The organism is Listeria fleischmannii subsp. fleischmannii LU2006-1 (genome assembly GCF_000344175.1).
Classification (GTDB): domain Bacteria; phylum Bacillota; class Bacilli; order Lactobacillales; family Listeriaceae; genus Listeria; species Listeria fleischmannii.
Genome location: NZ_ALWW01000004.1, coordinates 1 through 57,671 on the forward strand (window position 1 = coordinate 1; position 57,671 = coordinate 57,671).

At 38.4% G+C, this 57,671-nt stretch carries 45 protein-coding genes, 9 pseudogenes and 2 other annotated features (1 of these 56 running past the window's edge); of the genes and pseudogenes, 45 read left to right on the forward strand and 9 right to left on the reverse strand.

All coding sequences use genetic code 11. The features are described from left to right. A pseudogene (locus LFLEISCH_RS02070) lies at positions 1 to 558 on the forward strand (DNA gyrase C-terminal beta-propeller domain-containing protein); the annotation flags it as partial. Positions 559 to 579: 21 nt separating this feature from the next. Beyond that, positions 580 to 1,044 (forward strand): S-ribosylhomocysteine lyase, encoded by a 465-nt coding sequence (locus tag LFLEISCH_RS02075; protein WP_007472577.1) that lies wholly within the window; start codon positions 580 to 582, stop codon positions 1,042 to 1,044. A gap of 28 nt (positions 1,045 to 1,072) precedes the next feature. Here LFLEISCH_RS02075 and LFLEISCH_RS02080 read toward each other — a convergent pair. Beyond that, positions 1,073 to 2,918 (reverse strand): annotated as a pseudogene (locus LFLEISCH_RS02080) (acyltransferase family protein). A 385-nt stretch (positions 2,919 to 3,303) separates the two neighbouring features. Here LFLEISCH_RS02080 and LFLEISCH_RS02085 point away from each other — a divergent pair. The 7 genes and pseudogenes from LFLEISCH_RS02085 (at position 3,304) to glnA (ending at position 10,853) form a co-directional block, all read left to right on the forward strand. Beyond that, positions 3,304 to 4,980, forward strand: a complete 1,677-nt coding sequence (locus tag LFLEISCH_RS02085; RefSeq protein WP_007472579.1) for a glycerol-3-phosphate dehydrogenase/oxidase — start codon at positions 3,304 to 3,306, stop codon at positions 4,978 to 4,980. A 112-nt stretch (positions 4,981 to 5,092) separates the two neighbouring features. Further along, positions 5,093 to 6,016: a tRNA (adenosine(37)-N6)-dimethylallyltransferase MiaA gene (gene miaA, locus LFLEISCH_RS02090; protein WP_007472580.1), complete on the forward strand. Its 924-nt coding sequence runs from the start codon at positions 5,093 to 5,095 to the stop codon at positions 6,014 to 6,016. A gap of 99 nt (positions 6,017 to 6,115) precedes the next feature. Further along, a complete protein-coding gene (hfq, locus tag LFLEISCH_RS02095) occupies positions 6,116 to 6,346 on the forward strand; it encodes an RNA chaperone Hfq (protein WP_007472581.1) in 231 nt (76 codons plus the stop codon). Between the two features lie 78 nt (positions 6,347 to 6,424). Beyond that, positions 6,425 to 7,642 (forward strand): GTPase HflX, encoded by a 1,218-nt coding sequence (gene hflX, locus LFLEISCH_RS02100; RefSeq protein ID WP_007472582.1) that lies wholly within the window; start codon positions 6,425 to 6,427, stop codon positions 7,640 to 7,642. Continuing rightward, complete coding sequence (locus LFLEISCH_RS02105) at positions 7,639 to 8,886, forward strand: methionine gamma-lyase family protein (RefSeq protein ID WP_007472583.1); 1,248 nt, start codon at positions 7,639 to 7,641, stop codon at positions 8,884 to 8,886. Before hflX ends, LFLEISCH_RS02105 begins: the two co-directional genes overlap by 4 nt. 195 nt (positions 8,887 to 9,081) lie before the next feature. Then, positions 9,082 to 9,449: pseudogene (locus tag LFLEISCH_RS02110) on the forward strand (MerR family transcriptional regulator). A 68-nt stretch (positions 9,450 to 9,517) separates the two neighbouring features. After that, positions 9,518 to 10,853, forward strand: a pseudogene (gene glnA, locus LFLEISCH_RS02115) (type I glutamate--ammonia ligase). A 278-nt stretch (positions 10,854 to 11,131) separates the two neighbouring features. Here glnA and lexA read toward each other — a convergent pair. After that, positions 11,132 to 11,746: a transcriptional repressor LexA gene (lexA, locus tag LFLEISCH_RS02120; protein WP_007472584.1), complete on the reverse strand. Its 615-nt coding sequence runs from the start codon at positions 11,744 to 11,746 to the stop codon at positions 11,132 to 11,134. Positions 11,747 to 11,896: 150 nt separating this feature from the next. Here lexA and yneA point away from each other — a divergent pair, with 150 nt between their 5' ends. The 9 genes and pseudogenes from yneA to LFLEISCH_RS02165 all read left to right on the forward strand — a co-directional run bounded on the left by yneA (position 11,897) and on the right by LFLEISCH_RS02165 (position 20,564). After that, positions 11,897 to 12,226, forward strand: a complete 330-nt coding sequence (gene yneA / locus LFLEISCH_RS02125; RefSeq protein WP_007472587.1) for a cell division suppressor protein YneA — start codon at positions 11,897 to 11,899, stop codon at positions 12,224 to 12,226. 78 nt (positions 12,227 to 12,304) lie between these two features. Continuing rightward, positions 12,305 to 12,531: pseudogene (locus LFLEISCH_RS02130) on the forward strand (DUF896 domain-containing protein). Positions 12,532 to 12,660: 129 nt separating this feature from the next. Next, a complete protein-coding gene (tkt, locus tag LFLEISCH_RS02135; protein WP_007472590.1) occupies positions 12,661 to 14,658 on the forward strand; it encodes a transketolase in 1,998 nt (665 codons plus the stop codon). 123 nt (positions 14,659 to 14,781) lie between these two features. Continuing rightward, a complete protein-coding gene (locus tag LFLEISCH_RS02140) occupies positions 14,782 to 15,027 on the forward strand; it encodes a YneF family protein (protein WP_007472591.1) in 246 nt (81 codons plus the stop codon). 103 nt (positions 15,028 to 15,130) lie between these two features. Beyond that, a complete protein-coding gene (locus tag LFLEISCH_RS02145) occupies positions 15,131 to 15,562 on the forward strand; it encodes a hypothetical protein (protein ID WP_007472592.1) in 432 nt (143 codons plus the stop codon). 300 nt (positions 15,563 to 15,862) lie between these two features. After that, the gene (locus tag LFLEISCH_RS02150; protein ID WP_007472593.1) at positions 15,863 to 17,620 is read left to right on the forward strand and encodes an ABC transporter transmembrane domain-containing protein; all 1,758 of its coding nucleotides are present in this window, start codon (positions 15,863 to 15,865) and stop codon (positions 17,618 to 17,620) included. Then, positions 17,604 to 19,403, forward strand: a complete 1,800-nt coding sequence (locus LFLEISCH_RS02155) for an ABC transporter ATP-binding protein (protein WP_007472594.1) — start codon at positions 17,604 to 17,606, stop codon at positions 19,401 to 19,403. Before LFLEISCH_RS02150 ends, LFLEISCH_RS02155 begins: the two co-directional genes overlap by 17 nt. A 68-nt stretch (positions 19,404 to 19,471) precedes the next feature. Further along, complete coding sequence (locus tag LFLEISCH_RS02160) at positions 19,472 to 19,954, forward strand: CcdC family protein (RefSeq protein WP_007472596.1); 483 nt, start codon at positions 19,472 to 19,474, stop codon at positions 19,952 to 19,954. A gap of 103 nt (positions 19,955 to 20,057) precedes the next feature. Further along, positions 20,058 to 20,564, forward strand: coding sequence for a hypothetical protein (locus tag LFLEISCH_RS02165; protein WP_007472598.1), 507 nt, complete (start codon positions 20,058 to 20,060; stop codon positions 20,562 to 20,564). Positions 20,565 to 20,604: 40 nt separating this feature from the next. Here the strand turns inward: LFLEISCH_RS02165 and LFLEISCH_RS02170 are convergent, their stop codons facing one another. Then, positions 20,605 to 21,213: a lysophospholipid acyltransferase family protein gene (locus LFLEISCH_RS02170; protein ID WP_007472599.1), complete on the reverse strand. Its 609-nt coding sequence runs from the start codon at positions 21,211 to 21,213 to the stop codon at positions 20,605 to 20,607. Between the two features lie 94 nt (positions 21,214 to 21,307). On the opposite strand from LFLEISCH_RS02170, the gene LFLEISCH_RS02175 reads away from it, so the two are divergent. The 8 genes and pseudogenes from LFLEISCH_RS02175 (at position 21,308) to LFLEISCH_RS02205 (ending at position 32,980) form a co-directional block, all read left to right on the forward strand. Beyond that, on the forward strand, positions 21,308 to 22,432 hold the full coding sequence (locus tag LFLEISCH_RS02175) for an exonuclease SbcCD subunit D (RefSeq protein ID WP_007472600.1): 1,125 nt from the start codon (positions 21,308 to 21,310) through the stop codon (positions 22,430 to 22,432). Continuing rightward, positions 22,429 to 23,352: an AAA family ATPase gene (locus tag LFLEISCH_RS14510; protein ID WP_007472601.1), complete on the forward strand. Its 924-nt coding sequence runs from the start codon at positions 22,429 to 22,431 to the stop codon at positions 23,350 to 23,352. The genes LFLEISCH_RS02175 and LFLEISCH_RS14510 overlap by 4 nt, the downstream gene beginning before the upstream one ends. A gap of 590 nt (positions 23,353 to 23,942) precedes the next feature. After that, a pseudogene (locus tag LFLEISCH_RS02180) lies at positions 23,943 to 25,505 on the forward strand (SbcC/MukB-like Walker B domain-containing protein); the annotation flags it as partial. An 86-nt stretch (positions 25,506 to 25,591) separates the two neighbouring features. Next, positions 25,592 to 28,808: pseudogene (locus LFLEISCH_RS02185) on the forward strand (DEAD/DEAH box helicase). Positions 28,809 to 28,810: 2 nt separating this feature from the next. Further along, positions 28,811 to 29,227 carry a general stress protein gene (locus LFLEISCH_RS02190; protein ID WP_007472605.1) on the forward strand — a complete coding sequence of 139 codons (417 nt, stop codon included), beginning with the start codon at positions 28,811 to 28,813 and terminating at the stop codon, positions 29,225 to 29,227. A gap of 152 nt (positions 29,228 to 29,379) precedes the next feature. Continuing rightward, a pseudogene (acnA, locus tag LFLEISCH_RS02195) lies at positions 29,380 to 32,077 on the forward strand (aconitate hydratase AcnA). Positions 32,078 to 32,163: 86 nt separating this feature from the next. After that, positions 32,164 to 32,391, forward strand: a complete 228-nt coding sequence (locus LFLEISCH_RS02200) for a hypothetical protein (RefSeq protein WP_223196420.1) — start codon at positions 32,164 to 32,166, stop codon at positions 32,389 to 32,391. A gap of 19 nt (positions 32,392 to 32,410) precedes the next feature. Next, positions 32,411 to 32,980, forward strand: coding sequence for a DNA-3-methyladenine glycosylase I (locus LFLEISCH_RS02205; protein ID WP_007472609.1), 570 nt, complete (start codon positions 32,411 to 32,413; stop codon positions 32,978 to 32,980). A 72-nt stretch (positions 32,981 to 33,052) separates the two neighbouring features. Here the strand turns inward: LFLEISCH_RS02205 and LFLEISCH_RS02210 are convergent, their stop codons facing one another. The 3 genes from LFLEISCH_RS02210 to adhE all read right to left on the reverse strand — a co-directional run bounded on the left by LFLEISCH_RS02210 (position 33,053) and on the right by adhE (position 37,848). Then, the gene (locus LFLEISCH_RS02210; protein ID WP_223196432.1) at positions 33,053 to 34,108 is read right to left on the reverse strand and encodes an ABC transporter permease; all 1,056 of its coding nucleotides are present in this window, start codon (positions 34,106 to 34,108) and stop codon (positions 33,053 to 33,055) included. Further along, the gene (locus tag LFLEISCH_RS02215) at positions 34,105 to 35,019 is read right to left on the reverse strand and encodes an ABC transporter ATP-binding protein (RefSeq protein WP_007472612.1); all 915 of its coding nucleotides are present in this window, start codon (positions 35,017 to 35,019) and stop codon (positions 34,105 to 34,107) included. Before LFLEISCH_RS02215 ends, LFLEISCH_RS02210 begins: the two co-directional genes overlap by 4 nt. Before the next feature lie 228 nt (positions 35,020 to 35,247). Continuing rightward, positions 35,248 to 37,848, reverse strand: a complete 2,601-nt coding sequence (gene adhE, locus LFLEISCH_RS02220) for a bifunctional acetaldehyde-CoA/alcohol dehydrogenase (RefSeq protein WP_007472614.1) — start codon at positions 37,846 to 37,848, stop codon at positions 35,248 to 35,250. Between the two features lie 301 nt (positions 37,849 to 38,149). Then, positions 38,150 to 38,398, forward strand: a binding site (T-box leader). Between the two features lie 45 nt (positions 38,399 to 38,443). Beyond that, positions 38,444 to 38,651 (forward strand) — a binding site (T-box leader). 46 nt (positions 38,652 to 38,697) lie between these two features. On the opposite strand from adhE, the gene trpE reads away from it, so the two are divergent. From trpE to LFLEISCH_RS02270, 10 genes are all read left to right on the forward strand, one after another. Continuing rightward, on the forward strand, positions 38,698 to 40,062 hold the full coding sequence (trpE, locus tag LFLEISCH_RS02225; protein ID WP_223196433.1) for an anthranilate synthase component I: 1,365 nt from the start codon (positions 38,698 to 38,700) through the stop codon (positions 40,060 to 40,062). After that, positions 40,059 to 40,640, forward strand: a complete 582-nt coding sequence (locus LFLEISCH_RS02230; RefSeq protein WP_007472616.1) for an anthranilate synthase component II — start codon at positions 40,059 to 40,061, stop codon at positions 40,638 to 40,640. Before trpE ends, LFLEISCH_RS02230 begins: the two co-directional genes overlap by 4 nt. Then, positions 40,640 to 41,659 carry an anthranilate phosphoribosyltransferase gene (gene trpD, locus LFLEISCH_RS02235; RefSeq protein ID WP_007472617.1) on the forward strand — a complete coding sequence of 340 codons (1,020 nt, stop codon included), beginning with the start codon at positions 40,640 to 40,642 and terminating at the stop codon, positions 41,657 to 41,659. Before LFLEISCH_RS02230 ends, trpD begins: the two co-directional genes overlap by 1 nt. Further along, on the forward strand, positions 41,656 to 42,420 hold the full coding sequence (gene trpC, locus LFLEISCH_RS02240) for an indole-3-glycerol phosphate synthase TrpC (RefSeq protein ID WP_007472618.1): 765 nt from the start codon (positions 41,656 to 41,658) through the stop codon (positions 42,418 to 42,420). The genes trpD and trpC overlap by 4 nt, the downstream gene beginning before the upstream one ends. Continuing rightward, positions 42,417 to 43,046 (forward strand): phosphoribosylanthranilate isomerase, encoded by a 630-nt coding sequence (locus LFLEISCH_RS02245; RefSeq protein ID WP_007472620.1) that lies wholly within the window; start codon positions 42,417 to 42,419, stop codon positions 43,044 to 43,046. Before trpC ends, LFLEISCH_RS02245 begins: the two co-directional genes overlap by 4 nt. Continuing rightward, positions 43,024 to 44,220, forward strand: coding sequence for a tryptophan synthase subunit beta (trpB, locus tag LFLEISCH_RS02250; protein ID WP_007472622.1), 1,197 nt, complete (start codon positions 43,024 to 43,026; stop codon positions 44,218 to 44,220). The genes LFLEISCH_RS02245 and trpB overlap by 23 nt, the downstream gene beginning before the upstream one ends. Continuing rightward, positions 44,217 to 44,999, forward strand: coding sequence for a tryptophan synthase subunit alpha (gene trpA / locus LFLEISCH_RS02255; RefSeq protein ID WP_174269987.1), 783 nt, complete (start codon positions 44,217 to 44,219; stop codon positions 44,997 to 44,999). The genes trpB and trpA overlap by 4 nt, the downstream gene beginning before the upstream one ends. A 21-nt stretch (positions 45,000 to 45,020) precedes the next feature. Continuing rightward, on the forward strand, positions 45,021 to 45,473 hold the full coding sequence (locus tag LFLEISCH_RS02260; RefSeq protein ID WP_007472624.1) for a hypothetical protein: 453 nt from the start codon (positions 45,021 to 45,023) through the stop codon (positions 45,471 to 45,473). Positions 45,474 to 45,620: 147 nt separating this feature from the next. Then, on the forward strand, positions 45,621 to 45,932 hold the full coding sequence (locus LFLEISCH_RS02265) for a hypothetical protein (RefSeq protein WP_007472625.1): 312 nt from the start codon (positions 45,621 to 45,623) through the stop codon (positions 45,930 to 45,932). A 284-nt stretch (positions 45,933 to 46,216) separates the two neighbouring features. Continuing rightward, complete coding sequence (locus tag LFLEISCH_RS02270; protein ID WP_007472626.1) at positions 46,217 to 47,830, forward strand: putative polysaccharide biosynthesis protein; 1,614 nt, start codon at positions 46,217 to 46,219, stop codon at positions 47,828 to 47,830. Positions 47,831 to 47,861: 31 nt separating this feature from the next. On the opposite strand, the gene LFLEISCH_RS02275 is transcribed toward LFLEISCH_RS02270, so the two are convergent. Next, positions 47,862 to 48,362, reverse strand: coding sequence for a P-loop NTPase family protein (locus tag LFLEISCH_RS02275; RefSeq protein ID WP_007472627.1), 501 nt, complete (start codon positions 48,360 to 48,362; stop codon positions 47,862 to 47,864). Positions 48,363 to 48,384: 22 nt separating this feature from the next. Continuing rightward, positions 48,385 to 49,212, reverse strand: a complete 828-nt coding sequence (locus tag LFLEISCH_RS02280; protein ID WP_007472628.1) for an NAD(P)H-hydrate dehydratase — start codon at positions 49,210 to 49,212, stop codon at positions 48,385 to 48,387. A gap of 105 nt (positions 49,213 to 49,317) precedes the next feature. Here LFLEISCH_RS02280 and LFLEISCH_RS02285 point away from each other — a divergent pair, with 105 nt between their 5' ends. The 8 genes from LFLEISCH_RS02285 (at position 49,318) to LFLEISCH_RS02320 (ending at position 56,835) form a co-directional block, all read left to right on the forward strand. After that, a complete protein-coding gene (locus LFLEISCH_RS02285; protein ID WP_007472630.1) occupies positions 49,318 to 49,728 on the forward strand; it encodes an NUDIX hydrolase in 411 nt (136 codons plus the stop codon). A gap of 91 nt (positions 49,729 to 49,819) precedes the next feature. Further along, positions 49,820 to 51,232 carry a dipeptidase PepV gene (pepV, locus tag LFLEISCH_RS02290; protein ID WP_007472631.1) on the forward strand — a complete coding sequence of 471 codons (1,413 nt, stop codon included), beginning with the start codon at positions 49,820 to 49,822 and terminating at the stop codon, positions 51,230 to 51,232. 105 nt (positions 51,233 to 51,337) lie between these two features. Next, positions 51,338 to 52,213 (forward strand): D-amino-acid transaminase, encoded by an 876-nt coding sequence (gene dat / locus LFLEISCH_RS02295; RefSeq protein ID WP_007472632.1) that lies wholly within the window; start codon positions 51,338 to 51,340, stop codon positions 52,211 to 52,213. Between the two features lie 209 nt (positions 52,214 to 52,422). Then, a complete protein-coding gene (locus LFLEISCH_RS02300) occupies positions 52,423 to 52,860 on the forward strand; it encodes a MarR family winged helix-turn-helix transcriptional regulator (RefSeq protein ID WP_007472633.1) in 438 nt (145 codons plus the stop codon). Beyond that, on the forward strand, positions 52,857 to 54,317 hold the full coding sequence (mdrM, locus tag LFLEISCH_RS02305; RefSeq protein ID WP_007472634.1) for a multidrug efflux MFS transporter MdrM: 1,461 nt from the start codon (positions 52,857 to 52,859) through the stop codon (positions 54,315 to 54,317). The genes LFLEISCH_RS02300 and mdrM overlap by 4 nt, the downstream gene beginning before the upstream one ends. Positions 54,318 to 54,497: 180 nt before the next feature. Continuing rightward, positions 54,498 to 55,274, forward strand: coding sequence for a phosphotransferase family protein (locus tag LFLEISCH_RS02310; protein ID WP_007472635.1), 777 nt, complete (start codon positions 54,498 to 54,500; stop codon positions 55,272 to 55,274). Positions 55,275 to 55,282: 8 nt separating this feature from the next. Beyond that, positions 55,283 to 55,921 (forward strand): tRNA (guanosine(46)-N7)-methyltransferase TrmB, encoded by a 639-nt coding sequence (gene trmB, locus LFLEISCH_RS02315; protein ID WP_007472638.1) that lies wholly within the window; start codon positions 55,283 to 55,285, stop codon positions 55,919 to 55,921. A 74-nt stretch (positions 55,922 to 55,995) separates the two neighbouring features. Next, positions 55,996 to 56,835: a YtnP family quorum-quenching lactonase gene (locus LFLEISCH_RS02320; protein ID WP_007472639.1), complete on the forward strand. Its 840-nt coding sequence runs from the start codon at positions 55,996 to 55,998 to the stop codon at positions 56,833 to 56,835. Between the two features lie 119 nt (positions 56,836 to 56,954). Here the strand turns inward: LFLEISCH_RS02320 and LFLEISCH_RS02325 are convergent, their stop codons facing one another. Next, positions 56,955 to 57,266 (reverse strand): PepSY domain-containing protein, encoded by a 312-nt coding sequence (locus LFLEISCH_RS02325; protein WP_007472640.1) that lies wholly within the window; start codon positions 57,264 to 57,266, stop codon positions 56,955 to 56,957. Between the two features lie 164 nt (positions 57,267 to 57,430). Between LFLEISCH_RS02325 and LFLEISCH_RS02330 the strand changes: the two are divergent. Further along, positions 57,431 to 57,671: pseudogene (locus LFLEISCH_RS02330) on the forward strand (M42 family metallopeptidase) (it continues 834 nt past the right edge of the window).

Sequence of the window (57,671 nt, forward strand, 5' to 3'; positions counted from 1 at the left end):
GGCGATTAAACTTAAAGGTGAAGATGAACTGCTAAGCGTTTCACTTATCGACAATCTAGAAGATGTCTTTTTAGCGACAAAAARTTGGGTTAGTTGGTTKGTCGTTAATCAATGKTAAGTGAAGTCCCTGATTCCGGGGCGCGTACCGCAGGCGTTAAAGCGATTAATTTAAAAGCAAATGATGCAGTCATCGGTGGTTTTGTGATTTCGCCTGATGAAACTCGAAATATGGTTTTAATCACACAACGAGGCTCACTAAAACAAATGAAGCTTTCGGAATTTGAACCTATATCGCGTGCCAAACGAGGCTTGCTAATGTTGCGCGAACTAAAAACGAATCCACATCGCTTCGTATCCATTTCGCTCATTGGAAAAACAGATAAATTGATAATCGAAACGAACAAAGAACAACTTATCGAACTAGATGCCGAAAATCTTCATTTAACAGATCGTTATTCAAATGGGTCGTTTGTTCTCGATGAAACACTAGAAGGAGAACCAATCGATATGTGGACCGTTATCCCGGAAATTACAGATAGCGAACCGCCAGAATCTTGATAAATAAAAGGAGCTGATCGAATGTCTGATAAAATGAACGTGGAGAGCTTCAACCTAGATCATACAAAAGTAAAAGCCCCATACGTAAGACTCGCTGGGACGAAAACGGGGTTTCACGGTGATGAAATTTATAAGTATGATGTTCGTTTTAAACAACCTAATCAAGCGCACATGGAAATGCCCGCCCTGCATTCATTAGAACATTTAATGGCGGAACTAGCACGCAACCATACCGATAAAATTGTCGATATTAGCCCAATGGGGTGCCAAACGGGCTTTTATGTGTCACTTATCAATCATGATGACTTCACGGATGTCTTGCGGATTTTAGAAGCAACACTAAACGACGTTTTAGATGCGACTGAAGTTCCGGCTTGTAATGAAGTACAATGTGGCTTCGCTGCGAGCCATAGTTTAGAAGGGGCGAAACAGTTAGCCCGAGAATTTTTAAACGAAAAAGAAACTTGGCCAAATGTATTTGCATAAAAAAAGAGGTTCCGATTTCGGAACCTCTTTATTTTTTCATAGCATCAAGCGCTAAATTAACATAAGCTTGCGAGCCGGTTTTTGTAAGATGCACACCATCAGGCGCGAAATAACTACTGTGATTTACGGCGACTGAATACCAATCAATAACCGTCACATTGGAGCGATTAGATACATTTTTGATAGCCTGATTTACTTCCGATTCCCAGCCCCGCGGAACACGAGTATTGACAAGGTAAACATCGGCCTGGTCAAAGCGATCCAAAAGCTGATTTAGTTGCTTCTCGGTAAATGGCCCATTTGTGCCAAGTTCAATTAAAATGGCGCTACCTTTTGAATTGAATTTTTTATAACTATACGACACATCAATCGCATCAACGAGCTGCCTTCCGATTTTACCATCAATCGTGACATTTGGAATCGCCTCTTTTAAGAAAGGTTCAATATCAATCATAATGGAATCGCCTAACGCTAGTGTTTGCGTATAGGTGTATGTTTTCTTAGCTGGTTTTGGTGTGATAGCTTTTTGTTCTGTATTTTTTTCCTTCAGTTTTAGGCTGTTTAGCGGGTTGCTTTTCTTCTTTTTTGCTTTCCGTTTTTTCACTATTTGTAGACGTTTTGACTTCTGTTACGGTGTGTTCGGCTTTTGTTTTAATTGGAAGAATGCCAGACATGCCAGTTGCAAAAATTCCGACGGATAAAACGAGTGCTGAAATAGCCGCCCAAAGTCCGATAGGTTTATTTTTTATTACAGCATAATTTCTATGCCTAAATCCTTTAACATACGCGATAAATCCTTTTTTTCGAATTGGTGTTTCAACAAAGCGGAAAGAAAGCTCGGCAATAACAAATGTAGCCGCAACTTGAAGGGCAGCACGTAGCAGGCTAGGCTGTCCGATTTCAGTAACCGGTGTGGTTAAAGTGATAATCGGGTAATGCCACAAATAAATCCCATAAGATCTCGTTCCAATCCACCGTAGAGGTCTAAAGCTAAAGAGGCGACTTAAGTAACACGAAGGGTGTGCAATTGTGGCAATCATGAGAACCCCTAAAATAGCCACTAAAAATAGTCCGCCGCGATATAAAAAGGGTTGGTACTCATTCATGGTGTACACGAGTATGCAGAATAAAACCACGCTTATAGTTCCCGTAATATTTAAAGCTAGTTTACTTTGTTGCGGTATTTTTGGACTTAATCGATTAAATGGCCATAAAAACGCTAGGGCGCAACCGATTAATAAATCAAATAAACGTGTATCGGTTCCGTAATAAACGCGACTTGGATCAGCCCCTGGCGTATAAAGTACAGCCATTAAAATTGCGGATAAAAGTGCGATGATGATTATAATACGTAGTAACCATTTCGGATTTTTTATCCAACGTAAGAAGCCGTATAAAAATAGCGGCCATACTAAGTAAAATTGTTCTTCAATCGCAAGCGACCACAAGTTTTTAAGTGGTGAAGGTAGGCCAAACGAGTCAAAATAAGACACGTTATGAAAGATAAACCACCAATTACTCATATAAAAAAAGGAAGCGATGGCATCACCACGTAATGTTGTTAGTAATTCACGATTAAAAAGAACGGCAAAAATCACAACAGTAATAATCATTAAGTAAGCGGCAGGAATCAAACGCCTAAAACGCCTTAACCAAAAATCTTTTAAGTGTATCGTATTTTCATTTTCATATTGTGTAAGTAAAATATTCGTAATTAAATATCCAGATAGTACAAAAAATATATCAACGCCGATAAAACCGCCTTGTGCCCATGAAAAGTTTAAATGATAGGCAATAACAGCTAGGACAGCAAGTGCACGAAGTCCATCAATACTCGGAACATATTTTCTACTGTATCGAGCTGTTCTCTTCAAAATAACATCTCCTATTATTTGTGTAATTTCTTTGTTTGTCTCTTGAAGTCAAGTACAATAATACCACACAAATATATCACTGTAACGCAGAAAACAGCGTCTTTAACTAATTTTAATAAATTTGAGTCATTTGGAATAGTAAAAAAGAATGGCGTTCGGTTCACCTTAACAAACTAAATGTTTGCATTTGTGAAATGGTTCGGTATAATAAAGTTAAGTTAATACGAGATTATTGTCTATTTGAGATGAGAGAGACTACAAACGGCGAGCGCAATCGCTTTGTTTGTAGTCTCTTTTTTTATCAAAATGTTTAGAAACTGCTTGAAGTGGAAAAAGCCGAGTAGTTAACAGGATAATAGTCTAAATTTGAGGGGGCATATACAAAATGGTACAGTTATTTTCAGCATTTGACAGAGAAACAATTGAAAGAAAAGCACAAGATGAAACGTTTGACCTTGTCATCATTGGCGGTGGGATAACAGGAGCTGGTATAGCTCTAGATGCGGTTAGCCGTGGGATGTCGGTTGCGCTAGTTGAAATGGGAGATTTTGCAAGCGGTACCTCCAGCCGATCAACTAAACTTGTACATGGTGGATTGCGGTATTTACAGCAATTTGAAGTAAAGGAAGTAGCCGAACTAGGTAAGGAGCGTGCGATTGTATATGAAAATGGACCACATGTGACAACGCCTGAATGGATGATGTTACCTTTCCATAAAGGTGGTAATATGGGGAAAACAACAGCCTCAATGGGTATTCGTTTATATGATTATCTTGCTGGTGTTAAAAAAGATGAACGTCGTCAAATTCTTTCTGTGAAAGAGACACTTGCGAAAAATCCATTTGTTAAAAAAGAAGGTTTAAAAGGTTCAGGCTATTATGTTGAGTACCGGACAGATGATGCCCGTTTAACCATTGAGGTGATGAAAAAAGCAGTTGAACTTGGAGCGCTTGCGATTAATTATACGCGTGCAGAGGAACTTATTTATGATGATAAAAAACAAGTTCGTGGTGTAACCGTTACGGATCGTTTGTCAGGACGTGTATATGACATTCGCGGTCACCGAGTTATTAATGCAGCGGGACCTTGGGTAGATCGCGTGCGCAAACTTGACTATTCACACAATAATAAACATCTACGTTTAACCAAAGGGGTGCATCTTGTTATTGATAAAAGCAAGTTTCCAATGGAGCAAGCTGTTTATTTCGATACTCCTGACGGACGAATGGTTTTTGCGATTCCACGGGATAAAAAAGTGTATGTCGGTACAACAGATACCTTTTATGATGAATTTCCTATTCACCCAAAAGCGCTTGAGTCAGACCATACTTATGTGATTAAAGCCATCAATTATATGTTTCCGGATGTGCAGATTACTGAAAAAGATATTGAATCAAGTTGGGCAGGGGTTAGACCGCTTATTTATGAAGAGGGAAAAGATCCTTCTGAAATTTCTCGAAAAGATGAAGTATGGTTTTCTGAAAGTGGCCTCATTACTATGGCTGGTGGTAAACTAACGGGTTATCGTAAAATGGCAGAAAAACTTTTAGATGAGGTAACGAAACAATTAAGTAGTGAAACAGGTAAAACCTATTCTTCCGTACAAACGAAACACTTACCAATTTCTGGCGGGGACATTGGTGGTTCAAAAAACTTAGATACGTTTATTGATAAAAAGGCAAGAGAAGGTAACAATCGTTTTGGATGGTCACTTCCAGTCGCAAAAGAACTAGCGAAACGATTTGGTACGAATATCGATAAATTATTCACATATGCTCAGGCCCATAAGGAAAAAGAAAACACCACACTACCTAATAGTTTATATGCTGAATTACATTATTCTATCTACCATGAATCGGTTGTTCATCCTGTCGATTTCTTATTAAGAAGAACAAGTTACTTACTTTTTGATATGCCGTATTTGCTTGAATGGAAAGACGCTGTGTTAGATGAAATGCAAAATCTGTTTTCTTGGGATGAAGCGACTCAAGCCAAATTGAAGAGAGAACTTGAAGCTGAAATTCAAGATGCAAGAGAACCTGCGGACTGGCACGATAGATAAAAAAATGAAGACTGGTGATAAAATGCCTATCATCAGTTTTTATTTTGCAAAAAAAGGTTTGCTTCTTGCTCTTTTCATGGTACATTAGTATTAGTTGCAAGGAGGGCTTTATTTGGCTAAAATTCCTGTCATTGTCCTTGTTGGCCCAACAGCAGTGGGAAAGACTGCGCTAAGTGTCCAACTTGCCAAGAAATGGAAGGGCGAAATCGTTAGTGGGGACTCTGTTCAAGTTTATAAAAACCTTGATATTGGAACAGCTAAAATTACGGAAGACGAAAAAGAAAATATTCCACATCATTTACTTGATATTGCATCTCCAAATGAAAATTATACAGCATCACGGTTTAAAGAAGATACTCTTCAAGCAATTGAAGATATTTTCATGAGGGGAAAACAGCCTTTTGTTGTTGGGGGAACAGGTTTGTATGTTCAGTCTGTTTTTTATGACTACAAATTTGGTGAATCAGGTGAAGATGTTGTTTTTCGTAATGAAATGAACCAGCTGGATCCGGAAATTTTATTTGAGCGTTTAAAAAAGCTTGATCCAAAAAGCGCAGAGACTATTCATCCGAATAATAAACGACGAGTGATTCGCGCTCTTGAAGTCATGCATGTGACAAAAAGACCATTTAGCTCCATGCAAACTCATCAGACGCTAAACGAACGTTTTAAACCACTTTTTATTGGTCTAGATTTACCTAGAGAGGTTTTATACGAGCGGATTAATTTGCGAGTTGATAATATGATTGGTGAAGGGCTTCTAGATGAAGCAAAATGGCTTTACGAACAACATTTAGGTGACAATTCGGCTACACGGGCCATTGGCTATAAAGAATTATTTCAATACTTCGATGGTCAAATTTCATTAGAAAAGGCTATCGAATTAATTAAAAAGAACTCACGGCACTTTGCAAAACGCCAATTAACGTGGTTTAGAAATCGTATGTCTGTCAACTGGTTTAATTTAGCAGAGGAAGACAGTGTTTCGCAAATAGACGAGACAATAAAGCGTTTTTTAGACAAAGAAACGGTTTGATGGTGCGGAATATAGGGTAATGATGTTTAGAATAGTTTATGAACTGTTTTAGATGAACCTCTTTAAAGGGGAGTTCTTAGAAAGATAGGAGAGGTATACATGACTAAAGGTGGACAAGCTTTACAAGATCAATATTTAAACCAATTAAGAAAAGAAAAGATTTTAGCAACCGTGTTCTTAACAAATGGTTTCCAATTACGTGGAAGAGTAGTTAGCTTTGATAATTTTACAGTTCTTCTTGATGTAGAAGGAAAACAACAATTAGTATTTAAACATGCGATTTCGACATTCTCACCACAAAAAAATGTGGCGCTAAATTCGGAGGATTAATCGCATTTCAATTGCGTAAAAGGCAGGTGAAAACTCCTGTCTTTTTTGCTGTAGACATAAAGAAGAGGTGCGGGCAAAATGGAAAAGGAACAAGTGATTGTAGTCGGTGTTTTATTAAAAGATGCGGATGAGGTGGCATTTCATTATTCAATGGAAGAATTAGGTCGGCTTGTGGATACTGCGAACGGGGAAGTTATTAGCCAGATGGTGCAAAAAATGGAACGCGTTCGAAAGGAAAGTTATATCGGCCGAGGCAAGCTAGAGGAGCTTAAAAACCTTGTACTTGAGACAGAAGCAGATACGGTCATCTTTAATAGTGAATTAACACCATCGCAAATTCGAAATATTGAAGCGGAGATTGATGCGAAAATTATTGACCGCACCAGCCTGATTTTAGATATTTTTGCGATGCGTGCAAAATCGCGAGAAGGTAAATTACAAGTAGCCTATGCTCAGTATGAATATTTATTACCTCGCCTTTCAGGACAAGGGAGCTCTCTTTCAAAGCTCGGTGGAGGTATTGGGACGAGAGGGCCGGGGGAAACGAAGCTTGAGATGGATCGTCGTTTGTTGAGGCTTAAAATGCATCAAATTAAAGAAGAGTTGGCACAAGTTGAGAAGCATCGTGAACGTATTCGCGAAAAGCGCAAACAAAACGGGGTTTTTCGCTTTGGATTGATCGGCTATACAAACGCAGGGAAATCAACTATTTTTAATCAACTAACTAAAGCTGAAACGTTAGAAGAAGACCAACTTTTTGCAACTCTTGATCCGACAACGCGAAAAATGAAGCTTGTGAATGGCTTTGAAGTGCTTCTTACCGATACGGTTGGTTTTATTCAAGATTTACCGACTTCGCTTGTTGCAGCTTTTAAATCCACCCTTGAAGAGAGTGCGGATATGGATATGCTTTTGCATGTTGTAGATAGCTCGAATGCGGATTATATGAAGCATATTAAAACAGTAAAAGATATTTTACAGGCTCTTCAAATAAGTGATATTCCAGTTTTAACATTGTATAATAAAAAAGATAAACAACATCCGACTTTTATCGCAACCGAAGCAAATGACATGGAAACTTCAGCGTTACAGGTGAATTTTCAAGATGAAATGCGTGAGCGGTTGTTAGAGGAAGTTAAAAAAATATGGATTCCTTACTTTTTAACTGTGAAAGCAAGTGAAGGGACTAAAATAGCTTTTTTGAAACGAGCGACTTATATTTCAAAAATGGATTTTGATGAAATAAATGAAACCTATCAAATTCGGGGCTATTTTTCTGGAAAGGAAAGACTATGAACGAAAAAGTGAAAAAGTTAAAACAGCAAGCAGAAGAACGGATTATTAAATTAAATCAGGAAACAGATGAAATCGCGGAAAAAAATCAAGCGAAAGTATTAGAAGCGTTCCGCAAAAATAAAGTGAGCGATTTTCATTTTAACCCTTCCACAGGCTACGGCTATGATGATGAAGGAAGAGATACGCTGGAAGCTGTTTATGCGGATGTCTTTCATAGTGAAAAAGCGATTGTACGACCACAGCTTATTTCAGGAACGCATGCGATTGGTACGGCTCTTTTTGGTGTTTTACGTCCATCAGATAAACTTTTATATATTACAGGAAAGCCTTACGACACGCTTGAAGAGATTGTAGGCGTTCGGGGAAGCGGCAATGGCTCATTGAAAGATTTTCATATCGATTATGAAGCCGTTCCTTTGAAAGAAAATCAAGTTGATTTTGAAAGCGTGGCTGAAAAAATAACGGCAAATACAAAAATGATTGGGATTCAGCGTTCAAAAGGTTACGCAAATCGGGATTCCTTTACGATTAATCAAATTAAAGAAATGATTCAATTTGTTAAAAATAAGAAACCGGATATCATTGTTTTTGTCGATAACTGTTATGGTGAATTTGTTGAAATTGAAGAACCGACAGATGTTGGCGCAGATTTAATGGCAGGCTCGCTCATAAAAAACCCGGGCGGGGGTCTTGCTAAAATCGGGGGATATATCGCCGGGAAAAAAACACTTGTGGAAAAATGTGGTTATCGCTTAACGACGCCTGGAATAGGGCTTGAAGCGGGGGCTTCACTTTATAGTTTGCTTGATATGTATCAAGGTTTCTTTTTAGCTCCACATGTTGTTTCTCAGGCTGTTAAAGGTGCTAGATTTACAGCGGCCATGCTATCATTATGCGGTATCGAAACTAGTCCTTCTTGGGATGCAAAACGAACTGATTTAATTCAAAGTGTCTCTTTTCATGATTCTAAAAAAATGACCTTGTTTGCGCAAGCTATTCAAGCAGCTTCACCAATTAATGCTCACGTAAAACCAATTGGGGCCTACATGCCTGGTTATGAAGATGACGTTATCATGGCAGCTGGAACCTTTATTCAAGGTGCTAGTTTGGAACTCACAGCGGATGGCCCGATTCGTCCTCCTTACGAGCTTTATGTGCAGGGCGGCTTAACTTATGAGCACGTGAAAATAGCTGTAACGGAAGCGGTTGGTTCGTTAGTTGAAAATCATGTGTTAGAGTTATAGAACTAACATATTCATTGTAAAAAAAAATAAAGTTTTTTTGACACAGACCATTTCACTGTGTCTTTTTTATGCCTAAAAGCGTTCTGTCTCAATGAGTTTAGATGTATGTTAGATTATCTAACATAGATTTGACAAATGATTTAACGTACATTATAATGCTACTATCATAAAAAAATAAATGAGGGGGAAAACGCCGTGAGTGAGAAAGAAATTCGTCGATCGATGCCTCTTTTTCCAATTGGTCCCGTGATGAAACTGACAGATTTAACCGCAAGGCAGATTCGTTATTACGAAGACCAGGCTTAATCAGTCCAGCTAGAAATCAAGGGAACCACAGGCACTACTCACTTCAGGATATTGACACACTCCTTGAGATTAAAGATTACTTAAATGATGGTTTAAACATCGCAGGCATTAAAAAGATGTATCAAATCCAAGATCAAGAGAAGAAAAATCCACTTACGGATGAAGATGTACGAAAAATTCTTAGAAAAGAAATGCAACAAGCAGGGCGTTTCGTAAAAGGTGATGATTTATCTAAAAATCAATATCCGAAATTGTAGCAAAATTCTAAATCGATATTAACTTTTAAGAAGTTTATATAAATTAAATATTGGGAGGATTACAAATTATGTCAAATTATACTAAAGAAGATATTTTCCGCTTCGCAGATGAACAAAATGTTAAATTTATTCGTTTACAGTTCACAGATATCCTAGGAATCATCAAAAACGTCGAGATTCCTGTTAGCCAATTGACGAAAGCATTGGATAATAAAATGATGTTTGATGGCTCATCCATTGAAGGTTTTGTTCGAATAGAAGAATCGGATATGTACCTTTTCCCCGACTTAGATACTTGGGTAGTATTCCCTTGGACAGCAGAAAAAGGAAAAGTAAGCGCGTATGATTTGTGATATTTATAATCCTGATATGACACCATTTTCAGGTGATCCACGAGCTAATTTAAAACGTGTACTCGCAGAAATGCATGAACTCGGCTTTACGGACTTTAATTTAGGACCAGAACCTGAATTTTTCCTGTTTAAACTGGATGAAAATCGTAAACCGACACTCGAATTAAATGATTCCGGCGGTTATTTTGATTTAGCCCCTACTGATTTAGGCGAAAACTGTCGTCGTGATATTGTACTTGAACTTGAGGAGATGGGCTTTGAAATTGAAGCTTCCCACCATGAAGTGGCCCCAGGACAACATGAAATAGATTTCAAATATGAAGACGCCGTAACGGCGTGCGATAGTATTCAAACGTTCAAATTGGTCGTTAAAACGATTGCTAGAAAACATGGCCTACATGCTACTTTTATGCCTAAACCGCTTTTTGGTGTAAATGGTTCAGGTATGCACTTTAATATGTCGCTGTTTAAAGAGGGTGAAAATGCTTTCTACGATGAAAATGGTGAACTGCAATTGAGTGAAACGGCGTATCAATTCTTGGCGGGGATGTTAAAACATGCTCGTGGTTATACAGCTGTTACTAACCCAACGATTAACTCTTACAAGCGTTTAGTCCCAGGGTATGAAGCTCCTTGTTACATTGCTTGGAGTGGTAAAAATCGTAGTCCGCTAGTTAGGGTTCCTAGCTCTCGCGGGTTAAGTACACGTCTTGAACTTCGTAGTGTTGATCCTTCTGCGAATCCATATCTTGCAATGGCTGTTCTCTTAAAAGCGGGACTTGATGGTGTGAAAAATAAATTAACGCCGCCTACTCCAGTTGACCGTAATATTTATGGTATGGATGAAGAGGAACGTCATGAGGCTGGCATTTATGATTTACCTGAAAGCTTGAATCACGCCCTAATCGAACTATCAAAAGATGATGCAGTTCGCGATGGTCTTGGTGAACATATCTATGAGCATTTTATTGAAGCAAAACAAATTGAATGTGATATGTTCCGTACGGCCGTTCATCCGTGGGAACGTGATCAGTATTTAGAGATTTATTAATCCGAAGAGGCTGCCATGAAAATGGCAGCCTCAGCTTTTTAAAAAAACTCAAAGTTTACGCAAAACAAAACGGCGCACGCCAAAATCAGGCTGTTGACAAATGGTGAGATTCTAGGCAGAGCCGAGTACCGAAGTGGAGCGTACTCGAGTACGTGAACCTCGGAACGGAGGCGCTAACAACGAAGATTGCCGTTTGTCAGCAGTCCAGTCTGAGGCTACCCTGCATACGGTAGCCTCGTTATTTAGGATTAAAAAAAAAACCGCTTCGGCGGTTTTTTTTAACGAATATCACGAAATAGGCCGATAACTTTACCTAAAATAGAAACATTGTTCAAAAGAATTGGTTCCATACTATCATTTTCGGGTTGTAAGCGGAAATGATTTTGTTCTTTAAAGAAACGTTTACATGTTGCTTCATCTTCTTCCGTCATCGCAACAACAATTTCACCATTTAACGCATTGCTTTGTTTCCGTACAATGACTTTATCCCCGTCTAAAATACCTGCATTAATCATACTTTCACCATCAATTTCAAGCATGAATATGTCGGTCTCACCTGCGGCCATACTTTCAGGAAGAGGAAAGTATTCATCAATATTTTCAATAGCAGTGATGGGCATTCCTGCCGTCACTTTCCCAATTAACGGGATATTAACAACGGCTGGTGCTGGTGCTTCATCTTCCATTGCTAAAATTTCAATGGCACGAGGTTTTGTTGGATCTCGTCTGATAAGTCCTTTTGCTTCTAAACGAGCAAGATGACCATGGACTGTGGAACTAGAAGCTAATCCGACAGCTTCGCCGATTTCGCGAACAGAAGGTGGGTATCCTTTGTCTTTGACTTCAGATTTTATAAATTCATATATATCTTGTTGACGTTTTGATAATTTCATGGTTTCACCCCGTTATTAATTAGTTGATACATTTAGTATAGCAAATGTTTTTTTGATATGCAAACAAAGGTTCGTTTTTTTATTGACAAAATCGAACGTTCGTTCTATAATGTAATTAAAGCGAACGTACATTCCGTTGGAGGGGATTTTATGACTTTGAAATTAATTTGGGATAAATATTATATTGCGATTATTTTTGTCGTTGCTTCTGTACTTATGGGCCTTACATTGCTTTTTTATACGAGTGCGACAAATGAAAATAAATACTCAAAAATTGATGTGAATTCTGGAGACTCTTTATGGGTATTAGCAGATGAACATGCCGCAAAAGCAAATATGGATAAAGCGACTTTTATTAAATGGGTAGAAAAAGAGAATCATATTAATGATGGAGCTTTAAAAGCAGGGGATGAAATCGTCATACCCGTGAAAAAAAATCAGATTAACCAAGATTCTTCTATACAATTAGCCAACGAGTAATTTCAGGCTTTTGATCAACTGATTTTCATCCTTTATGTTATAATGATGGTAACTATATTAAGGAATAGGATGAAAAAAATGCTAGAAAAAGAAAAAATCAATCGGATTAATGAACTTTCCCGCAAAAAGAAAGCAGAGGCTTAACTGCGGATGAAAAAATAGAACAAGAAATTTTAAGAAAAGAGTATTTAAAGTCATTTCGTTCACACATGAAAGGAACGATTTTGAATACAACCATTTTAGATCCAAAAGGTAATGACATTACACCTTCGAAAGTAAAGCAAATGCGCAAAAAAAGAAAATAAATGCCTAAAATGAGCATAAATGAACAAACGAACAATAAATTTGATCATTTATGCTTTTTTGGTTGTGTAATTTATCTTTTAGGCATAAAATGGAGGTAGTTGAAATTTAATCAAGAGAGGATGTTTCATTTGTTCGATAAAACAGATCAATTAGCGATTAATACAATTCGTACCCTATCCATGGATGCCATTCAAAAAGCAAATTCTGGTCATCCAGGGTTACCAATGGGTGCTGCACCTATGGCTTATACATTATGGTCCCAAGTTTTAAATGCTAATCCAGCAAATTCTCACTGGTTTAACCGTGATCGATTCGTACTTTCTGCTGGGCATGGTTCAATGCTTTTATATAGCTTGCTTCATTTAAGTGGTTACAAGCTAAGTATAGAGGATTTAAAAAACTTCCGTCAGTGGGAGAGCAAAACGCCTGGACATCCTGAATATCGTTATACAGACGGTGTTGATGCAACAACTGGTCCACTTGGACAAGGAATTGCAATGGCAGTTGGGATGGCAATGGCGGAACGCCACTTAGAGGCACTATATAACCGAGATGATTTTAAAGTTGTCGATCACTATACATATGCCCTATGTGGTGATGGCGATTTAATGGAAGGTGTTTCTGCTGAGGCAGCAAGTCTTGCTGGACATCAACAACTAGGACGTCTTATCTTGCTTTATGATTCTAATGATATTTCTCTAGATGGCGATTTAGATAAGTCATTTTCTGAAAATGTAAAAAATCGTTTTGAAAGTTACGGCTGGGAACATTTACTTGTAAAGGATGGGAATGATACAGCTGAAATTTTAGCGGCGATTGAAAAAGCGAAGCAAAATACATCGCAACCGACTATGATTGAAGTTAAAACAGTTATTGGATTTGGAGCGCCAAATGCAGGAACTAGTAAAGTGCACGGAGCTCCTCTAGGTGCTGATGGTGTGAAGGCTGCAAAAGCTGCATATGGCTGGGAATACGAAGAAGATTTTTATGTGCCTAATGAAGTGTACGAACGTTTTGGAGAAACGATTGCAAAACGGGGAGCGCAAGCTGAAAAAGCTTGGTCAGACATGTTTGTTTCTTATAAAGCAAATTATCCTGAGCTCGCTAAACAGTTAGAAGAAAGTTTAGATGGTAAGTTGCCTTCTGGTTTTGCAGATAAATTGCCTCATTATGAAGTAGGCGATAAAGCTTTAGCAAGTCGTGCGACAAGTGGTGAGGCTATTAATGTACTTGCTGAAACATTACCGCAGTTGTTCGGTGGCTCAGCAGATCTTGCTGGCTCTAATAATACAACCATCAAAACAGATGGCGAATTTACAAAAGATGCGCCAAAAGAACGTAACATCTGGTTTGGTGTGCGGGAATTTGCAATGGGAGCTGCCCTAAACGGGATGGCTTTACATGAAGGTTTGAAGGTTTACGGAGGGACATTCTTCGTATTTTCAGATTATCTACGTGCTTCTATTCGTTTAGCAGCTATTCAACATTTACCTGTCACTTACGTTTTAACCCATGATAGTATTGCAGTTGGAGAAGACGGACCAACACATGAACCAGTTGAGCAACTTGCTTCACTTCGCGCGATGCCTGGGTTATCTGTCCTTCGTCCTGCGGATGGTAATGAAGTGAATGCGGCATGGAAAATTGCTATTGAAGCAACCAATAAACCGCATGCTTTAGTTCTAACACGTCAAGGTTTACCAGTTTTACTAAACAGTAGTAAACTTGCAGAAGATGGGGTTCGTAAAGGAGCTTACGTTCTTTCAAAAGCGAAAAAAGATGTTCCCGATGCTATTTTATTAGCAAGTGGTTCAGAAGTTCATTTAGCTGTTACGGCTCAGCAAAAATTAGCTGATAAAGGAATCGATGTTTCCGTTGTTTCTGTACCTTCATTTGATTTATTTGAAGAGCAAACAGCAGAATATAAAGAAAGCGTCCTTCCAAATGCGGTTCGTAAACGTGTTGCTGTTGAAATGGGAGCAAGCTTTGGTTGGGAAAGATATACAGGTCTTGACGGAAAAGTAATTGGCATTGATAAGTTTGGTGCTTCTGCTCCAGGCGAAACAATTATTGAAAACTATGGTTTTACTGTAGAAAATGTTGTTCAAACTGTAGAAAGTTTATAATTTAAAGAGTGGATATTCTAAATTAGAATATCCGCTTTTTTCTTTTGTAAAAAAGAGTTGTTTGTAAAGCGCAAATCAAGTACAATAAAGAAGGTATATTCGTTCAAGGAGGAGAAAGAAACTATGTGGATTTACATTCTTGTTGGTCTTGTTTGTTTGCTTGCAGGACTAGCTGGTGGCTTCTTTATCGCAAGACGCTACATGATGAGTTATTTAAAAAACAACCCGCCTATCAATGAGCAAATGTTGCAAATGATGATGGCACAAATGGGACAAAAACCGTCTCAAAAGAAAATCAATCAAATGATGAGTGCGATGAATAAACAAACAGAAAAAGAAACAGGGAAAAAGAAAAAAAAAATAACCTGAAACATTTTTTGTTAACGAATTTCATTTTTTGAGAATATAAAGATCGTCCTTTTGATTACATAGTATGAGAAAGGACGTTTTTATATGGAAAGAGGGACCTAACATGAATCAGGAAAAAGCAGCTTTAATTTTGGAGCGCAGTTTAAAAAGGCTTGAGTCAGAAGTGGAGCAAACACTTTCTGGCTATGTAACACCTTTTTTAGGTGAGAACTCGGAGAATAGGCTGAAACTCGGCTATTTAATGTTATTTTCGACGCGTTTTCTGCGTGATGTAAGAAAAAATGGTGTGATACGGTTACTCTTAGATGAGGAGCTAGAAAATGGTCGTAATAAGCGAGTACTTGGACTTTTGGGGCAGCAATTTGTGGCGGAGAATGAGGCGGACGTAAGGAGGTTGGAACTGGTGGAGCAGGACGGGGAGTCTAATTTTATTTCAAAAGATTTAGGGCAGTATTCTTTAGAAGAGCTTCATCAACTGGCACTTGATTTGCAACTTCTGGTTGTGGCTGAAAAGCTTAGTGACAAAAGATTTTGAATTTATCTAAAAAAGTAGTTGTAATTTATTTCCAGATATTGTAAAATGTAAGCGTTGCATAAATTTTATTAAAGGAGGTATGCGAGATGCGTAAATATGTAGAAAAATCATTATTGCTTAAAATTTCATTATTTGTGTTGCTCCGTACCGATTCTTTAACTGAAAAGGGGATTTATTAACCTCTCTTGTTGGCTTTGTGCGCGGAAAATAGATGGCAAATAATTCATTTTAAGTAATAATGGGCAGAAAAGTGGTCCATTATTTTTTGTTGTCTAAAAAGGGAAAAGGAGGGGTTGCCGCTTGAAGATTTTTAGGGATTTGGGATGGTTTTTTAAAGAACGAAAGATGTATTATATTTTTGGAGTAGCGATTTTGTTTGTGATTGCTCTTTTGCAATTAGTGCCACCATTTGTGATTGGGAAGGTCGTAGATGCGATTACAGCTGAGTCGCTTACGAAAGAGGCGCTTATCAAATGGATTGTGATTTTATCTGTGGTGGCAGTTGTCACTTATCTGGGCAGATATGTATGGCGTGTTTTGATTTTCGGATCGGATAATAAGTTACAAAGAACATTGCGACTTCGTTTATTTGAACATTTGACTAAAATGTCGCCGTTTTTCTTTCAGCGTTACCGGACAGGAGATTTAATGGCGCATGCGACAAATGATATAGCGGCTGTTCAGCAAGTTGCAGGAATTGGCGTGCTTACACTCGCTGATTCTGTTCTTACAGGAAGTTCGGTTATTTTAATGATGGCAATTAGCATTGATTGGCGCTTAACTTTAATAGCTTTACTGCCCATGCCAATCATGGTTGTCGGAACTTCAATTTTAGGTAAAAAATTACATGAACGCTTTCATAGTGCCCAGCGCTCATTTTCAAAACTAAATGACAAAACGCAAGAAAGTATTTCCGGTATTAAAGTAACACGAACATTCGGGCAAGAAAAAGAAGACATTCTTGATTTTTCCAAACAAACGAGCAATGTTGTCAAGAAAAATGTTGCAGTTGCAAGAGTGGATGCGATGTTTGATCCGATGATTTCCATTGTAGTTAGCATTTCGTTTGTACTTGCAATTGGCTTTGGTTCCAAGTTTGTTGTAGAAGGAACGCTCACAATTGGGCAAGTTATCGCCTTTGTTAACTATTTATTTTTACTCATTTGGCCCATGTTAGCTTTCGGATTTTTATACAATATTATTCAACGAGGAAGCGCATCATATGATCGAATTACAAAATTATTGCAAGAAAAAGAAGATGTGGTTAATCACGAAAATGCTCTTTCTACGACGCCTAGTGGTGCTCTTTGCGTCCGTATTCATCAGTTCACTTATCCGGATGAAAAAGAGCCAATTTTAGAGAATGTAGACTTCAAAATAAATGCAGGTGAAACGCTTGGAATTGTGGGGCGTACAGGAGCAGGTAAAACAACGCTTTTAAAACTGTTACTACGTGAATATGATGACTACGAAGGCGAAATTTCGTTTGGCGGCGTCAAAATTCAAGATTACGAAACAGCATCGCTTCGCAGCGCAATTGGCTACGTGCCACAAGACCAATTTTTATTTTCGACTACAATCTTAGACAATATCCGTTTTGGCGTACCAGAAAAAACGCTAGAAGAAGTGGTGGCTACTGCACAAACCGTCGCTGTCCATGAAGATATTGAAGGCTTTCCAAAGGGCTATCAAACGATTGTTGGTGAGCGAGGCGTATCGCTTTCTGGTGGACAAAAGCAAAGGCTTGCCATTGCTAGAGCATTAATAATGAATCCTGAACTGCTCATCCTAGATGATGCTCTATCAGCGGTCGATGCTAAAACAGAAGAACGAATTTTAGAAAATTTAAAAACAAGCCGTGCTGAAAAAACGACCATCATTAGTGCCCATCGATTAAGTTCTGTGGAACATGCGAATTTGATTATTGTCATTGATAAAGGTCAAATCGTCGAACGAGGAACGCATCAAGAGCTGCTTTCAGAAAATGGATGGTATGCTGAGATGTACCGAGAACAGCAACTTGAGGAACATTTAGAAGGGGGTGATGGACGTGAATGAACAAGTAAACGACGATTTATTAACGATGACGGGGAAAGAGCATAGACAGGTTTTAAAACGTTTAATGAGCTATACTCGTTTCCATATTCCACTACTAACACTTACTGGTTTTCTTGTTTTGTTTGTGACCATCATTGACGTTGTGTCCCCACTTATTATTCGGAAGTTTTTGGACGATTATTTGACGCCGATGAACTTTGCTTATAAAGCCATCACCATCCTTGTTTCGACCTATATCGGGCTCGCACTTGCAAAGGTCATCATTTGGTATTTCCAACTCTTTTTCTTCCAAAAAATTGCCTTTCAAATTGTGGAACGCATTCGGATAGATATTTTCTCAAAACTGCATACGCTCGGGATGCGTTATTTTGACAAAACCCCTGCGGGTAGTATTGTTTCGCGTGTTACAAACGACACGGAAGCGATTAAAGACATGTTTATCAATGTGCTTTCTACAGCGATTCAAAGCTTATTCATGCTAATCGGAATGTATGTGGCGATGTTCGCACTTGACGTTCAGCTTGCATTATATTGTTTAGCGCTATTCCCGCTTATTGCGTTTATCATCATCGTGTACCGAAAAAAAAGTTCCAAGTTTTACCGAGCAAAACGCGAAAAGTTGAGCCAATTAAATGCGAATATTAGCGAATCTATTTCCGGTATGTCGATTGTGCAACAATTTAACCAAGAAAGACGCCTAGCGCGCGAATTTGAAGTCATCAATAAAGACTATTATGATGTTGGTATGAAAAACATTAAATTTAATGCCCTTTTATTAGGACCGGCCATTGATTTTATTTATGCCATCGCCGTTGTAATTATTTTAGGCTTTTTTGGTGCAGAATCGCTAATCGGCCCAGTTGCGATTGGAACGATTTATGCCTTTGTCAGCTATTTTGACCGCTTTTTAGAGGCCATTTATAATGTGATGGAGCGTCTTGCCATGTATCAAGAAGCTATTACGGCAGCGGCACGTGTTTTTCGTATAATGGATGAAACAGAGGAAGTTCCGGCACAAGAGGATGTGGCGGATGCAAAAATTGATAAGGCCAAAATTGAATTTAAAAATGTTTCGTTTGCCTATGACGGAGAACATGATGTGCTAAAAAACATTAGCTTTACCGCGGAATCAGGGCAAACAGTCGCACTTGTTGGTCACACAGGAAGTGGTAAAAGTTCAATTATTAATTTAATGATGCGTTTTTATGAATTTGAACGTGGGGAAATTTTAATTGATGACCGCTCTATTAAACAATATCCGATTCGTGAATTACGTCAGAAAACAGGGCTTGTTTTGCAAGATAGTTTTATGTTCTATGGAAATATCCGTGATAATATTCGGCTTTATAATGCATCGATTTCGAATCAAGAAGTAGAAGATGCTGCGAAATTTGTTCAAGCGGATCGTTTTATTCAAACGTTAAATGAGACGTACGACCACAAAGTTATTGAGCGAGGCGCGTCATTTTCAAGTGGTCAACGGCAACTCATTTCGTTTGCAAGAACAGTGGTTACGAATCCGCAAATTCTTGTTTTGGATGAAGCAACAGCGAATATTGATACCGAAACGGAAAGTCTTATTCAAACGGGATTAAAACGAATGAGGGCAGGTCGTACAACGATTGCGATAGCGCATCGACTTTCGACAATTAAGGATGCCGACTTAATCCTCGTTTTAAGCAAAGGAGAGATAGTAGAGCGCGGAACGCATGATGAGCTTTTACAGATGGGTGGGATTTATCATTCGATGTATCAGCTTCAAAATAGCGGCATGGACGTGTAAACATTTTGGTTTCTTTTCTCACGGATTAGCGCTATAATGGCTATCGAAGTATCTTAGGGGGAATCATTATGTCACTTATCTTATCTATTATTATTACACTCGTTTTTGGTTCAATGATTATTTTAATTCGTATGAAAGCGTCAAAACGACCTGCATCCATAAAAGGAATTATTTTACCGCCTGTTATGATGTCAACGGGGGCCCTTATGTTTGTTATACCATTCTTTCGTGTCACTGGAATTGATATTCTAGAAGCGATACTCATGGGACTCGTTTTCTCTATTATTCTAATTTGGACAACAAAATTTGAAATTAAAGAGGACTTTGTTTTTATTAAACGGACAAAAGCTTTTCCTGTCATTTTGATGTCACTTCTACTTATTCGTATTTTTATTAAATATTTAATTAGCGGAAGCCTTGAAGTAGGGGAATTATCAGGTATGTTCTGGATTATGGCGTTTGCAATGATTGTGCCATGGCGTGTTGCTATGTACATTCAATATAAAAATGTTGCCAAAAATCTTGAAACACCGAAAGAAATGGCGGAGTAAATGGATTTATTGCCAAAATAACTTGTGTAAGGAATTTGTAAAAGTTATAATAATATTGTTACATGCAACTTAACTTTATGGGAAAGAAAGAGGAGGAAATATTTTGAAAAAAACGCTTATTACTATGCTTATGCTTGTCTTAGCTGTAGCACTTGCAGCTTGTTCATCTTCAAGCAGTGATTCAGACAAAAAAGAGGGTTCTAAAAAAACGTCAAGTGAAGACGTACTAAATTATTATATGGATTTAGTATCCACGATTAGTGATAAAAATGCGGATTATAGCGCATATGTAAGTGCATCAACAGCGGATCCAAAACCATCTGACAAAGAGTTAGCTGATCTTGCTAAAAATGCTTCAACATCTGCACAAGCTGTTTCAGATGCTTTGGCTGATGAAAAAGTACCAGACTTAGGAAAATCCACTGACGACTTTAAAAAAGCAGTTTCGGATTTAAGTGCTGCATACGCTGATGAAGCAACAGCATTAAAACAAACACCAGTTGATACAACCAAAGCGGATGAAAATCTTCAAAAAGCATCTGCTGAAATTTCTAAAATTCTAGAAGACAACGGTTTAGCTGGTTCCGATATTTTAACGGATACAATGTAATAAAAAGCATTTTGGGACTCCCCAAAATGCTTTTTTTAAACTATTTTTTCTTAGTAGCCTGAATTTCTTGTTGTAGTTGGTCGAAAGTAGCCATAAGTTCAAGCGATTTTTCTTCTAATATTTCTTTTTGCTCTTTATCACTGTCGTTTAAATGAATTGGATCACCAAAACGAATGGTAATCGGTTTTCTTTTTAGAATTTCTTTAAAGTTTTTTGGGCCATCATAAAAGGCTGGTAGCATAGGAACTTTTCCTTTAAATGCAATGGTGACAGCGCCTCGTTTTAAATGTAAATTAGTTTGTTTTCTCGTGCCACTCGGAAAAATGCCGACGACTTTTCCTTGCTTAAGTAATCGAATTGGCGCTTTAATAGCGCTTGGCCCAGGATTATCACGATTAACTGGGAAAGCATTTAAATGCGTCATAAGCCAATTTAGAAATTTCCCTTTAAATAACTCCTGTTTCGCCATATAATGAACAGATGTAGGGGAGACAGCAAACCCCAGATAAATAATTTCAATCCATGAAGTATGTGGCGAGACAACAACATAAGGTGCTACAGGTATTTTTTCTTTGTTTTGTACTTGAAATCGTCCACCAATGATGATTAAAATAATATGGACGACAGTTTTAGCAAATTTATAAAACAACTTTTTCACTCCCTAAAGACATCAACTAGTTTAAGTATACTCAAAAAAACAGATTTTTGCATTAAAAATATGAAGTAGCAGAAAAGAGGGCATTATGAAACTTTTACATACAGCTGATCTTCACCTTGGAAAAATTGTTTCCGGGGTTTCCATGTTAGAGGATCAGGCCTATATTTTAAATCAAATAACGGAAATTATCAAAAAAGAGCAAGTTGATGGCATTATTGTGGCAGGGGACTTATACGATCGTTCAGTCCCGCCTGCGAGTGCCGTTCTTCTTTTAAACGATATTTTTTATGAGTGGAATGTAACACTTGGTTTACCGATTTTCGCCATTAGTGGGAACCATGATAGTGCGGAGAGACTGCAATTTGGCTCGGCTTGGTATGAGAAATCAGGCCTTTATTTGGCCGGTAAAATGACAGATCCTATCCCAAAAGTAAGTTTTCAAGATGCTGAAATCTGGCTTGTTCCTTTTCACGAACCAGCTACCGTACGTAAAATCTTTCAAGATGAAACTGTCCGTACATACGAAGAAGCCATGCAAAAAATAACGGATACAATAAGAGCACGAGCGGACCAAACAAAAACACAGATATTAGTCGGGCACGCTTTTGTTTCAGGCGGAATTCCAAGTGACTCTGAACGAAGTCTCGCCATTGGTAATGTGGACCGTGTTTCCACAAAATGTTTCGCCGATTTTGACTATGTGGCGCTCGGCCATTTGCATCATCCGCACGCCATCACGCACCCGACTATTCATTACAGCGGTTCCCCTCTAAAATATTCTTTTTCAGAAAGCAAGGATAAAAAAAGTGTGCGCATCGTAACACTTCAAGAAAAAAATTGCGACGTACGTGAAGTGTTCCTAAAACCAATGCGCGATATGCGAATTGTGAGCGGAAGCTTGGAAGAACTAACAACGACTATTTTAGACAAAAAAGAAGATTATCTGCAAGTAAAATTGACGGATGCACACGCCTTGCTTGATCCGATGGGACAATTACGGAAGTTTTACCCGAATATTTTACATTTAGAGAGAGTGCGGCATCAAATGGAGACGGATCGCGATGTGAAATTTGAGGATTTGATGAAAAAAGAGGATGTTGCGTTATTTGATCAGTTTTTTGAGTTTGCAAATGGCCAAAAAATGACAGCAGCACAACGCGAAAAAATGGAACTTGTTTTTAAAGAAGCGCGTGAGGGAGGTCAAGGATGAGACCGTTAAAATTAACAATGGAAGCTTTTGGCGCCTATAAAAAATTAGAAACGATTGATTTCACTGAACTTGGAACTGAACGGATTTTTGTGATTTCTGGCAAAACGGGTGCCGGGAAGTCTACGATTTTTGATGCGATTAGTTTTGCTATTTTCGGCGTGACGAATTTAGCGGACCGTGAAGGGGCATCCATGCGTAGTGATTTTGCTTGTGAACGTGATTTAACTGAAGTGACCTTAACGTTTATGCTCCACCAAAAAACCTACTATATTAAACGTTCACCTCAACAAGAAGTGCGAAAAGCCCGCGGTGATGGCATGCGTTCTTTAAATCAAAAAGCGGAATTATATGAATTAACAGGTGGAGGAGAAAAGCTTCTCGCAAGTTCTGTTCGGGATGTAAAGGTAAAAATGGAAGAATTAATTCAGCTAAATGTGGATCAGTTTCGTCAAATCCTAATGATTCCCCAAGGTGAGTTCCGGGAATTACTTGTATCAGATAGTAAAGAGAAGGAAGCCATTTTGCAGCGGCTTGCCCATACTGATTTTTATAAGCGTGTTGAAAATTTACTTTTTGAAAAACAGAAAAATCTACAGATGCAAGCTGAAAATACGCGGCGAGAACTTTGGGATGTTATCGTGACAGAATTTGACGATGATTCGCTTTCTGTACCAGAGGTGGAGGCACGTTTTGAAGCTAAAATAGCAGAACAAAAGGCGGAACTTCTGGAAAAACAAAACGAACTTTCAAGCTTGCAGAAAATTAGTCTTTCGGCAGCTCAAAACGTTGCAGTGGCAGAGGGGATTGAAGCGGATTTTGCCCAGCTTGAGAAACAAAATGAGCTACTTACAGAACTTTACGCGCGGAAGCCTGATATGGAACGGCTAAAATCTAGGCTAGCTAAAATGGAGGCTAGCTAAAATGGAGGCAGCTCAAAATTTGCAGCCTTTTTTTTGGACAGCTTAAACGAACAGATGAAAAACTAGGCGAGACGAAGCGGGAATTTGAACAAACTGAGGCAGATTTGAAAACAGCGGAAGTGGAGCTGTCAAAATGGGAAGAAGAGAAACTTGCTCTTACAAGTAAACAAGAACGTGCCGAGAAGTGGCGTCGAAATAAAATCGAATTTGAAAAAATGTTACCGAAAATGGAACAGCTGACGGAAAATGTGACATCACTTGAAACGAAAAAGGCTGCTTTTAAAATAAAAGAGCTTGCTTTTAAAGAGCAAGAAACGAATTTTGGGCAGTTAACGCAGGAAATGACGTCGCTAAAGGAACGTTTAGAAGCACTTTCGACGATTTTAGAGGAACGATTCCATCTTCTTGAAAAAATAAATAAATTTGAAATGAATCACAAACAAGTGACGGAGAATCTGACAAAAACTCGCCAACTTTTTGAAATGGATCAACAACTTTTTGATTTAAAGCAGAAAAAAGAAGTTTATAGAGCGGAACTTGATAGAGTGGAGCATGTTAAAGATGATCTCTTTGCTGCATCTAAAAGAGAACAAGCGGCCGTTCTTGCACAACACTTACACGAGGGTGATGCTTGTCCTGTTTGTGGATCAGAGAGTCATCCGGCACTTGCTACGTTTTCCAAAAAGTTTCAAATGGAAGATTTGGAGCAAGCTTTACAAGATGTGGAAGAGCACACAGTTCGTTTAAAAGAAGTAGAGGAACAAATGGCGCGCATTGTATGGCAAAAAGAGCAATGGGAAGGGCTAGACGGTAGAGATGTAGAAAAGTGGCAGGAAGAGCTTACGCGCGTCACATCAAAGCTAGAAGAAGCCAAGCAAAAACAAAGTCAGTTAAACGAAAGTCTCAAACTGCGTGAAAATCTAAAGAATGAGCTTTTGAAAAAAGAACAACTGAAGCAAGAGTTAACGAATGAATTAACTGACTTACAAATGGAAAAGGATCAACTAAAAAGAGACATCGAACTGTTAGACACTGAAATAAGCTGGCTTCTAACGGATATCCCGGAAAGTTTACGAAAACCAGAAGATTTTCACAGAATACACAAGCAGATTTTAGCATCACTCGCTGAATTTGAGGCGCACGAAAAGGAAGTGCTAGAAAAATTTCAGACACAAAAGGATATTGTGAGCCAGTATACGGCACGTCAAAAAAGTATCACAGAACAACTCGCAAAGCTTTCGAAAGAATTCGCTAATGACCAAACTGTTTTTGAAGAAAAGCGAGTTCAACTTGGTTTAAATGATGAGGCGGAATTTCATACTTATATGGCGCAGATAAAGGATATTCCGGCCATTGAAAAAGAACTGTCCGACTATGAACGTTCGCTTTATGTAGCTGTGGATAGAAAACAAGTTTTAGAAGAAAAATTAAAAGGTGCCGAGAAAAAAGACCTGGTGAAGTTACAAAAAGAATTGGATGAGGCTAAAAATCATCAAAGTGAAGCGGAACAAAAAATGCTGGTTGTGCGCGAACGGGGAAATGAAACAAACAGGCATTTTGAGCTCTTTATTTCCAAAAAAGCGCAGTTACTTCATTTTGAAGAGGAATATGCAGATTTAGGCTTGCTTGCTGATACTGCACGCGGGAAAAATGATTTACGGATTACGTTTGAGAGATATGTGCTGGCTACTTTCCTTGATACGATTGTGAGCCGGGCAAATGTGCGGCTTCTTAAGATGACAAATGGCCGTTTTGAACTTAGTCGAAAACGAGATAAGGCGAAAGGTAATGCGCAAAGTGGTCTTGAGCTTGAGGTGTACGATGAATACACAGGAATGACGCGGCATGTCAAAACTTTATCAGGAGGAGAAAGCTTTAAAACTTCTCTCGCACTTGCCCTTGCACTAGCTGAAGTCGTGCAGGAGATGGCTGGTGGGATTTCTCTTGATACGATGTTTATTGATGAAGGTTTTGGTACGCTTGATCCTGAATCGCTTGATATGGCGATTGAATGTTTGCTTGAAACGCAAGAAAATGGGCGTCTTGTAGGGATCATCTCTCATGTACCTGAATTAAAAGAACGAATCCCTGCAAGGCTCGAAGTCACAGCCACAAACCAAGGGAGTAAGACACAATTTGTTTTGAATATGTAAAAAGGAATAGGAAGAGACTCATGGCGGGTCTCTTTTTTTTGTGGTAAAATGAAAGTTTAGAGGATTCATAAAAGAGAGGGATTACAATGAAGCGGCAAATCAATATTCAAGATGAGATGGTACCTTATCAAGTTAAGCAAGATGCAAAAGGACTTATAAAAGATGAGGCGCTTTATAAAATAGATAAAGAAAATGGGCAAACCATTTTTTACTTTTCTGACGGGGAAATGGTCACAGAAACTCAGACCGATGTATTAGACTGTACCTGTGACAGTCATCTTTACGGCGAGAGAGTTTGTCAACACATGTATGCCGCCTATTTAAAAAAAAGCAGAATTACTACACGAAAAGAAAAAATTAAGTTTAAAAGAGCGCATATTAGAACAAGAATCTGTCACGCTACTATCCCTTTTTCAAGAAAGTTTAGCGGAACAATTTGATGTACCTGTTGTTTCGGCCAAAACGCAGCTCCAGGTGGACTATCAGCTAGCTTTAAAATATGAAAATGAACAAAGACAACTGATTATTGAACTTAAAGTTGGCCAGGAGCGTACCTATGTGGTTAAAAATATTCAAGCCTTTTTAGACGCTGTACGCTATAATCAACTACTGACATTTACGAAAAATTTTACGTTTGATCCAAACGAACATACTTTTTCAGAAGAAGATGAGGCGATTTTACAAATGCTCGCGCAAATTAGCGATATTCAGGAGATGTATGATCTTTCGGATGCCTATTTTACAAGAAGCTATCAAGATGACAAAACGCTTATCATTACACCTTATTTAGCAGAAGAATTACTTGAGAAATTAGCTTTAAAAAAAGCGAGTTTACAAATATTTTCCGAACAAAATGAACTTTTAATGCGCTATCCTACTATTCAAATTGTGAAAAATGCCCTAGACTTCCATTATATTTTTAGAAGTACTTCTAGCGGAAAATATCAAATCGAACTAGAATCGTTACAACAAGCTGTTTTTTTAGACAAATATCAGCTCGTTTTTTTAGATGGCACTTTTCACTTTTTAAACCATTCAGAATGGCTTAGTATTATGCCACTTGTAGAATTTCAAAAAGTCACAAAAAGCGATGTCGTCCAGTTCAATGAGGCAAGGCTAAGTGAGATGGTTTCATATGTTTTACCTGCACTTCAAAAAAGTGGAACAGTTGACCTTGATACATCTATCCAAAACCGAATTATCAATTTCCCACTTAAAGCACAACTTTTTATTTCAATAGCAGAAGACGGCAAACATGAGCTAAAACTGCAGTATGCGTATGCTGACTGGATTTTTGAACCCTTTCATTTTGAGGAAAACGAAGGTAGCGATGAACGCATTGTAATCCGTGATATTGAAACCGAAACAAAAATCATGCAACTCATTGAAAACGCACCGATTTTATTCTCCGGTGATCATATGGTTTTAAGTATGAAAGAACAGGACTTGTACCATTTTTATGCCCGTATAGTGCCAAAACTTAGCGAATATGTCACGATATTTATGGAAGACGGCATGGAAAATATGACATTTCCGGATGCAGAACCCGTTACAACATTTGATGTGGCAGACGGTAGTACCTTTTTATCTGTGTCATTTGAGTTTTTAGGAATTCCAGAAGATGAAACAAGAGATGTTTTACTTTCTTTACGCGAGAAAAAAACGTATCACCGGTTAAAAAATGGGCAATTTCTTTCTCTTGAAGACGAAAGTTTTGAGCAAATAAAACGCTTATTTGATGTGCTGGATGTCCGCCAAAATGAAGTGAGTGAAACGATGCAAATGCCGGTTTATCGAGGCATCCAACTTTATGAACTTGAAAATGGACAAAAAGATCGTCAAAAATTTAGTAAAAAATATCGTGAATTACTTGAAGAACTACACCATTTCTCAGAGGATCATTTCACTATTCCGCCTGAGCTAAACGCTACGCTCCGTGATTATCAAATTGTTGGTTTCGAATGGATGAAATCACTTGCCAAATACCAATTAGGCGGCGTGTTAGCAGATGATATGGGGCTAGGAAAGACGATTCAAACCATCGCTTTTCTTTTATCTGAGCTAGAAGAAAATAAAACACTGGATCCTGTTCTTATCGTGACGCCGGCTTCACTTCTTTATAACTGGTTAAATGAATTTAATACGTTTGGAGAAAACGTATCGGTGGAAATAGTGGAAGGAAGTAAATCGGCGCGTCTAGAAAAATTGGCGCATCTTGAAGCGAATCATGTTTATTTAATTTCTTATCAGACACTTCGTCAAGATGCGGAATTACTTCAAGAAAATCTGTTCCATACGATTATTTTAGATGAATCTCAGATGATAAAAAACTATACAACTAAAGTCAGTCAGGCGGTTAGAAGTCTTAAACGAAAATCAATGTTTGCGCTTAGCGGGACGCCGCTTGAAAATTCAGTAGATGAGTTATGGACGATTTTTCAAACGATTTTACCGGGATTTTTCCCGTCACTTCGCAAATTTAAAGAGGTCGACCATCAAAAAATTGCGATGCTTATCCGGCCATTTTTACTGCGGCGCCTTAAAAAGGATGTTGCTCGTGAATTGCCAGAGAAAATCGAAACAACGCTTTATTCAGAGTTAACGGATGAACAAAAACAAATTTATTTAGCCTATGTGGAGAAAATTCAAGCGGAACTATCTGCCGGCTCTTACTCTCAAGGCGAAGAACAAATTCGCTTACTTGCTGGTCTAACTAGATTGCGTCAAATATGCTGTGATCCAAGGCTATTTATTCCTGATTATAGCGGGGAATCCAGTAAATTAATTCAGCTGTTTGATACAGTGACAGCTGCACTTGATAGTGGAAAACGGATTCTTATTTTCTCCCAGTTTACAAGTATGCTACAATTACTAAAAGAGGGCTTTTCTGAGCGTGAAATTCCTTATTTTTACCTTGACGGGAAAACACATGCTAGAAAGCGCGTAGAGGATGTAACAGCCTTTAACGAAGGGAAGAAAAACATTTTTTTAATCTCGCTAAAAGCAGGGGGAACAGGCCTGAATTTAACAGGGGCAGACACCGTTATCCTGTTTGATTTATGGTGGAACCCGGCGATTGAAGAGCAAGCGGCAAGCAGAGCGCACCGAATTGGTCAAAAGAACATTGTCCAGGTGATTCGATTTATCGCCAAAGGGACCATTGAAGAACGAATTTTTGAATTACAACAAAAGAAACAAGCGTTAGTCGATGCGCTCATTCAACCGGGTGAACAGTTATTAAACAAGCTGACAACGGAAGAGATGAAAGCACTTCTAACATTTAATAAAGAAGGGATGCGTTAAGAATGAATAATTGGGAAGTCGTATCTGTTGCAAATGAAGAGGAAGCAATCCTGCAAATTGAAAAATTGGTTCAACAAGGCTATCAAAAAGAAGATATTTCTGTATTAGCTAAAAATAAAAAAGTGAGTGAAGAAATTGCGGAACGCACTGAAACGGAACAAGAACGCCCGGTGAACGAAGAGGCATTCGGTATTATTTCTGGCATTCTTCAAAGTTTAAGTGGCGCCATTGTTATTCCTCAAGCTTATAATCCGAAGTACGGTGCGCTTTATGCGGCTGGACCATTTGCAAAATGGTTTTCACGTACAAATGATAAAACGGTTAAACGTCTACTTGAAGATTTTGACTTAACCGATAGCCAAGTCGAACAATTTGTATCAGAACTTGAAGAAGGAAAACTATTATTACTTGTAAGGTAAGTGTATAAAGAGGCATGCAAATTTGCATGCCTCTTTATATATAATAAAAACTTATTGAATTTCAAAAGAATAACTTAGTTTACTTATCATTCGATTTCCAGTAAAATGAAGAAGGAAATACCAATCGTTTCGAAATAGAGGAGGAAACGTGGATGTCAAATTTGAAAGACAAAAACAAAATCATCTTTTCAATTAGATGATAAGACGTACCATTATTTTAATTTAAATGCGTTAGAAGCGAACATTAAAAGCTTGCCTTATTCCATTCGAGTATTACTAGAATCCGTTTTAAGGCAAAGTGACGGACATACGATTACAGATGAGCACATTAAAGGGCTTATGAACTGGTCCAAAGACGCTAGTCAAAACGACGGAGAGGTTCCGTTTAAACCAGCGCGGGTTATTTTACAGGATTTTACTGGTGTTCCTGCTGTTGTTGATTTGGCTTCTCTTAGAAAAGCGATGGCCGACATGGGGGGAGATCCGGAAAAAATTAATCCAGAAATTCCAGTTGATCTTGTTGTCGATCACTCAGTGCAAGTGGATAGTTATGCGAGCCCAGAGGCGCTTAAGATTAATATGGAGCTAGAATTTAAACGAAATATGGAGCGTTATCAGTTTTTAAATTGGGCTCAAAAATCCTTTGATAATTATCGTGCTGTACCTCCTGCAACCGGTATTGTTCACCAAGTTAACCTGGAATATTTAGCGAGTGTTGTAATTGCCAAAGAAGAAAATGGCGAAACGTTCGCCTTTCCTGATACTCTTGTTGGAACAGACAGTCATACAACGATGATTAACGGCATCGGTGTTCTGGGTTGGGGTGTTGGCGGAATTGAGGCAGAGGCAGGAATGCTCGGTCAACCTTCTTATTTCCCAATTCCAGAAGTCATCGGCGTAAAACTGACAGGTGCACTACCAAACGGAGCAACCGCAACAGATTTCGCACTTAAAGTGACTCAGGTCCTTCGTGAGAAAAAAGTCGTAGGGAAGTTTGTCGAATTTTACGGACCAGGTGTATCAACGTTACCGCTTGCTGATAGAGCAACTGTAGCCAATATGGCGCCTGAATACGGTGCGACTTGTGGATTTTTCCCAGTGGATGCCGAATCATTAACCTACCTGCGTTTGACAGGGCGCGATGAAAAACAAATTCGCCTAGTGGAAACGTATTTAAAAGAAAATGATTTATTTTTCACAAAAGATGCTGTTGAACCAGACTATACCGACACAGTTGAAATCAATTTAAGTGAAATCGAACCGAATCTTTCAGGCCCTAAACGCCCACAAGATTTAATTCCTCTATCTAAAATGAAAGAAACTTTCCAAAAATCGATTTCAGCACCAGCTGGCAACCAAGGCTTTGGTTTAGAGCCTGATGCACTTAAGCAATCTGCGAAAGTCGTATATGGAAACGGCGATGAATCTATTATGAAAACGGGTTCTGTAGCTATTGCAGCCATTACAAGTTGTACAAACACATCCAATCCATATGTTATGCTCTCAGCAGGTCTAGTTGCTAAAAAAGCCGTTGAGCTGGGACTTGAAGTACCAAAATTTGTGAAAACTTCCCTTGCGCCAGGTTCTAAAGTTGTAACAGGCTATTTGGAAAAAGCCGGCTTACTGCCTTATTTAGATAAACTAGGCTTTGATTTAGTCGGTTATGGTTGTACAACTTGTATTGGGAACTCTGGACCGCTAAAAGAGGAGATTGAAACAGCCATTCAAGAAAATGACTTGCTTGTTTCTGCAGTGCTTAGTGGAAACCGAAATTTTGAAGGTCGTATTCATGCGCTTGTAAAAGCTAATTTCCTAGCCTCACCGCCACTAGTTGTGGCTTATGCGTTAGCTGGGACAACAAATATCGATTTAGAAAACGAGCCGATTGGTTACGGAAATAACGGAGAAGCGTATTTCTTAAAAGATATTTGGCCATCTTCAAGTGAAGTGAAGGAGCTTGTTGAAAGTACGGTTACACCAGAATTATTCCGCGAACAATATGCGCGTGTGTTTGATGAAAATGAGGCATGGAATGAAATTGACACAACGGATGAAGCACTCTATAAATGGGATGAAAATTCCACTTATATTGCTAATCCACCATTTTTCGAAAACTTATCGAAGGAAAAAGGTAGAGTGGAGCCACTTTCTGGACTTCGTGTTATCGGGAAATTTGGTGATTCTGTCACAACTGACCATATTTCCCCAGCTGGAGCAATAGGGAAAGATACACCAGCAGGTCAATTTTTACAAAAACAAGGTGTGGCTATCCGCGATTTTAACTCTTACGGTTCAAGACGTGGCCATCACGATGTAATGATGCGCGGCACGTTCGCTAACATTCGGATTAAAAATCAAATCGCAGAAGGAACAGAAGGCGGCTACACAACATATTTTCCTACTAAAGAAGTGATGTCTATCTATGATGCTTCGCGTAAATATATGGCGGATGGAACAGGCCTAGCGGTTCTTGCTGGTGATGATTACGGAATGGGCTCATCACGCGATTGGGCTGCTAAGGGAACCAATTTACTTGGAATCAAAACCGTCATTGCGAAAAGTTATGAGCGTATTCATCGTTCTAATTTGGTGATGATGGGCGTTTTACCTCTCCAATTTAAAGCAGGAGAAGGGGCGAATGAACTTGGCTTAACAGGTGAAGAAACGTTCGATGTAGCAATTTCTGAATCTGTTACACCTCGAGAAACTGTAAGCGTAACGGCTACATCGCCTTCTGGAAAGGTAACCAATTTTTATGCTATTGCACGCTTTGATTCAGAAGTAGAAATTGATTACTATCGTCATGGCGGTATTTTACAAATGGTTTTACGTGGAAAACTTGAAAATTAATTGTGGGGGCTGTTTTTATAACAGCCCTTTTTTTAGTTGCAAAACACGAACTAATGTTCTATAATAATGTGAGAAAGGAAAATGAGATGCGAAAAACAACTTTATTAATTAGTGTGATTATGATTAGTTCTTTGCTTAGTTTAGTAACAGTTATAAGTGGTTATAAACTTTCTTTGCCACCGATTGTTCTTGTGGTTTTTACGGCTGTTTGTCTTGCTTTTGGGCTTTTTGAGTGGCGGGCTAAACATTTTAATTTTGCTTTTATTGCGTTTTTTTGTGGTGCGTTTTTATGTGTGCAATATATTTTGGGATAGGAAGGGGGCTGTTTATGGTATGGAAGAAGTGACGCGTTGCAACTGGGCGAATGGTGATGCGGTGATGATGGCTTATCATGATGAGGAGTGGTGTCAACCGAGTTACGATGATACGTATTTGTTTGAACTTTTAAATTTAGAAGGGGCGCAAGCTGGTTTATCTTGGCGAACTATTTTACATAAGCGTGCGGGATATCGTGATGCTTTTTTTCAGTTTGATATTTCAGCATGTGCGAATCTGACGGATGAAGAGCTAGAAGAAATTATTTCAAATGGAGCGATTATACGAAATAAAGCAAAAGTGAAGGCAGTTCGAACAAATGCAATTGCTGTTCAAAAAGTACAGGAAGAATTTGGTTCGTTTGCAAATTATATGTGGCATTTTACAGATGAGTTAGTGATTGATCATCAATTAAAAGAGGATAGCGAGATGCCTAGTAAAGATGAACTATCTGAACGTGTAAGTAAAGATATGAAAAAAAGAGGTTTTAAATTTGTGGGGCCTGTCATTGTGTATTCTTATTTGCAGGCAATTGGTGTTTTAAATGATCATGTCAAAACGTGCTCATTTTATAAAAAAGGGCATTAAAATAAGCAGGAATCTAATCACTATTTAAAAATTTGCGATTAGACTCCTGCTTTACATTTTTAAACTATTAATTTAGCTAAGCGCCACATCTCTCTTTTTGAAGATAAAGAAGCTGAGTCCAAGAAAGATAATAATATAGACGAAAAGCCCTGCGATGATTTGCCAAACAGCAAGTCCACCAGCAATGGGTTGCCCTGAAACAGCACTGTTTAAGTTTAGAAGATTAAACAAAATCCATTTCATCCAGTCATATTTCGCAATGGCAATAGGGAGAAGAGCTGTAAGAACACTTCCGGAGAATAGAACACCTAAACTTACACCAACAGCTAGTGCTTGTGAGCGGACAACAGATGAAAATAGAAAGGCAATACTTGCATAAACGGTCATTAAGATGAAATTAGAACCAAGAAGTAAAAGTGCCGCTTGAACGGCATTCATTGCGCCTAAGTCTTGTGAGACAGGTAATAAATAATTACCGCCTGATAACAATAGGGAGAATAGAAAGGCTGATATTAAAAGCACGATGCTTGTAATGACTGCATAGAGCAGTACGACGAAAAACTTAGATGCCAAAATTTGACTTCTTGAATAAGGCCTTGCTAATAGTAATTTAATCGTTCCACCTGAAAATTCAGATGCGACTATCACACTCGCTACAACGGCGACTAAAATACTTGCAATCATCTGTACGGTTCCAAGACTCGCAAAAAATTCGGGGCCAGACATAGAACTAGAAGAGGTCATCGGTGTTTTCCCTTTATCTGCATAAACTTGATAATAATCAATTTGTTTTTGAATAGAATCTTGCTCCGTTTTGGGTGCATTTTCTTTGGCTGCTTTTAAGGCTGTCACAGAATCTTTAGGCGAGAGAACTTTTTCAGAATAACCTTCTGCTTTTTTCTCACTTTGAGCAGTTAAGTAATCGTCTTTTGAAATTTGTTGTCCTTCTGCATTAAGATAAGTCGTGACACCTTGTGGCTGTGGTTTTTCTGCTATCCCATCCACTCTTGAAATCATAAGCATTAACATCGTCATTAAAAAGACCATGACAATGAGGATAAGTTGCATAATCCAGCTTGATTTTTTGAGGAAAAGTTTTTGAAATTCATTTTGTATTAAATGCATTATAATTCACCTCCGTTTGTTAGAGCTAAGAAACGATCTTCTAACGAGAAGTGAATTTTTGATAGTTCAAAAATATCCACATTAGCTCGAACAAGAGCACGACTAATTTCTGGAAGAACTTCACGCGTGACATTTAACACAAAAAGGTTGCCATTTTGTTCTACGATTTCAAGGTCAAGTGTATCTAAAATCAGTCGAGCACTTTCACCATCAGAAACTTCAAGTGTCACTTTTAAAATCTTTTCTTCTGTCAAATCACTCATTTTTTCAATATGAGTGAGATGCCCTTTGTCGATAATAGCAAAACGATCGGTTATTTGCTGAATTTCGGATAAAAGATGACTTGAAATTAAAACGGAGGTTCCGTTTGTCGCGAGTTCTTTAATTAACATACGAAATTCGGCCATTCCTTGCGGGTCAAGACCATTTGTAGGTTCATCTAAAATCAGTAGGGCAGGTTGATGAATTAATGCTTGTGCAACACCTAGACGTTGACGCATACCGAGCGAATAGGTTTTGACTTTATTATGAATAGCATGAGTCATTTTCACTTTTTCAACAATTTGTTTGATTTGCTCATCTGAGATGTTTTTTCGGTTCATTTTTGCAAATTGCTTTAAATTTTTCCATCCGGACATATACATGTAAAATTCAGGATTTTCAATGATGGCACCAACATTTTGAATTGCATCTTTAAAATCGTCATCCAGATTAACGCCGCAGATGGAAACTTTCCCGTTTGTTTTTGAAATTAACCCAACAATCGAACGGATAATAGTTGTTTTACCAGCACCATTTGGGCCAAGTAAACCAAAAATTTCTCCTTTTTGTATTTCAAAACTTATATTATGTATGATTTCTTTTTTGCCGATTTTTTTTGAAACATTTTCAAGTTGCAAAACCGTTTCAGGCATTTTATCACTTCCTTTTTAGAATATCCTTAGTATACTAGAAATGTAAAATATTTACATGAATCTATAGTTTGGTTATACGTAGGTCTAAGGATGTATAAACAACAAATCCCGTATAAGCTTGGCATACTCATACGGGATTTTGTCATTTTGGAGATTGATTTTCTAGGGAATGAAGAAAACAATCTACGCTACTCATCTAGCTCTTATATATAAATGTGGTTGAGCTCATTAAACGCCTTTGTAAGCATCAACATAAATTTGTTTTAACTCGCTTACAAGAGGTTGTTTTGGATTTGCTGTCGTACATTGATCCATAAATGCACGGTCAGCTAGTGTATCAACAACAGTATCAAATTGTTTCTTATCAACGTTTTGTCCTTTCAGACTCATGTCAATTCCAATGTCTTTACCTAGTTTGATAATAGCATCTACTAGGGAAGCGACACCTTCTTCTGCAGTATTTGCTTTTAAGCCAAGAATACGTGCAATACGTGCATAATCTTCGTCAGCAGTAAAGCTTTCATATCTAGGGAATAAAGCATGTTTTCTTGGTTTAAGTGCATTATAGCGGATAACGTGAGGCATTAAGATAGCATTCGCACGACCATGTGGAATATGGAATTCCGGTCCAATCTTATGTGCGAGACTGTGATTAATACCTAAGAATGCGTTGGCAAATGCCATACCTGCAAGAGCAGAAGCATTATGCATTTTTTCGCGAGCATCTTCATCACCTTTTAGAACCGAATCGCGTAAGTTTGCAAACACGAGTTCAATTGCTTGGATAGAAAGGCCACGTGTATAATCACTCGCCATTACTGAAACGTAAGACTCAATCGCATGTGTTAACACATCCATACCAGTGTCTGCTGTAATATGTGCTGGAACTGTTGTAACATATTGTGCATCTACAATCGCAACATCAGGTGTTAGTTCATAATCAGCAAGCGGGTATTTGATGTTATTTTCTTTATCAGTAATAACCGCGAAAGGAGTAACTTCAGATCCTGTACCACTTGTAGTAGGGATGGCAACAAATTTAGCTTTTTCACCAAGTTTTGGATATTTAAACGTACGTTTGCGAATATCTAAGAATTTTTGTTTTAATCCAAAGAATGAAGCTTCAGGATGTTCGTAGAATAACCACATACCTTTCGCTGCATCCATTGCAGATCCACCACCTAGTGCGATAATGCAATCTGGTTTAAAGTCTTTCATAAGTTCTGCACCTTTATAAACGGTCACATCAGACGGATCTGGTTCAACATCAGCAAATACTTGGAAGTCCACATCGTTTGAGCGACGTTTTAAGTGATCGATTACAACGTCCACATATTTAAACTGTACCATTCCTGGGTCAGTTACAATAAATACGCGATTTATACCTTCCATTTTTTGCAAGTATTGTGTGGAATATTTTTCAAAGAATACTTTTGGTGGTAATTTAAACCATTGCATATTATTTCTCCGATCTGCGATACGTTTCACATTCAAGAGGTTAGTGGCACTAACGTTTTGTGAAACAGAGTTTTTACCATAAGAACCACATCCAAGTGTTAGGGAAGGGATGAAGCCATTATAAATATCTCCGATTCCACCTTGAGCGGAAGGTGCATTAACAATAATACGACAAGCTTTCATACGAATACCAAATTGTTTTTGTACTTCTTTATCCGTTGAATGAATGACAGCAGAGTGCCCTAAACCACCGTATTCAAGCATTTCTTCTGCACGATCAAATGCTTCTTCTTGATTCTTCGCTTCAATGAAAGCAAGAACAGGACTTAATTTTTCATGAGAAAGTGGATATTTATCACCCACACCTTTAATTTCAGCTATTAAAATTTTAGTTGTTTCTGGAACTTTAAAGCCAGCTTGTTCTGCAATCCAAGCAGGGGATTTACCAACAACATCAGGATTTAAAGTACCTTTTTCAGGATGAATGACATAACTTTCAAGTTTTTTAAATTCAGCGCCCTTTACAAAATAGCAATCGTTTGCTGTGAATTCGTCTTTTACTTCTTTTGCGATTTCTTTATCCACAATGACAGCTTGTTCAGAAGCACAAATCATACCTTGGTCAAAAGATTTAGATAAAATAATGTCATTTACAGAGCGTTTAATTTTAGCTGTTTTATCAATATAAGCAGGGACGTTACCAGGTCCAACCCCAAGTGCAGGTTTTCCAGTAGAGTAAGCGGATTTCACCATTCCGGCACCACCAGTAGCAAGTACTAAAGCTACTTTATCATGGTTCATTAATTGTTTTGTAGCTTCAAGAGATGGTTTTTCAATCCACTGCACACAATGTTCAGGTGCACCAGCTTTTACGGCTGCTTCATAGACGATTCGTGCCGCTTCAGCTGAACATTTTTGAGCGCTTGGATGGAAAGCGAAAATAATCGGGTTACGCGTTTTAATTGCGATAATGGCTTTAAATAATGTAGTTGATGTAGGGTTAGTAACTGGTGTTACACCTGCTACAACACCAACAGGTTCAGCAATTTCAATGACGCCTGTTTGTTTATCTTCGTTTATAATGCCCACTGTTTTATTCGTTTTTATATTATTCCAAATATATTCAGTTGCGAAAATATTTTTAATACATTTATCTTCATATAAGCCTCGGCCAGTTTCTTCGACTGCCATTTTAGCGAGTGGCATATGTTGATCAAGTCCAGCAAGTGCCATTGCATGTACAATCGTGTCAATTTGTTCTTGGTCATAATTTTCAAATGCTTTTAAAGCTTGTTCACCATTGTTTGCTAACTTATCAATTACCTTTTGTACTTCTAAAACTTCGCGAGTAGCTTCTTCTTTAATTGCCATTGTTACAACCTCCTAAAATTGTGAGGGACGATTTTCGTCCATCAAAGACTGGAAACGTCCCTACCGGCTTAAAAAAAATTGACTGTCGACTGCATCAATTTTTCAGGTTTGCCTTGATTACACTGTAAGTATACATCAGGAAAAAAAGTTTGTAAATAGTTTCACGTGAAAAGATTCACAAAATATTAAAATTAAGTCTTACATCCTATTTTTTAAAATGGCATCTGATTCTTTTGATACAGAAAAGGTGAATTAGCTTGCATTTATAAAGTGATTTTGGTAAGATAAGAACATCTTAAAATGAAAAGCGTGAATGAAAGAGTAAGTAGCCTGAAAAATTGTTTCAAGAGAGCTGACGGATGGTGCGAGTCAGTAACAACAATCAGTGTGAATGGACTTTCTAGCTCTGAACTGAACGGGAAACTTAGTAGGATTCAGCGACTAAGCCTTATCGTTATACAAGGCACCATTTAGCGTTTAGCAGATGGAATAAAGTGAACTTAAATTTTTAAGTTAATCAAGGTGGCACCACGGGTCTTCCGTCCTTGTCTAGTAATTAGACATGGACGGAAGGCCCTTTTCGTTTTAAAAAAAAGAAAAAGCATTAAGCAAGAAGAGTACTTTATTTGGAAAGTATAGAGAGCAAGCGGTTGGTGGAAGCTTGTCTGGAAAAATAAAGGAATGGGCCTTGCGCGTTCAATCTTGAAAATGAGTAGGGATTGACGGTTTGTTACCGTTAGAAACAAGAGATTAAGAAATCATTCTTAAACTAGAGGTGGTACCGCGACACGTTCGCCCTCTAAAAGGCATTTGCCTTTTAGAGGGCTTTTTTATTTTTAAAAAGGAGAGATAACAATGCAAAAAACAATTGAAGCTGATACTTTAACCATTCCACTTATTTATAATCGATTAACTGGTAAACATAAAAGTTTGCTTGAAGGGACAGCGAAAGATAGTGATTCAGGCAGATATTCTATTATCGCTTTTAACCCTGTACATGAAATTCAAATTGTAGGGCAGAAATTTATTTTTGATGGTGTTGAAACGATAGAAGCAGATCCGTTAAACAAACTTTATGAACAAATTGTTAGTTTAGAAAAAGAAGCTACCCCTTTTCCTTTTGAGGCTGGGGCCATTGGATATGTTGGTTATGACATGGTTCGTCTTTATGAAAAAATTGGTGAGGCAAAAACAGATGATTTAGAGTTACCGGATGCTCATTTCTTTTTATATGATTCTTTTGTTATTTTTGACCATAAATTTGAACGTGTAACACTCGTTGAGGATAATGCGTATTCAAAGCGTGGTGAGGAAGAACTTAAGGCGGCACTGGATAATTTGGAACATGAAATTTTCACCCCAAAAGAAGGAGAGGCTCGTTTGGCTAAATTGCCGGAATTAACTTTTAAGAGCCAACTTACGAAGGAGGCCTTTATCAAAAAAGTAGAGGGTGCAAAAGCGTACATCGAGGCGGGAGATTTTTTTCAGGTTGTTTTATCCCAGCGGCTAGACGCTGAATTTAAGGGAGATGCTTTTTCTTTTTACCGGAAATTGCGTTTACTGAATCCATCCCCATATTTGTTTTTTATTGATTTTGGGGAAACAAAGCTGATTGGTTCTTCGCCTGAAAGTCTTGTGAGCGTGAACGGAAGTGTTGTTCGTACTAACCCTATTGCCGGAACAAGAAAGCGCGGTGAGACAAAAGAAGAAGATCAAAAACTGTCTGAAGAGTTACTTAAAGATGAAAAAGAGCTTGCGGAGCACCGGATGTTAGTAGACTTAGGAAGAAATGATATTGGGAGAGTGAGTGAAGTGGGTTCTGTTACTGTTCCGATTTATTTAACCATTGAGCGATACCGCTTTGTGATGCATATTGTTTCGGTTGTGGAAGGGAAGCTCCTTGAAAAGCGGAATGCGATGGATGCGTTAAAATCGGTGCTACCGGCAGGAACGGTAAGTGGAGCACCTAAAATTCGCGCGATGCAGCGGCTTTATGAATGGGAGGATATCAAACGTGGTCCTTACGGCGGGGCAGTAGGATATTTAACCAAACGAGGGAATGCTGATTTTGCTCTAGCAATTCGGATGGCCGTGATTCATCAAGATCATGTGTATGTACAAGCTGGGGCTGGAATCGTTTATGACTCCAATCCAGAAAACGAATATTTAGAGACGCTTCAAAAAGCAAAGGCACTCTTGGAGGTGGCAAAATGATTCTTTTAGTTGATAATTATGACTCCTTTACGTACAATCTGGCGCAATTTATAAATGAGTTTGCGGAAGTTGACGTGATTCGGAACGATGCTCTGGACTTAGTTGAGCGAGCGGAGGCGGCAAGCGGGATTGTCTTATCACCTGGCCCCGGAAGACCTAAAGAGGCAGGGCAAATAGAAACACTTATTCAAAGCTTTTCGGGGAAAAAACCAATTTTAGGGATTTGTCTAGGTCATCAAGCGATTGGTGAAGTTTTTGGGGCAAATGTGGCACAAGCAAATGAAATTCGACATGGCAAAATCTCTCTCATGAAGCGACAAGAGTCGGAATTATTTCAAGGCTTACCAGAAACTTTTGAAATTATGCGCTACCATTCTCTTATTGTGGAGAAAACAAGCTTAAATAAACAACTTCAGTCTTTAGGCCAGGCCACAGATGACCAGGAAATGATGGCTATGAAAGTCGTAGATAAGCCAATTTATGGATTACAGTTTCATCCAGAATCGATAGGTACACCTTACGGGAAACTGATTATTAGGAATTTTGTTGAAATAACAAAAAGAAAGGTGGAAGCGTAATGGGACAAGAAATTCAAAAGTTATTTATGAAACAGAATTTATCTGAAATGGAAATGACTATGATTGCCAATCAAATGTTTTGCGGCGAACTTTCAGAAATAGAAATTACGGCGATTTTAATGGCGTTGAAATTAAAAGGCGAAACTTTAGAAGAAATGTCAGCACTCGCACGTATCATGCAAAATGTCGCGTTAAAAATCCCTTATGACAAAACCGATGCGATGGACAACTGCGGAACGGGTGGAGATAAGTCAAATACATTCAATATTAGTACAACAAGCGCTTTTGTTTTAGCGGCGGGTGGGATTAAAATGGCCAAACATGGAAATCGAAGTGTCTCAAGCCGATCAGGCAGTGCGGATGTTTGTCGTGAACTTGGAATTGAAATGACGCTTCGCCCAGATGAAATGGCCTATTTACTCGAAAATGTTGGCATCGCCTTTTTATTCGCGCCACATGTTCATCCCAACATGAAGTATGTTATGAATGTTCGTAAAACACTTCAAACGCCTACCATTTTTAATTTAATCGGCCCCATGACAAATCCATTACCATTAAAAGCTCAGCTTATGGGAATCTACAGACGAGATTTGTTACAAGAAACAGCTCGTGCACTCGGAAAACTCGGCAGAGAACGCGCGGTTGTTGTAAATGGAGCAGGATACATGGATGAAGCCACTCTTCTTGGGGAAAATCATATCGCCTTATATGCAGAAGGTGAAGTAAAAGAACTAACTTTTTCGCCTGAGGATGTGGGATTAAAACGGACAAGTAAAGAAAAAATTCAAGGAGGAAATGCTAGAGAAAATAGCCTTATTCTAAAGCGTGTTTTAAACAATGAAAAAGGCGCCTATCTTGATACCGTATTACTCAATGCAGGACTTGGATTTTTTGCATATGGAAAAGTTTCTACTATAGAAGAAGGTGTTTTAATGGCTAGGAAAATTGTGGCAAGTGGTGAAGCCAAACAAAAGCTCGCGGAATTGTTAGCCGCACAACAGGAGGTATTAGTAGGATGACAAGTTTTTTAGAAGAAATTTTGATGCAAAAACAAAATGAAGTAGCTGAAATGAAAAAACAAATTTTAAAGCCACAAATTGAACGACCGAGTTTTATCGATTTTTTAGCAGAAAATCCAGGCCGCGTTCAGTTGATTGCGGAGGTGAAACGTGCATCGCCATCTAAAGGTATCATTAATGCCACCGTCGATCCAGTCGAACAAGCGAAGGCATATGAAAGAGCGGGAGCCGGACTTATTTCAGTTCTAACCGATGAAATGTTTTTTAAAGGTTCTATGGAAGATTTAAAGCAGGTGGCAGAAGCCGTTTCGGTTCCGGTTCTATGTAAAGATTTTATTATTAGTGAAAAACAACTTATTCGTGCTCGGAATAACGGCGCATCGGCCATTTTGCTTATTGTGGCCGCGTTAGATACGGCTACATTAAAAGCATTGTACAAACGCGCAACTGAAATTGGCTTACTTCCTCTTGTAGAAGTTCATAATGCGGAGGAACTAAAAATCGCGGAACGTATTGGCGCTATATTAATTGGGGTGAATAATCGCAATTTAAAGACGTTTGAAGTTGATATTGCCGTAAGCGAAGCGCTTGCACGTCAAATGGTTAATCAATCTGCTTATTATATTAGCGAATCGGGTTTTCGGACAGCTGAAGATGTTAATCGTATTAAAGAAAAATATCGAGCAGTGCTTGTTGGGGAAGCCTTAATGCGTGAAGATGATCCTAAAGCGGCCGCTGAAAGGTTGCGTGTTGTCAGATGAAAGTGAAAATTTGTGGACTTAAAACGGTTAAAGACGCCAAATTTGCAGCTGCAGCAGGTGCTGATATGGTTGGCTTTGTTTTTGCAAAAAGTAAGCGGCAAGTGACCGCCGAACAAGCGCATGAAATGGCAAAGGAAATACCAGGCGATTGTCTAAAAGTGGGGGTTTTTGTGAATCCAACACTGGAAGAGGTTTTATTTTATAAAAAGACAGTGCCGCTCGATTATATCCAGTTACATGGCCAGGAATCCGCAGAATTTGTGCAACAAGTCGGGCCGGCAATTAAGGCATTTAAAGTACAAGATGGCGAAATAAACGGGGACATTAGTGCCTATAAAGACTGCCTGATTTTGCTAGATGCCCCTCCAAAAGAATTTGAAGGCGGTTCAGGAGAGTCCTTTGATTGGGAAAAATTGCAACTTTCAGATTTACCCAAGAGCCGCTTAATGATAGCAGGCGGGCTCGACCCGCAAAACGTCACAGAAGCCATTCAAATTTTCAAACCATTTGGTGTGGATGTTTCTTCTGGTGTGGAGACGGATGGCATAAAAGATACAAGCAAAATAAAAACATTTATAAAGAACGCAAAAGGAGCGGATAAACATGACCTATCAAGCACCCAATGAGCAAGGATTTTACGGAAATTACGGCGGCCGTTTTGTACCAGAATCGCTAATGCGTGCGGTTTTAGAACTGGAAGAAGCGTATCAAAAGCTGTCACAAACTAAAAGTTTTCAAGAAGAATTAAAAGGCTATTTAAAACAATACGTGGGACGCGAAACGCCGCTTTATTTTGCCGAAAAGTTAACAGAATATGCACAAGGGGCGAAAATCTACTTAAAGCGAGAAGATTTAAATCATACAGGTGCGCATAAAATCAACAATACCATTGGTCAGGCGCTACTTGCAAAGGCGATGGGGAAGAAAAAAGTAGTGGCGGAGACGGGTGCGGGTCAGCACGGTGTCGCTACGGCTACTGTTGCTGCGCTATTTAATATGGAATGTACCATTTTTATGGGGGAGGAAGATATTAAAAGGCAGGCGCTAAATGTTTTTCGGATGGAGCTTTTAGGAGCTAAAGTTGTAAGTGTGACTTCCGGGAGCAGAACGTTAAAAGATGCTGTGAATGAAACGCTTCGATACTGGGTGGAACATATTTTAGATACGCACTATATCATGGGTTCTGTTTTAGGTCCACATCCGTTTCCGCAAATTGTCCGCGATTTTCAAAGTGTAATCGGAAAAGAAGCACGCGCTCAGCATTTAGAAATGGAAGGGAAATTACCAGATGCTGTTATTGCCTGTATAGGTGGAGGAAGTAATGCGATGGGACTATTTTATCCTTTTGTAAATGATGAGTCGGTCGATATGATTGGTGTTGAAGCGGCAGGTCTTGGACTTAATACGGATAAACAAGCTGCTTCTATTACAAATGGTAAAAAAGGGGTGCTACACGGAGCCATGATGGATGTCCTGCAAGACGCGGATGGTCAAATTTTAGAAGCCTTTTCCGTTTCAGCTGGACTGGATTATCCGGGAATTGGTCCAGAGCATTCCCATTTTCATGAGCTCGGACGCGCAACATATACATCTGTCACAGACGATGAGGCTATTAGTGCTTTCAAACTGCTTTCCCAAAAAGAAGGGATTATCCCGGCACTTGAAAGTTCACATGCCATTAGTTATGCGATAAAATATGCAGCCACACGTCCTAAAGAGGAAAGCATCATCGTTTGTTTATCAGGACGCGGAGATAAAGATGTGGATCAAATGCAGAAAAGACTAAAGGGGGATGCATGATGAAAACATTAACACAGGTTTTAAAATCTAAACGTGCACAAGCGGAGCCCATCATAGTGCCTTACATTATGGCTGGTGACGGGGGACTTGAAACGCTCGGTGAAACCATTTCTTTTTTGGAAAAAAACGGAGTATCTGCCATCGAAATTGGTGTCCCTTTTTCCGACCCAGTAGCAGACGGACCAGTCATTCAAAAAGCCGGCTTACGCGCACTAAATGCCGAAGTTAGTTTGCGAAAAATTATCAAGACGCTCCAAACAATCACATCTAACGTGCCGCTCGTTTTAATGACCTATTTTAATCCCGTATTTCAAATTGGTATTGAAGCCTTTATTGACGAGTTAAAAAACACGACGGTAGGAGGCCTGATTATCCCTGACCTACCTTATGAGCATCAAGCTCTACTTACGCCTTATCTGGAAAAAGCAGATATTGCACTCGTTCCTTTAATTTCTTTAACTAGTTCTAAAGAGAGAATTGAAAAAATTGTAAATAAAGCAGAAGGTTTTATTTATGCAGTGACAGTAAATGGTACGACTGGAACAAGACATACGTTTGATGAAAATGTTGGTCCCTACTTACAACAAATTAAATCGCAAACGGATATCCCTGTTTTAGCAGGATTTGGCGTTTCTGAGGTCAAACATGTGGAACAATTTATGCAGGTTTGTGATGGGGTTATAATTGGGAGCAAAATTGTACAGTTGTTACATGAACGGAAGGAGGCGGAACTGGCCAAATTTTTAACAAGCATAAGAGAAGTGAAGGTACGTGCTTAGTTTGACGGGGGTTCATTTTGTATGGTACAGTCAGGGGGAAAGTGGGGTGTTCTTATGCAAAATATGTATCTAAAACAAGCTAAGTCAATAACGCTCATTATTGCATTTGTGTCGCTTTTACAAGCGCTCCTAGCCGTAATAGGGGTGATTACAGTTGCCTTAACGATTCCTGATCAAGACAAGTTAAATTTGACAGATGCTATTATTCGAAGAGCCTTACTGAATACATCTATTAACGCTATCTTTTTTGTGATTTTTACAATTCTTTTTTTCGTTGCATTTAAGCGGCTTAAAAATGGTTTGCAAGTTGGAGCACTTGTTTATGTGAGCTATATCATTTTTATGGTAGTTTCTATTTTGTTTGGCATTATAGGTAGTGGATTTAATTTAGGAAGTTTACTCATTTCGCTTATGCTTATTTTACTGACTGGTATTGCGCTTTATTCGGTAAAAAAAGGAGAGGAAATGAAATGATAGAAGGAAGTGTGTAAGTTTTAGAGAATTTACACGCTTTTTTTTATGTGCTTCTTCGGAAATCATCGATTTAATTGTGTTTTTTTAGGAGCTATGCTAAATTAAAATTTAATAGTTTTTTAATACTTCATCAAGAGGAGGCAACTTATGAATCCAATTCCAATTGTTCACGAACCCATGTATATGACCCTCTATGTCCTTATTATCATTGCCGTTTTTTTCGTCGCGCTATTTCAAGTATTATCAAGGTATACATTCAATTATATGGGAAAGATTTTTATTGGTTTAACCTTTCTTTCCTTACTTTTTTTATTTATTTATGAACTAGAAACGGCCTTTTTATCTGACACAACTACACTCGTTTTTGGTGCCATTTCGATTAAAGAAGTTTTTTTATTTACGCATCCGTATATTTTCCTCATCCTAGCTGTTTTACTTGGTGGGAAAAAGAGAAATTAAATGATGATACAAAAAACAAGATTGAAAGAATCCTTTCAATCTTGTTTTTTGATGTTATCACCTGTAAAAGGAGGGAGGAGATAGAGTTATGAGAAAGTGAAGATAGTCTTAGAAAACTTTTAAAAAAGAGAGTATAATAAAAAAGCTATTTTTTCTAACGATAAAATGTTTGATAGAAGAAGTGGTCAGTTCATTTCTTTTTTAGTTTGTTCTTTTTTTTTTAGTGAATAAAATGGTAAAGTAAACAAGAGATTATTTTAATTTTTAGTAAAGGAAGTTAAAAGATGGGGTCAAAACTGCTCAGAGGAACGTTTATCCTGACACTTGGGACGCTACTTTCCAAAGTGCTCGGGATTTTATATGTTATACCTTTTTATGCGATTGTCGGAGGCGACGATCCAATGCTACTCTATAACTTTGGTTACGTTCCATATCAGCTCTTTTTAAGTGTAGCAACTGCGGGAATTCCACTTGCTGTTGCAAAATACATAGCGAAATATAATGCTATGGAAGAATATGAAATTGGTCGCCGCTTATTCCGGACAGGGATTTATTTAATGATTGCCTCAGGGATTATATGTTTTCTTGCTATGTATTCTTTGGCACCGTTTCTTGCTGGTTTACAACAGCTGGACGGCGGTTATAGCTTACAAGACGGCGTGCAAGTTATTCGAGCAGTGAGTTTCGCACTACTTATTATCCCCATTATGAGTCTACTTCGCGGTTTTTTCCAGGGTTATAATTCAATGGGACCATCTGCTGTATCACAGGTAATTGAACAACTTGTACGAATTGTTTTCTTACTGGTGAGTACTTTTGTCGTTCTTTATGTATTAGATGGTAGTACTGTAACGGCGATTAGTATGGCAACATTTTCTGCTTTTGTTGGCGCGTTAGCAAGCTTGGCCCTTTTATTATGGTATTACTTTAAACGTAAACCAGGCCTTGATCGTATGCTAGTCGAGAGCCGAAATGAACTTAAAGTTTCTATTCCAACGCTATATAAACAAATTATTTTATCAGCAATTCCTTTTATTATCGTTGGTTCGGCCACTTCCCTGTACCAGTTAGTCGATCAATTTACTCTCGGCCGAGTATTGCAATATATTGGTGTGACGGCCAATCAAGTGAAGGAATATGTGGCTATTATAAATTTTGACGTACAAAAATTAATTATGATTCCTGGAACACTTGCCATCGCTTTTTCTATGGCGCTTGTACCACTTGTAACAGCCGCTTATGTTCGAAATGAAAAAGAACAGGTTAAACGTCAATTAAATGACGTCTTTCAAATTTTACTTTTTCTAACGATTCCTGCATGTATTGGAATTGCTTTACTAGCAAGACCACTATTTACAGTCTTCTTTACGGCAAATGATGTTGGGACAGATCTTTTACAATTCTTTTCGCCAATAGCTGTTTTATTCTCTTTGTTTGGCGTAACAGCAGCCGTGCTACAAGGAATTGATGAGCAGCGTTTTACAGTTTTAGGATTGCTTTTAGGTTTACTCGCTAAGTCCGTCTTACAAATGCCGCTTATCATGCTTTTTGAAGCAAAAGGTTCTATTTTAGCAACAGGGATTGGCTATGCAGTGTCTTGTTTATTTATGTTATACATCATAAAGAAATATGTCCGTTTTTCGTTTGGACTTGTTTTCCGGCGCGTCGTGCTCTTTATCTTTTTAACCTTTATTATGTCCATTGCTGTTCTAGCCGTTTATTATCCGCTTTCCTTCGTCTTAAGCCCGGATCATAAACTAAGTGCAACTATCTTAGTCATTATTTGTGGTGGCGTCGGCGGTGTTGTTTATGCGTATCTATCATTTAAACTGCACCTTTCAGATAAACTATTTGGACCAAGAGGTATGAGATTACGACAAAAATTAGGAATTAAATAATGAAATAAACGTCTTGCAAATTGCAAGACGTTTATTTTAATTGTTGGATAAACTTAGCCGTTTCCTTAGGTGATTTAAAAATAAGAATATTTCCCTGTTCGTTTTCAAGACGTGAAATTGTCTCTTCACGTCTTTTCGGATAGGACCAAACAAACTTTAAAAATTCAAAATCCAATTTTTCAACACAACCAACAGCAGCATCGGGACGCGTTTTTCCACGGTACATGACGAGCCGTTTTATGACACGCCAAAAATAGATTCGCCTCGGATAGTCTAAAAATAAAATAGAAGTGGAATGTTGAAATCGTGCGTCCCACGTAATCGTATAATTTCCTTCGATAATCCAATTTTCTTCCGTTGAAATAATATTTTCCACTTTCTTTAAAAGTTCAAGCTTAGGGATTTCTTCCCAGTTTGGCTTGAAAAAAAGTGTATCCAGATGCACAACAGGCACTTTTAAAATATGGCCGAGTTCTCTGGCTAATGTAGATTTCCCTGAACCCGAGGGCCCTAAAATCGTAATTCGCTCCATTTTCTTCCTCCGTTTCACTCATTTAGTCCTCTTGCATCTCGCTAAAAATTTTCAAATATGTAGGAAGCGCCGCAGAAATTTCAGTAGGAAGCACAATAAATTTCTTTTTCGCTAAAATATCGCCAATATAACTATGGAAAAAAACGCCGGCCAAAACGCCATGCAAAGGATTTGTCGTTTGTTTCATCAAACCGGCTATGATTCCTGCAAGCATATCACCCATGCCTCCAGTCGCCATAGCAGGAGAGCCGTAAATATTTTGCCAACTATCCGCATTTGTTATCACTTTGGTGCGATGCCCTTTCAGTACAATGGTCGCATCAAGCGTTCTTTGAATTTCTTCCATAGATGCATAATCAGGTGCAAGTTTTTTTAAGCGCTCAAATTCGCCCGCATGAGGGGTGAAATAAAGGTGACAAGAAGGCTTTTGCAGGTCGCCTTTTGCGTATAAGGTGATGCCATCCCCGTCAATAATGAGATTTTGGTGTTGTGCCACATTTTGCAAGGTAAGTTCTAATAGACTATGTGCCTCCTCGTCTAAGCCGAGTCCTGGACCAATTAAAATGGTATCAAAGCTTGCAAAAAGCGTTTTAAGTTGATTTCGATTGGCATAATCAATAAACATACATTCAGGCAAGCGACTATGTAAGCTTGTGCGATTAACATGATGAGAAGCAAGCGTTGTTAATCCGGCGCCACTATAAACAGAACCTTCAGCTGCTAAAATGGCTGCACCTCCGTACATTTCATTTCCAGCAATAATGAGGACTTTTCCGTACTGATTTTTATAACCTTCATCTTCGCGTTTTGGAATAAAACTACAAACGGCTTTAGGGGTTATTTTCTTCATTTCGTCACAGCCTTTTTTTTAATTGGATTTTATTCGCCAATCACGATAAAATAGATGGCGGATAATCTATTTCTAATTTTATCGAAGAGTAGGGGTGTTTGTAAAATGAAACCAGTTATTCCAGCTGTGAAAGCGGTTATTGTTCATGATGGGATGTTTTTAGCCTTAAAAAGAACGGAACAAACGGACGAGGTATATGATTTACCTGGAGGAAAAATGAACTACGGGGAAACTCACGGAGAATGCTTATTTCGGGAAGTATATGAAGAAACTAGTTTAGAGGTACAACCTTTTATTTTATACGACACTTGGGAGTTTTTTCATGAGGAGTATCAAATGACAGGCGTTTTTTATTTGGTAGAAATGCCAGCAAAAGGCGAAATAAAGCTTTCAAAAGAGCACACTGATTATAAATGGTTGCCACTTTCAAAAGAGGGTATAGAGGTTTTAGATGTCGTGTATGGTTCGCGCATGATGCGCTGGGATTTTGACGCGATAAAAGGAATTATGCCCTAATATTTTTAGGAAAATTAGGTTTCTACTTTCCACCATAGGAAAAAGGGTTTACAATGGTAGTGCAGAGTTTATTTTGGAAGGAATGAAGAAAATGACGGAAATTAATTGGCAAAAAGAAGTAGAAAGCAGAAGAGATGCTTTCTTAAAAGATTTGGAAGGGTTACTTCGCATTCCAAGCGTACGTGACGATTCGAAAGCAACAGATGATGCCCCGTTTGGTCCTGATGTGAAAAAAGCATTAGACTATATGCTTGAACTAGGGGAAAAAGACGGCTTTAAAACAAAAGAAGTAGGCAATGTGGCAGGCCATATTGAATACGGAGCTGGCGATGAGCTTGTTGGCGTTTTAGGACATGTGGATGTTGTACCAGTAGGTGATGGGTGGACAAACGGACCATTTGACCCTGTATTAAAAGACGGCAAACTATATGCTCGCGGTGTTGCCGATGACAAGGGCCCAACGATTGCCGGCTACTACGCGCTTAAAATTCTAAAAGAACTAGACTTGCCTATTTCAAAACGAATTCGTATTATCGTTGGTTCTGATGAAGAAAGCGGTATGAGCTGCGTGGAGCGCTATTTTGAAACAGAAGAACAACCAACTGTTGCCTTCGTTCCGGATGCTGAATTTCCAATCATTCATGCTGAAAAAGGGATTTCCGAACTAGACGTTTCGTTTAAAGACAGCAAATCGGATAGTTATCAAGCTTTCCAATTGGTTAGCTTCGAATCAGGCGCGCGATACAATATGGTACCTGACAAGGCAAGTGCCGTTTTAGAAGAAGTGAAGGATATTGATTTATTTAAACAAGAATTTCAAAACTTTGTCGCTAGCCATGATGTAACAGGCGATTTTGAAGTGAAAAATAATTCGATTACACTTTCTGTTGTAGGTAAATCTGCACATGCAATGGAACCTAATAACGGTGTAAATGCGGGGCTTCATTTGGTTTCCTTCTTAGGGAAATTTGAATTAACTGGTACTGCAAATGACTTTGTGACATTTGGTCGGGACTATTTGTACAATGATTCTCGCGCAGTCAAACTTGGCATTAACTATGAAGATAAAGAAAGCGGCGATTTAACCATGAATGTCGGTATTATTCGCTATAGTATAGAAGAAGGTGGGCGTTACGGCCTTAACTTCCGCTATCCAGTAACGGCTAATATGGACCGGTTAAAAACAAAAATGGAAACAGTTGTTTTTGAATATAATGGTCGTTATACGCATTATGATGATTCAAAACCACTTTTCGTTCCACAAGATCACCCTCTTATTCAAACCTTACAAGAAGTGTACACGAACCAAACTGGTGAAGAAGCGACTCTTCTTGCAATCGGCGGGGGAACGTATGCGCGTCACTTAGAAACAGGTGTTGCTTTTGGTGCGATGTTCCCGGGTCGCGAAGACACGATGCACCAAAAAGATGAGTTCAGTTATTTTGATGATTTATTAAAAGCATCTGCTATCTACGCAGAAGCTCTTTACAAATTAGCAAAATAAGGAGTATAATTGAAAAAATTCTAGCTGCTACGTTAGTTTCGTGGCAGCTTTTATTTGAAAGTTAAGAACCGAATTTTTAGAAATTTTAAAATGAGGAGTGATTTTTTGAAAGTTTTAGTTGGTGACAAAATTGTAGAACGAGAAGAAGCGTTTGTAGATATCGAAGACAGAGGCTATCAATTTGGTGATGGTGTTTATGAAGTCGTACGGATGTACAACGGGAAATTTTTCACAGCAGAGGAACATATTGATCGTTTATATGCGAGTGCAGCAAAAATAGATTTAGTCATTCCTTACTCAAAAGAAGTATTATATAAATCCCTTTTAAAACTTGCAGAGGAAAATGGGATTTCGACAGGAAATATATACTTACAAGTAACAAGAGGCGTTCAACAACCACGTAATCATATTATTCCAGACGAGTTTCCACTTGAAGGTGTTCTGACAGCAGCGGCTAGAGAAGTTCCGCGTAATGAAAACCAATTTGTGGTCGGGGGAACGGCAATTACAGAGGAAGATGTACGTTGGTTACGATGTGATATTAAAAGTATTAGTTTACTAGGCAATATTTTAGCTAAAAATAAAGCTCATCAGAAAGGGGCTTTAGAAGCGATTTTGCACCGTGGCGATATGGTAACAGAATGCTCAGCCTCGAATGTTTCGATTATAAAAGACGGTAAATTAATTACCCATGCCGCTGATAACTTAATTTTGAACGGTATAACAAGACAGGTTATTTTAAAAGTTGCTGAAGAAGGGAAGATTCCTGTTGTAGAAAGAGATTTCACGGTAGATGAACTTTTAACAGCGGATGAAGTATTTATATCTAGTACAACGCTTGAAGTCACTCCTATTACAAAGATTAATGAGACGATTATTGGAGACGGCAAACGCGGACCAGTGACAGCTTTGCTACATCGCTTATTTGAAGAAGAGATTGTTGCTGCTTGTGGGCCGCTTGTAAAAGAAAATATCAAATAGAAAGCAGAGGTGTCTACCTCTGTTTTTTTATATGTAAAAATTTATATATGGACAAAGATGACTGTAAACACTAGATTGTTAGCGTTTTCTATAAAAAATGAGGCCGATTTTGGGCTTGACCATCCGAAAATTAAGGCGTATAATTCATTTTGCTAATTGTTCGCATACGAATTATTCTGATGCAAACAATCCGAAAAGGGGGAAGATTCGTGAACGAGAATCTTGTGAGGGAAGTGATTTTGTCTTTTCGAGAAGTATCGAGAAAAATGCATCAATATTTAGCAGAAGAGGCAAGTAAACAAGATATTACAACTACTCAACTACTCGCGCTCAGCACTTTAAAAAGAGAGCCTCATTTAACGCTTTTTGAGCTAGCGGACAGAATGAAGCTCAGTAAAAGTACCACTTCTGGTATTGTGGACCGGCTAGTGAAGGCGGGGTTTTTAAAGCGCAGTCGAGTTGAGTATAATCGCCGAGCACTTAATTTAGAATTAACGGAATCAGGTGAAGAAAAGGCGACTTTAACTTATGATGTGTTTTTTAAACGACTTGAACCGATTCTAGAAATTGGAGAAAAGGATCTTTTAGAAATGCTTGAAATACATCAACAATTGATTAGAATTTTAGAGAGAGGGATAAAAGAATGAACGGACAGGGAGAAACGACTTCAGTCAAACGAAATGGTATTTTAATTGTGATGCTAATGGGCGCATTTGTGACCATTTTAAATCAAACTTTAATGAATGTCGCATTACCTAGTATTATGCGTGATTTTGATATTACAGCAAGTCAGGGGCAGTGGTTGTCTACTGGATTTATGTTAGTAAATGGTGTTATGATTCCAACCACAGCGTTTTTAATTGAACGTTTTACAACACGCCAGCTCTATTTATTTGCGATGATTACTTTTGCAATTGGAACAGCTATCGGAGGTTTTGCACAAAACTATACGATGCTTATTGCTGGACGAATGGTTCAAGCCGTCGGTGCCGGAGTAGTTATGCCACTTATGACCGTGGTTGTGCTTAATTTATTCCCGATTGAAAGACGGGGACGGGCGATGGGGCTAATTGGGCTTGCGATGAACTTTGCACCAGCGATTGGACCAACGCTATCAGGATGGATTGTACAAGAATATGCATGGCGCGATTTATTTTTCATCATCATTCCTTTCGCGGTGGTCGATATTATTGTAGCAATCTTCTTGCTTAAAAATGTTGGGAAACGAACCTTCCCTAAATTGGATATTCTAGGTGTGATTATGTCTACTGTTGGATTTGGTAGCTTACTTCTAGGATTTAGTAACGCCGGGGATCATGACTGGCTTACATTTAAGGTAGCTGGATTTATTTTAATAGGTATGATTGTTCTCACACTCTTTATTTGGTATCAAGGTCGTGCGAAAACGCCACTACTTAATTTTAAAGTATTTAAAAATCCAACGTTTACACTAACAACCATTATAAGCTTTTTTGTTTTCATGGGTTTATTTGGTGGGATGCTCTTACTACCTATTTTTTTACAAAATGTACGCGGCTTTTCGCCGCTCGACTCTGGACTTGTGTTACTTCCTGGTGCACTCGTCACGGCCATTCTATCGCCTGTAACTGGTGTCATGTTTGATCGTTTTGGGGCAAAATATTTATCTTTAATCGGTCTTATTATTATGACTGTTACAACCTTTATGTTCTCCAGTTTGGATGAAAATACGACACTTACGTATATCATTATTATTCAAACGATTCGCGCTGGAGGAATGGCAATGGTTATGATGCCACTTCAAACGGCAGCATTAAATGCACTTCCGCTTGAAATGGCGGCTCACGGTTCGGCCATGTTTAATACGATGCGCCAAGTGGCCGGTTCTATTGGAACAGCCGCCCTTATTACCGTAATGTCAAAAAGTGCTGCTAGTTTTGCTAAATCGCTTGGAGCAAGTGATGTGGTAGGGAAATCAAAAGAACAAATTGCGAATCATGTCTTAATACATGGGATTGAAACAGCCTTCCTGATTGCGGCTATTTCGAGTGTTATTGCTTGTGTATTAACATTATTTATTCGAAAAAATCCCTCAGGACTAAATCCCGTTGTGCATAAAGATTAATTTTACTAAGTGTCTACAAACTATGTAGGCACTTTTTTTATTGGAAATTTAAAAGGCCGAACATATGTTGACTTGACTTCATTCCTCTTGAGAAGTACAATCAATTTTAGTGACACGATTTTGTTTAGAGAATTGTTTTGTAAGTGATAAAATCATTTACTAAAAAAGGTGTGTTTCGTGATGAAAGAATATTTTTTGGGGACTGAATATGAAATAAGTTCTGCTGGTGGGGAAACAGGGCAGGCATTTATTGCCACAAGGGAAGACGAAAAATTCTTTTTAAAGAGGAATTCTTCGCCTTTTTTAGCTGCGCTCTCAGCTGAGAATATTGTACCTAAACTAGTTTGGACAAGACGGGTTGAAAATGGGGATGTTATTACGGCTCAAAAATGGGTAGATGCGCACATTTTAAATGCTCGCGAAATGTCAAACGCGCGTGTTGCCAAGCTTTTAAGTAAAATTCATCGCTCGAAGCCGCTTCAACAAATGCTTCAAAAAATTGAAAACAGTACTTTTTCCGCAGAGAAATTACTTCACAATTTACGTTTATATGAAGATGAATTTGGCGAAACAGAAGCCGAAGCTTTCCTTTATTTAGAGGAATATAAGAATCAGATTTTGTCGTTTGAACATGTGGTTTGCCACGGTGACATGAATCATAATAACTGGATGGTCTCACAGCAAGATGAGCTTTATTTAGTTGATTGGGATTCGGCTATGCTTGCTGATCATACATTAGATTTATCGATTCTCCTTTATCAGTATATTCCGCGAGATGAGTGGGAGAGATGGTTAAATGAGTACGGAGAAGCTTATTCAATTTCGCTACATCAGAAATTAAAATGGTACGGAATTTGTCAAACATTAACGCGTATTTATGCAGAAGATACGCCGCTACAAGAACGTAAAAAGGCTTGTCAGCTATTAAAAGTGATTTTAGATGATAATGAGGTGTAAATAGATTCATGCGTGTAAAACATAAGCCGTGGGCAAAAGAAAAATTACTAAGTCATCCAGAAGTTTGCGTCAATAATCCGGAAGATTTTAAAGGGCATTGGTCAAACGTTTTTGGAAATGATAATCCTATTCATATTGAGATAGGTTCTGGGAAAGGTCAGTTCATTAGTGGAATGGCGAAACAACATCCAGATGTTAATTACATAGGTATTGAAGTTGTAGAAAGTGTTCTTGTTGTGGCGCTTGATAAAGTCTTACAGGCAGGCGTTTCAAACGCTCGTTTACTAAGTGTGGACGGAGCAAATTTGCTCGACTATTTTGAGCCAGCTGAAGTGGGACGGATTTATTTAAACTTTTCTGACCCTTGGCCTAAAAAGCGCCATACTAAAAGACGTCTTACTAGTCCGCAATTTTTAGATCTCTATCACACGCTTTTAGGCGAAAAAGGAGAAATCCACTTTAAGACGGATAATCGAGGTTTGTTTGAATATTCGCTTGTTGCTTTTTCTGCGTATGGTTTGAATTTAAAAGAGGTATCCCTGAATTTGCATGAGGATGAAATGGAAGGGAATGTGATGACCGAGTACGAGGAAAAATTTTCTCAAAAAGGCTTTCCAATCTATCGTTTAGAAGCTTCGTTTCAATAATTATTTCAGAAGTTGCGTTTTCTCCGCAACTTCTTTTCTATAATAATATTATGTAAACAAGAGGTGGGTTTTGAATGAAAATAGGCGAATTAGATATTCACTGGCTCTCAGGTGGGAAAATGGCGTTTGACGGTGGGGCGATGTTTGGAGTTGTACCGAAAGCGCTCTGGTTTAAAAAATATCCTGCAAATGAACAAAATCAAATTGCGACCGATACAGACCCGATGTATTTTAATATTGAAGGAAAACATGTTTTAATTGATGCTGGAATTGGCATAAACCGGTTCACGGAGAAACAAAAAAGAAATTTTGCTGTAGAAAAAGAGTCTTTTGTTATTCAAGATTTGGCTAAATTCGGGATTACTCCTTTAGATATTGATTATTGTCTAATGACTCATCTGCATTTTGACCATGCAACCGGACTGATAAGCGTTCAAAATGGGGAGTTGGTATCGACCTTTCCAAATGCGAAAATCATTACTTCTTCGACCGAATGGGAGGAAATGAAAAAGCCTAATATACGCTCAAAAGCGACATATTGGAAAGAAAATTGGGAACAAATTGAAAAGCAAGTTACCACTTTTTCTCAAAAAATGGAGGTTTTGCCTGGTGTTTCGATGTATCATACAGGTGGCCACAGCGCGGGTCATTGTATCATTGAAATAGAGTCTAAAGGCGAGCGAGCGGTGCATCTTGGCGATATATTCCCTACACATGCCCATTTAAATCCACTTTGGGTAACGGCATATGATGATTATCCAATGGACAGCATTTTTGCAAAGGAAAGGTTATTTCAAAAATGGATGGACGGACAAACTTGGTTCTTGTTTTATCATGATGCATATTATCACGCGATTCAATTTAATGAGAATGGTGAAATCATTCGAACTGTAGAGAAAAAAGGGAGCGAATAAAGCTTCTTTTTTTGGAATTAAATCCTTGTATAGGGGGTAGGGGTATATACGGTTCTTATACCTATATAGGGTATTTGAAATGGCATGAAAAAGCGCCTTTAGAAAAAGGCGCGTTTCGTTTATGTAAGATAGACGTCAATGATAGTACCCGTTTTAGCATCCGCAATAAACTCAAATTGTTTTTTTTCACCTTCACGAATAGCAGTAATTCCACCGTGATAAACGAATGTATCAATGGCATACTTTTTGTAATGTTGTTTTTTTAGTTGAATCCAAGATCCTTCAATCGGTCCTTCTTTTTTAAAGGCATCTTTTACGTTTTCTAAAATAACATCTCCAGATACACTTTCATCTGAAAGGCAATAATGATTTAACAAATGGCCAGCAGCGGCACCAACAAAAGCACCAGCAGCAAAAGCTTTCCAGTCCATAATCTTCCTCCCTTAGTCATAAGCTCTAAGTTTAAAATGTAGTCACATATTCATTATACTATACTTTTCAAAAATAGAAAGTATAATTAATAGCGCTCTCAAAACATGAATATTCTAAAACTTTTTGCTATAATGAAGGGGTTAAAGTGAAAGGGTGGTAAGCAATGAACGAAGAAACACTTAAAATGTTTAAAACATTAACGGAACTTCAAGGCGCTTCAGGCGATGAATTTAGAATTCGTGATTTTGTAAAGCGAGAAATAGAACCCGTCTCGGATGAAGTTATTCAAGATCGTTTAGGCGGGATTTTTGGTGTAAGACATGGAGAAAGTTCTGGTCCACGCATTTTAGTAGCTGGACATATGGATGAAGTTGGATTTATGGTAACTCAAATTACACAAGCGG

What these genes read in the sequence shown, in the direction of transcription:
- LFLEISCH_RS02075 (WP_007472577.1), top strand. Translation starts at nt 580, where the DNA reads ATGTCTGATAAAATGAACGTGGAGAGCTTCAACCTAGATCATACAAAA.
- LFLEISCH_RS02085 (WP_007472579.1), top strand. Translation starts at nt 3,304, where the DNA reads ATGGTACAGTTATTTTCAGCATTTGACAGAGAAACAATTGAAAGAAAA.
- hfq (WP_007472581.1), top strand. Translation starts at nt 6,116, where the DNA reads ATGACTAAAGGTGGACAAGCTTTACAAGATCAATATTTAAACCAATTA.
- hflX (WP_007472582.1), top strand. Translation starts at nt 6,425, where the DNA reads ATGGAAAAGGAACAAGTGATTGTAGTCGGTGTTTTATTAAAAGATGCG.
- LFLEISCH_RS02105 (WP_007472583.1), top strand. Translation starts at nt 7,639, where the DNA reads ATGAACGAAAAAGTGAAAAAGTTAAAACAGCAAGCAGAAGAACGGATT.
- lexA (WP_007472584.1), bottom strand. Translation starts at nt 11,746, where the DNA reads ATGAAATTATCAAAACGTCAACAAGATATATATGAATTTATAAAATCT.
- yneA (WP_007472587.1), top strand. Translation starts at nt 11,897, where the DNA reads ATGACTTTGAAATTAATTTGGGATAAATATTATATTGCGATTATTTTT.
- LFLEISCH_RS02140 (WP_007472591.1), top strand. Translation starts at nt 14,782, where the DNA reads ATGTGGATTTACATTCTTGTTGGTCTTGTTTGTTTGCTTGCAGGACTA.
- LFLEISCH_RS02145 (WP_007472592.1), top strand. Translation starts at nt 15,131, where the DNA reads ATGAATCAGGAAAAAGCAGCTTTAATTTTGGAGCGCAGTTTAAAAAGG.
- LFLEISCH_RS02160 (WP_007472596.1), top strand. Translation starts at nt 19,472, where the DNA reads ATGTCACTTATCTTATCTATTATTATTACACTCGTTTTTGGTTCAATG.
- LFLEISCH_RS02175 (WP_007472600.1), top strand. Translation starts at nt 21,308, where the DNA reads ATGAAACTTTTACATACAGCTGATCTTCACCTTGGAAAAATTGTTTCC.
- LFLEISCH_RS14510 (WP_007472601.1), top strand. Translation starts at nt 22,429, where the DNA reads ATGAGACCGTTAAAATTAACAATGGAAGCTTTTGGCGCCTATAAAAAA.
- LFLEISCH_RS02190 (WP_007472605.1), top strand. Translation starts at nt 28,811, where the DNA reads ATGAATAATTGGGAAGTCGTATCTGTTGCAAATGAAGAGGAAGCAATC.
- LFLEISCH_RS02200 (WP_223196420.1), top strand. Translation starts at nt 32,164, where the DNA reads ATGCGAAAAACAACTTTATTAATTAGTGTGATTATGATTAGTTCTTTG.
- LFLEISCH_RS02205 (WP_007472609.1), top strand. Translation starts at nt 32,411, where the DNA reads ATGGAAGAAGTGACGCGTTGCAACTGGGCGAATGGTGATGCGGTGATG.
- LFLEISCH_RS02215 (WP_007472612.1), bottom strand. Translation starts at nt 35,019, where the DNA reads ATGCCTGAAACGGTTTTGCAACTTGAAAATGTTTCAAAAAAAATCGGC.
- adhE (WP_007472614.1), bottom strand. Translation starts at nt 37,848, where the DNA reads ATGGCAATTAAAGAAGAAGCTACTCGCGAAGTTTTAGAAGTACAAAAG.
- LFLEISCH_RS02230 (WP_007472616.1), top strand. Translation starts at nt 40,059, where the DNA reads ATGATTCTTTTAGTTGATAATTATGACTCCTTTACGTACAATCTGGCG.
- trpD (WP_007472617.1), top strand. Translation starts at nt 40,640, where the DNA reads ATGGGACAAGAAATTCAAAAGTTATTTATGAAACAGAATTTATCTGAA.
- trpC (WP_007472618.1), top strand. Translation starts at nt 41,656, where the DNA reads ATGACAAGTTTTTTAGAAGAAATTTTGATGCAAAAACAAAATGAAGTA.
- LFLEISCH_RS02245 (WP_007472620.1), top strand. Translation starts at nt 42,417, where the DNA reads ATGAAAGTGAAAATTTGTGGACTTAAAACGGTTAAAGACGCCAAATTT.
- trpB (WP_007472622.1), top strand. Translation starts at nt 43,024, where the DNA reads ATGACCTATCAAGCACCCAATGAGCAAGGATTTTACGGAAATTACGGC.
- trpA (WP_174269987.1), top strand. Translation starts at nt 44,217, where the DNA reads ATGATGAAAACATTAACACAGGTTTTAAAATCTAAACGTGCACAAGCG.
- LFLEISCH_RS02260 (WP_007472624.1), top strand. Translation starts at nt 45,021, where the DNA reads ATGGTACAGTCAGGGGGAAAGTGGGGTGTTCTTATGCAAAATATGTAT.
- LFLEISCH_RS02265 (WP_007472625.1), top strand. Translation starts at nt 45,621, where the DNA reads ATGAATCCAATTCCAATTGTTCACGAACCCATGTATATGACCCTCTAT.
- LFLEISCH_RS02270 (WP_007472626.1), top strand. Translation starts at nt 46,217, where the DNA reads ATGGGGTCAAAACTGCTCAGAGGAACGTTTATCCTGACACTTGGGACG.
- LFLEISCH_RS02275 (WP_007472627.1), bottom strand. Translation starts at nt 48,362, where the DNA reads ATGGAGCGAATTACGATTTTAGGGCCCTCGGGTTCAGGGAAATCTACA.
- LFLEISCH_RS02280 (WP_007472628.1), bottom strand. Translation starts at nt 49,212, where the DNA reads ATGAAGAAAATAACCCCTAAAGCCGTTTGTAGTTTTATTCCAAAACGC.
- LFLEISCH_RS02285 (WP_007472630.1), top strand. Translation starts at nt 49,318, where the DNA reads ATGAAACCAGTTATTCCAGCTGTGAAAGCGGTTATTGTTCATGATGGG.
- pepV (WP_007472631.1), top strand. Translation starts at nt 49,820, where the DNA reads ATGACGGAAATTAATTGGCAAAAAGAAGTAGAAAGCAGAAGAGATGCT.
- mdrM (WP_007472634.1), top strand. Translation starts at nt 52,857, where the DNA reads ATGAACGGACAGGGAGAAACGACTTCAGTCAAACGAAATGGTATTTTA.
- LFLEISCH_RS02310 (WP_007472635.1), top strand. Translation starts at nt 54,498, where the DNA reads ATGAAAGAATATTTTTTGGGGACTGAATATGAAATAAGTTCTGCTGGT.
- trmB (WP_007472638.1), top strand. Translation starts at nt 55,283, where the DNA reads ATGCGTGTAAAACATAAGCCGTGGGCAAAAGAAAAATTACTAAGTCAT.
- LFLEISCH_RS02320 (WP_007472639.1), top strand. Translation starts at nt 55,996, where the DNA reads ATGAAAATAGGCGAATTAGATATTCACTGGCTCTCAGGTGGGAAAATG.
- LFLEISCH_RS02325 (WP_007472640.1), bottom strand. Translation starts at nt 57,266, where the DNA reads ATGGACTGGAAAGCTTTTGCTGCTGGTGCTTTTGTTGGTGCCGCTGCT.